This window comes from Rhizobium sp. C1 (assembly GCF_021026335.1).
Lineage (GTDB): Bacteria > Pseudomonadota > Alphaproteobacteria > Rhizobiales > Rhizobiaceae > Ensifer_A.
The window spans coordinates 230686-287356 of the sequence record NZ_JAJNCY010000003.1 but is presented as its reverse complement, the minus strand read 5'-3'; the positions used below and the strand labels follow the sequence as shown (position 1 = coordinate 287356).

The 56671-nt window shown below is 59.6% G+C and carries 57 protein-coding genes (2 of these 57 running past the window's edge); 36 read left to right on the top strand and 21 right to left on the bottom strand.

Annotated elements, in window-relative coordinates:
• From LQK83_RS09575 to LQK83_RS21750, 3 genes are all read left to right on the top strand, one after another.
• On the top strand, positions 1-434 hold the 3' portion of the coding sequence (locus tag LQK83_RS09575; RefSeq protein ID WP_330166275.1) for a LysR family transcriptional regulator. The gene continues 508 nt to the left of window position 1, outside the view; only the last 434 of its 942 coding nucleotides appear in the window; its start codon lies off the left edge, out of view; it ends in the stop codon at positions 432-434.
• Between the two features lie 183 nt (positions 435-617).
• The gene (locus LQK83_RS09570) at positions 618-857 is read left to right on the top strand and encodes a hypothetical protein (protein WP_230837173.1); all 240 of its coding nucleotides are present in this window, start codon (positions 618-620) and stop codon (positions 855-857) included.
• 193 nt (positions 858-1050) lie between these two features.
• Positions 1051-2235 carry a GGDEF domain-containing protein gene (locus LQK83_RS21750; RefSeq protein ID WP_230837172.1) on the top strand — a complete coding sequence of 395 codons (1185 nt, stop codon included), beginning with the start codon at positions 1051-1053 and terminating at the stop codon, positions 2233-2235.
• A gap of 19 nt (positions 2236-2254) precedes the next feature.
• Here the strand turns inward: LQK83_RS21750 and LQK83_RS09560 are convergent, their stop codons facing one another.
• Together LQK83_RS09560 and LQK83_RS09555 are read right to left on the bottom strand one after the other, a co-directional pair.
• On the bottom strand, positions 2255-3421 hold the full coding sequence (locus LQK83_RS09560; RefSeq protein WP_230837171.1) for a CaiB/BaiF CoA transferase family protein: 1167 nt from the start codon (positions 3419-3421) through the stop codon (positions 2255-2257).
• Positions 3421-4602 (bottom strand): acyl-CoA dehydrogenase, encoded by a 1182-nt coding sequence (locus LQK83_RS09555; protein ID WP_269065421.1) that lies wholly within the window; start codon positions 4600-4602, stop codon positions 3421-3423. The genes LQK83_RS09560 and LQK83_RS09555 overlap by 1 nt, the downstream gene beginning before the upstream one ends.
• 99 nt (positions 4603-4701) lie before the next feature.
• On the opposite strand from LQK83_RS09555, the gene LQK83_RS09550 reads away from it, so the two are divergent.
• Both LQK83_RS09550 and LQK83_RS09545 read left to right on the top strand, forming a co-directional pair.
• Positions 4702-5607: a LysR family transcriptional regulator gene (locus LQK83_RS09550; RefSeq protein ID WP_230837170.1), complete on the top strand. Its 906-nt coding sequence runs from the start codon at positions 4702-4704 to the stop codon at positions 5605-5607.
• 166 nt (positions 5608-5773) lie between these two features.
• The gene (locus tag LQK83_RS09545) at positions 5774-6340 is read left to right on the top strand and encodes an outer membrane protein (RefSeq protein ID WP_230837169.1); all 567 of its coding nucleotides are present in this window, start codon (positions 5774-5776) and stop codon (positions 6338-6340) included.
• A 33-nt stretch (positions 6341-6373) separates the two neighbouring features.
• Here the strand turns inward: LQK83_RS09545 and LQK83_RS09540 are convergent, their stop codons facing one another.
• Complete coding sequence (locus LQK83_RS09540; protein WP_230837168.1) at positions 6374-7156, bottom strand: SDR family oxidoreductase; 783 nt, start codon at positions 7154-7156, stop codon at positions 6374-6376.
• Between the two features lie 223 nt (positions 7157-7379).
• Here LQK83_RS09540 and LQK83_RS09535 point away from each other — a divergent pair, with 223 nt between their 5' ends.
• The 3 genes from LQK83_RS09535 (at position 7380) to LQK83_RS09525 (ending at position 10061) form a co-directional block, all read left to right on the top strand.
• Entirely contained in the window at positions 7380-8297 is a 918-nt protein-coding gene (locus tag LQK83_RS09535; protein WP_230837167.1) for a sugar kinase, read from the top strand.
• A 62-nt stretch (positions 8298-8359) separates the two neighbouring features.
• Entirely contained in the window at positions 8360-8758 is a 399-nt protein-coding gene (locus LQK83_RS09530; protein WP_230837166.1) for a (R)-mandelonitrile lyase, read from the top strand.
• Between the two features lie 115 nt (positions 8759-8873).
• Positions 8874-10061, top strand: a complete 1188-nt coding sequence (locus LQK83_RS09525) for an AGE family epimerase/isomerase (protein ID WP_230837165.1) — start codon at positions 8874-8876, stop codon at positions 10059-10061.
• Between the two features lie 9 nt (positions 10062-10070).
• On the opposite strand, the gene LQK83_RS09520 is transcribed toward LQK83_RS09525, so the two are convergent.
• Both LQK83_RS09520 and LQK83_RS09515 read right to left on the bottom strand, forming a co-directional pair.
• The gene (locus LQK83_RS09520) at positions 10071-10862 is read right to left on the bottom strand and encodes an SDR family NAD(P)-dependent oxidoreductase (RefSeq protein ID WP_230837164.1); all 792 of its coding nucleotides are present in this window, start codon (positions 10860-10862) and stop codon (positions 10071-10073) included.
• Between the two features lie 2 nt (positions 10863-10864).
• Complete coding sequence (locus LQK83_RS09515; RefSeq protein WP_230837163.1) at positions 10865-11929, bottom strand: phosphotransferase family protein; 1065 nt, start codon at positions 11927-11929, stop codon at positions 10865-10867.
• 153 nt (positions 11930-12082) lie between these two features.
• On the opposite strand from LQK83_RS09515, the gene LQK83_RS09510 reads away from it, so the two are divergent.
• From LQK83_RS09510 to LQK83_RS09485, 6 genes are all read left to right on the top strand, one after another.
• Positions 12083-13351: an acyl-CoA dehydrogenase family protein gene (locus LQK83_RS09510; RefSeq protein WP_230837162.1), complete on the top strand. Its 1269-nt coding sequence runs from the start codon at positions 12083-12085 to the stop codon at positions 13349-13351.
• Positions 13351-14319, top strand: coding sequence for an NADPH:quinone oxidoreductase family protein (locus tag LQK83_RS09505; protein WP_230837161.1), 969 nt, complete (start codon positions 13351-13353; stop codon positions 14317-14319). The genes LQK83_RS09510 and LQK83_RS09505 overlap by 1 nt, the downstream gene beginning before the upstream one ends.
• Positions 14320-14429: 110 nt before the next feature.
• Positions 14430-15224, top strand: coding sequence for a 3'(2'),5'-bisphosphate nucleotidase CysQ (cysQ, locus tag LQK83_RS09500; RefSeq protein WP_230837160.1), 795 nt, complete (start codon positions 14430-14432; stop codon positions 15222-15224).
• A 53-nt stretch (positions 15225-15277) separates the two neighbouring features.
• Positions 15278-16390 (top strand): RHE_PE00001 family protein, encoded by a 1113-nt coding sequence (locus LQK83_RS09495; protein ID WP_230837159.1) that lies wholly within the window; start codon positions 15278-15280, stop codon positions 16388-16390.
• A gap of 171 nt (positions 16391-16561) precedes the next feature.
• Positions 16562-17500, top strand: a complete 939-nt coding sequence (locus LQK83_RS09490) for an endonuclease/exonuclease/phosphatase family protein (protein WP_230837158.1) — start codon at positions 16562-16564, stop codon at positions 17498-17500.
• A gap of 53 nt (positions 17501-17553) precedes the next feature.
• Complete coding sequence (locus LQK83_RS09485) at positions 17554-18330, top strand: metallophosphoesterase family protein (RefSeq protein ID WP_230837157.1); 777 nt, start codon at positions 17554-17556, stop codon at positions 18328-18330.
• 91 nt (positions 18331-18421) lie between these two features.
• Here LQK83_RS09485 and LQK83_RS09480 read toward each other — a convergent pair whose 3' ends face one another.
• Positions 18422-19048, bottom strand: coding sequence for a transglutaminase-like cysteine peptidase (locus LQK83_RS09480; protein WP_230837156.1), 627 nt, complete (start codon positions 19046-19048; stop codon positions 18422-18424).
• 336 nt (positions 19049-19384) lie between these two features.
• On the opposite strand from LQK83_RS09480, the gene LQK83_RS09475 reads away from it, so the two are divergent.
• Complete coding sequence (locus LQK83_RS09475; protein ID WP_230837155.1) at positions 19385-19645, top strand: DUF1344 domain-containing protein; 261 nt, start codon at positions 19385-19387, stop codon at positions 19643-19645.
• 64 nt (positions 19646-19709) lie between these two features.
• Here the strand turns inward: LQK83_RS09475 and LQK83_RS09470 are convergent, their stop codons facing one another.
• A complete protein-coding gene (locus LQK83_RS09470) occupies positions 19710-21278 on the bottom strand; it encodes an O-antigen ligase family protein (RefSeq protein ID WP_230837154.1) in 1569 nt (522 codons plus the stop codon).
• A 347-nt stretch (positions 21279-21625) separates the two neighbouring features.
• Between LQK83_RS09470 and LQK83_RS09465 the strand changes: the two genes are divergently transcribed.
• The 6 genes from LQK83_RS09465 (at position 21626) to LQK83_RS09440 (ending at position 29939) form a co-directional block, all read left to right on the top strand.
• Positions 21626-22783, top strand: coding sequence for a polysaccharide biosynthesis/export family protein (locus LQK83_RS09465; protein ID WP_230837153.1), 1158 nt, complete (start codon positions 21626-21628; stop codon positions 22781-22783).
• Between the two features lie 81 nt (positions 22784-22864).
• Positions 22865-23617, top strand: a complete 753-nt coding sequence (locus LQK83_RS09460) for a hypothetical protein (RefSeq protein ID WP_230837152.1) — start codon at positions 22865-22867, stop codon at positions 23615-23617.
• 74 nt (positions 23618-23691) lie between these two features.
• A complete protein-coding gene (locus LQK83_RS09455; protein ID WP_442966728.1) occupies positions 23692-25974 on the top strand; it encodes a polysaccharide biosynthesis tyrosine autokinase in 2283 nt (760 codons plus the stop codon).
• Positions 25975-26033: 59 nt separating this feature from the next.
• Positions 26034-26573 carry a hypothetical protein gene (locus LQK83_RS09450; protein ID WP_230837150.1) on the top strand — a complete coding sequence of 180 codons (540 nt, stop codon included), beginning with the start codon at positions 26034-26036 and terminating at the stop codon, positions 26571-26573.
• A 360-nt stretch (positions 26574-26933) separates the two neighbouring features.
• Positions 26934-28550, top strand: a complete 1617-nt coding sequence (locus tag LQK83_RS09445; RefSeq protein ID WP_230837149.1) for a right-handed parallel beta-helix repeat-containing protein — start codon at positions 26934-26936, stop codon at positions 28548-28550.
• A gap of 111 nt (positions 28551-28661) precedes the next feature.
• A complete protein-coding gene (locus LQK83_RS09440) occupies positions 28662-29939 on the top strand; it encodes a hypothetical protein (protein ID WP_230837148.1) in 1278 nt (425 codons plus the stop codon).
• A 103-nt stretch (positions 29940-30042) separates the two neighbouring features.
• Here the strand turns inward: LQK83_RS09440 and LQK83_RS09435 are convergent, their stop codons facing one another.
• From LQK83_RS09435 to LQK83_RS09390, 10 genes are all read right to left on the bottom strand, one after another.
• Positions 30043-30459, bottom strand: coding sequence for a putative colanic acid biosynthesis acetyltransferase (locus tag LQK83_RS09435; RefSeq protein ID WP_330166274.1), 417 nt, complete (start codon positions 30457-30459; stop codon positions 30043-30045).
• A gap of 143 nt (positions 30460-30602) precedes the next feature.
• Complete coding sequence (locus LQK83_RS09430; RefSeq protein WP_230837146.1) at positions 30603-31763, bottom strand: glycosyltransferase; 1161 nt, start codon at positions 31761-31763, stop codon at positions 30603-30605.
• Positions 31760-32875 (bottom strand): glycosyltransferase, encoded by a 1116-nt coding sequence (locus LQK83_RS09425; protein WP_230837145.1) that lies wholly within the window; start codon positions 32873-32875, stop codon positions 31760-31762. The genes LQK83_RS09430 and LQK83_RS09425 overlap by 4 nt, the downstream gene beginning before the upstream one ends.
• Positions 32829-34157, bottom strand: coding sequence for a hypothetical protein (locus LQK83_RS09420; protein ID WP_230837144.1), 1329 nt, complete (start codon positions 34155-34157; stop codon positions 32829-32831). The genes LQK83_RS09425 and LQK83_RS09420 overlap by 47 nt, the downstream gene beginning before the upstream one ends.
• The gene (locus LQK83_RS09415) at positions 34154-35245 is read right to left on the bottom strand and encodes a glycosyltransferase family 4 protein (protein WP_230837318.1); all 1092 of its coding nucleotides are present in this window, start codon (positions 35243-35245) and stop codon (positions 34154-34156) included. The genes LQK83_RS09420 and LQK83_RS09415 overlap by 4 nt, the downstream gene beginning before the upstream one ends.
• 10 nt (positions 35246-35255) lie before the next feature.
• The gene (locus LQK83_RS09410) at positions 35256-36557 is read right to left on the bottom strand and encodes an oligosaccharide flippase family protein (protein WP_230837143.1); all 1302 of its coding nucleotides are present in this window, start codon (positions 36555-36557) and stop codon (positions 35256-35258) included.
• Positions 36554-37561, bottom strand: coding sequence for a hypothetical protein (locus LQK83_RS09405; protein ID WP_230837142.1), 1008 nt, complete (start codon positions 37559-37561; stop codon positions 36554-36556). The genes LQK83_RS09410 and LQK83_RS09405 overlap by 4 nt, the downstream gene beginning before the upstream one ends.
• A gap of 219 nt (positions 37562-37780) precedes the next feature.
• Positions 37781-38770 carry an NAD-dependent epimerase/dehydratase family protein gene (locus LQK83_RS09400; protein ID WP_230837141.1) on the bottom strand — a complete coding sequence of 330 codons (990 nt, stop codon included), beginning with the start codon at positions 38768-38770 and terminating at the stop codon, positions 37781-37783.
• 24 nt (positions 38771-38794) lie between these two features.
• The gene (locus tag LQK83_RS09395) at positions 38795-40030 is read right to left on the bottom strand and encodes a glycosyltransferase family 4 protein (RefSeq protein WP_269065418.1); all 1236 of its coding nucleotides are present in this window, start codon (positions 40028-40030) and stop codon (positions 38795-38797) included.
• A gap of 387 nt (positions 40031-40417) precedes the next feature.
• Positions 40418-40969, bottom strand: coding sequence for a transglutaminase-like cysteine peptidase (locus LQK83_RS09390; RefSeq protein WP_230837139.1), 552 nt, complete (start codon positions 40967-40969; stop codon positions 40418-40420).
• Positions 40970-41366: 397 nt separating this feature from the next.
• Here LQK83_RS09390 and LQK83_RS09385 point away from each other — a divergent pair, with 397 nt between their 5' ends.
• Positions 41367-42209, top strand: coding sequence for a DUF6030 family protein (locus LQK83_RS09385; protein ID WP_230837138.1), 843 nt, complete (start codon positions 41367-41369; stop codon positions 42207-42209).
• Here the strand turns inward: LQK83_RS09385 and LQK83_RS09380 are convergent.
• Entirely contained in the window at positions 42197-42772 is a 576-nt protein-coding gene (locus LQK83_RS09380; protein ID WP_230837137.1) for a hypothetical protein, read from the bottom strand. The genes LQK83_RS09385 and LQK83_RS09380 overlap by 13 nt on opposite strands.
• Positions 42765-43931, bottom strand: a complete 1167-nt coding sequence (locus tag LQK83_RS09375) for a nucleotide sugar dehydrogenase (RefSeq protein WP_230837136.1) — start codon at positions 43929-43931, stop codon at positions 42765-42767. Before LQK83_RS09375 ends, LQK83_RS09380 begins: the two co-directional genes overlap by 8 nt.
• Positions 43932-44350: 419 nt before the next feature.
• Between LQK83_RS09375 and LQK83_RS09370 the strand changes: the two genes are divergently transcribed.
• Positions 44351-44512 carry a hypothetical protein gene (locus LQK83_RS09370; RefSeq protein WP_230837135.1) on the top strand — a complete coding sequence of 54 codons (162 nt, stop codon included), beginning with the start codon at positions 44351-44353 and terminating at the stop codon, positions 44510-44512.
• 59 nt (positions 44513-44571) lie between these two features.
• On the opposite strand, the gene LQK83_RS09365 is transcribed toward LQK83_RS09370, so the two are convergent.
• Together LQK83_RS09365 and phnF are read right to left on the bottom strand one after the other, a co-directional pair.
• Entirely contained in the window at positions 44572-45204 is a 633-nt protein-coding gene (locus LQK83_RS09365) for a nucleoside/nucleotide kinase family protein (RefSeq protein ID WP_230837134.1), read from the bottom strand.
• 139 nt (positions 45205-45343) lie between these two features.
• The gene (gene phnF / locus LQK83_RS09360) at positions 45344-46099 is read right to left on the bottom strand and encodes a phosphonate metabolism transcriptional regulator PhnF (protein WP_230837133.1); all 756 of its coding nucleotides are present in this window, start codon (positions 46097-46099) and stop codon (positions 45344-45346) included.
• Positions 46100-46184: 85 nt separating this feature from the next.
• Here phnF and phnG point away from each other — a divergent pair, with 85 nt between their 5' ends.
• The 13 genes from phnG to LQK83_RS09295 form a co-directional block, all read left to right on the top strand.
• Complete coding sequence (gene phnG, locus LQK83_RS09355) at positions 46185-46667, top strand: phosphonate C-P lyase system protein PhnG (RefSeq protein WP_230837132.1); 483 nt, start codon at positions 46185-46187, stop codon at positions 46665-46667.
• Complete coding sequence (gene phnH / locus LQK83_RS09350) at positions 46667-47275, top strand: phosphonate C-P lyase system protein PhnH (protein WP_230837131.1); 609 nt, start codon at positions 46667-46669, stop codon at positions 47273-47275. Before phnG ends, phnH begins: the two co-directional genes overlap by 1 nt.
• Position 47276: 1 nt before the next feature.
• Positions 47277-48383 (top strand): carbon-phosphorus lyase complex subunit PhnI, encoded by a 1107-nt coding sequence (locus LQK83_RS09345; protein ID WP_230837130.1) that lies wholly within the window; start codon positions 47277-47279, stop codon positions 48381-48383.
• Positions 48380-49273 (top strand): alpha-D-ribose 1-methylphosphonate 5-phosphate C-P-lyase PhnJ, encoded by an 894-nt coding sequence (locus tag LQK83_RS09340; protein ID WP_230837129.1) that lies wholly within the window; start codon positions 48380-48382, stop codon positions 49271-49273. Before LQK83_RS09345 ends, LQK83_RS09340 begins: the two co-directional genes overlap by 4 nt.
• On the top strand, positions 49270-50046 hold the full coding sequence (gene phnK, locus LQK83_RS09335; RefSeq protein WP_230837128.1) for a phosphonate C-P lyase system protein PhnK: 777 nt from the start codon (positions 49270-49272) through the stop codon (positions 50044-50046). The genes LQK83_RS09340 and phnK overlap by 4 nt, the downstream gene beginning before the upstream one ends.
• Positions 50047-50063: 17 nt before the next feature.
• Complete coding sequence (gene phnL, locus LQK83_RS09330) at positions 50064-50768, top strand: phosphonate C-P lyase system protein PhnL (RefSeq protein WP_230837127.1); 705 nt, start codon at positions 50064-50066, stop codon at positions 50766-50768.
• A 3-nt stretch (positions 50769-50771) separates the two neighbouring features.
• Complete coding sequence (locus LQK83_RS09325; protein WP_230837126.1) at positions 50772-51383, top strand: DapH/DapD/GlmU-related protein; 612 nt, start codon at positions 50772-50774, stop codon at positions 51381-51383.
• Positions 51384-51510: 127 nt separating this feature from the next.
• Complete coding sequence (gene phnC / locus LQK83_RS09320; RefSeq protein WP_230837125.1) at positions 51511-52338, top strand: phosphonate ABC transporter ATP-binding protein; 828 nt, start codon at positions 51511-51513, stop codon at positions 52336-52338.
• Between the two features lie 86 nt (positions 52339-52424).
• Positions 52425-53330 carry a phosphonate ABC transporter substrate-binding protein gene (gene phnD / locus LQK83_RS09315; RefSeq protein ID WP_230837124.1) on the top strand — a complete coding sequence of 302 codons (906 nt, stop codon included), beginning with the start codon at positions 52425-52427 and terminating at the stop codon, positions 53328-53330.
• Between the two features lie 97 nt (positions 53331-53427).
• Entirely contained in the window at positions 53428-54390 is a 963-nt protein-coding gene (gene phnE, locus LQK83_RS09310; RefSeq protein WP_230837123.1) for a phosphonate ABC transporter, permease protein PhnE, read from the top strand.
• Positions 54391-54402: 12 nt separating this feature from the next.
• Positions 54403-55740 carry a phosphonate ABC transporter, permease protein PhnE gene (phnE, locus tag LQK83_RS09305; protein ID WP_230837122.1) on the top strand — a complete coding sequence of 446 codons (1338 nt, stop codon included), beginning with the start codon at positions 54403-54405 and terminating at the stop codon, positions 55738-55740.
• Positions 55741-55864: 124 nt separating this feature from the next.
• Entirely contained in the window at positions 55865-56533 is a 669-nt protein-coding gene (locus LQK83_RS09300; protein WP_230837121.1) for a DUF1045 domain-containing protein, read from the top strand.
• A gap of 16 nt (positions 56534-56549) precedes the next feature.
• Positions 56550-56671: the start of an alpha-D-ribose 1-methylphosphonate 5-triphosphate diphosphatase gene (locus LQK83_RS09295; protein WP_230837120.1), read on the top strand. It continues 1018 nt past the right edge of the window; only the first 122 of its 1140 coding nucleotides appear in the window; it begins with the start codon at positions 56550-56552; its stop codon lies off the right edge, out of view.

Here is a 56671-nt window from a genome sequence, read left to right as displayed (position 1 = left end):
GCGTTGAAATCATTCGTTTTCTCGTCCGCGATGGCCATCCGCTGGCGACGCGCAAGAAGCTGCGGCTCGGTGATCTCTCCAATTTTGAATGGGTGATGCAGGCACCGCGGACGCCGCTTCGCCATGCGATCGAGGAAGCCTTTCTGAGCCAGGGTCTCCCCTCCCCGCAAGAGACGGTCAACACGACGTCGCTTCTCGTGATGATCTCCTATCTGACAAGTTCGGACGCCATTGCGCCAATCACTCAGGAAGTAGTGGAACTGCTCGGGCCGAAGGGCTTCGGCGGACGAATCGCTGCCCTTGACCTCGCCGATTCCGTCGTCGTCACGCCCTATCACCTCATCTCGCGCAAACACCAGATGATGAGTCCGCTGGCGACGCGGCTGCGCGAACTCGTGTTCGCCGGCCTTGCAAGCGGACGGCACCGGGAATAATCGACGCGACACAAGTCATAAGAATGTCGCGCCGCGTAACGACGCCCGCTTTGCGCATCTGCACGACAGGCCGCGCATTCATAAGCAAGGCCTTTGCAAAGACGGTTGCCAAAATACCTGCTTGCGAATAAGGTTAACATATTGTGAATAAAATGCATTGCAGTGGTGAACGGAGCGGGATTATTGGCATTCCAACCGGAAAGACCTGAGGGCGACCCGAAAGATGACAGCGTGGATGTCGCCATCAATGCGCGCCTGACGCGTCATTTGATGGGGCACGCAACCCGTGATGCGGAGACCGTACCCGCCGATAACACCCGCGAAACTTTCGGGGCTCGTCTGTTGACGATGAGCGGCATTGCTTTTCTCATGTCCATTCTGGGGATCTTCTATCTCGTGGATCGCCGCCAGCGCCTGCTGTAAGGGGCAGCCGCACCGCTCGCCCGCGAACGGTGGGCGTTGAAGGCTAGGCAGGAGATGTGGAGAAGTGCGTGGCCTCGAGCCGATATAGGCATACTCGCTAAAATCCCGCCCTGTCATGAAATCCTTTCGAAAGGCTTTTCATTTATAAGTAAATCAATATATAAAAGAACAAACACAGGCGAAGGCATATTTCGTGAGCGGAAACGACGACGCATATGAGTTGGATGTCAGAAGAGCACAACTCAAGAGTGCGTTCTCGAATCTCACCGTGACGCTGATGGCCAATTGCTTCATCGCGAGTTCTGCTGCTCTGCTGATTTACGATGAACGCGGCGGCACCATTATCTTCCTCTGGCTGGCCGCCATTATCTGCCTCAATCTCTTTCGGCTCGCATACGGGCTGAGAGCCGCAAGGCTGGAGGCCCCGCAGTCCGACCCTCGGGCCACGTTGCGGACACTGACCCTCCTGGCACTCCTGGCCGGTCTTTCATGGGCCCCGTTGCCGACATATTTCCTGGATTCGGTTCCAAGCCGCACGAGTGCTTATATTGTCTTCATCATGGCCGGGATCACCACGGGCGCGACCATCCAGAGCCTCGCCTACTGGCGAATATCGGTGGCATTCGCTACGCCGATCCTGATCGCCACGATCCTGCAGCTGATCCGTCAGGGCGACACGATCGATTATGTGATCGCATCCAACGTGCTGCTTCTCATGGGCATGCTGATCCGGATCGCCGTCATCAGCGAGCAGCAGTTTTACACCAACCACGCGACAAGGCTGCAGGCAACCGAACTCGCGTCATCGCTGCAGCAGGCCAATAGCGAAGTGCATACCGCAAACGAAACCCTCAGGCGGCTTGCGACGACAGATCCGTTGACGGGTCTTTCCAATCGATCCGTGTTCAACCAGACGCTGGCCGGGCTTGTTCATGGCGACGCGCCGGTTGCGCTGGCGCTTATCGATGTCGATCAATTCAAGTCCGTGAACGACAATCTGGGCCACGCCGCGGGCGATCAGATTCTCTGTTCGCTGGCGCTCTGCATGCTGGACCACGCCGGGCCTGGCGTGACTCCGACCCGGCTTGGGGGTGACGAGTTTGCCGCCATCGCCTCAGGAGAGGATTGCGCGTCGCAGCTCATGCAGTATGCCGAAGCGCTGCAACGCGAGATGAGTGTCATCGGGACACAGCAAAGCCAATCCGGCTTGAGTTCCGTGACCCTCTCGGTTGGGATTTGCACAGACGACGGCGCAGATCTTTCGGCATCGGAGCTTTTCTCCGAGGCGGACCGCGCGCTTTACGCAGCCAAGGCCGCCGGTCGAAACTGCATCAGAGCAATGACCGTCTCTCTGCGGGCGCTCCCCCAGACCGCCTGACGCTGGGTCTTCTCGCTCTTCAGGAGACCGTGCCTGTCGCTTTCACGGCAGCCCTCACTTGCGCGTCATGCTCGCCCCGCTTGGGCGCACGCCGCGATGTCTCCAGCGCCGCCTCCGAAAAGACCATGGGAGAACGAATCCCCGGGATGCCCTCAGGATCGATGCGCATGCCGCGATGCTGGAACTGCGGATCTGCAAAGACATCCGCCACCGTATTGATCGGGCCGGCCGGAACCGATCTTTCTTCGAGCAATGCCAGAAGTTGATCACGGGAGAAAGACAGGGTTTTCGCCTCGACCATACGGGTAACCTCCGCACGATTTTCCACTCGTGCCCGGTTCGTCGCATAGCGTTCGTCGCTCGCCACGCCTTCGAGGCCGAGAATGTCGCAAATAGCGGTAAACTGCCGGTCGTTGCCGCAGGCGATAATGACATGGCCATCGCTCACTGCGAACGTCTGGTAGGGCACGATATTCGGATGCGCGTTACCGAGCCGGCGCGGCGCGATGCCGGAGGCGAGGAAGTTCATGGCCTGGTTGGCCAGCACACCGCTCATCGTGTCGAAGAGCGCCATGTCGATATGCTGCCCCCTGCCGGTTGTCAGCCTTTGCGCCAACGCGGCCTGGATGGCAATCGTTCCGTAAAGGCCGGTGATGATGTCGGCGAGTGCAACACCGATCTTTTCCGGCGGGCCGTCCGGCTCGCCGGTCAGGTCCATGAACCCGCTCATGCCCTGGATCATGAAGTCATAGCCCGCGCGGGCCGCATACGGCCCGGTCTGGCCGAAGCCGGTTACGGAGCAATAGATGAGGCGCGGATTGAGCGCCTTGAGACTTTCATAGTCGAGCCCGAATTTCTTCAGACCGCCGACCTTGAAATTCTCGATGACGACATCGGCATCCTTGAGCAACGCGAGAACGAATTCGCGATCCTCCTGCTTGCCGAAATCGGCAATCACGGAACGCTTGCCGCGATTGCAGGCATGGAAATAGGCTGCCGATTTCTCACCATCGATCTCGATAAAGGGCGGGCCCCAGCCGCGCGTGTCGTCACCCTCGGGGCTTTCGACCTTGATGACATCGGCACCGAGATCGGCCAGCGTCTGGCCGATCCAGGGACCAGCCAGAATGCGCGCGAGCTCGATTACCTTGAGGCCGGCAAGCGGCGAGGACGGGGCCGTCTCCATCAGAAGAACGCCTGAACGCCGGTCTGCGCACGGCCGAGGATCAGCGCATGCACATCATGCGTCCCCTCGTAGGTGTTCACAGTCTCCAGGTTCTGCGCGTGACGCATGATGTGGTATTCGATCTGGATGCCGTTGCCGCCATGCATGTCGCGGGCCTGGCGGGCGATGTCCAGCGCCTTGCCGCAATTGTTGCGCTTGATGATGGAAATCATCTCCGGTGCGAACTTGTGCTCATCCATCAGACGGCCAACACGGAGCGACGCCTGAAGACCGAGCGCGATTTCCGTCTGCATATCGGCAAGTTTCTTCTGGAAAAGCTGCGTGCCGGCGAGCGGCTTGCCGAACTGGTGACGGTCAAGACCATATTGGCGGGCGCGGAACCAGCAGTCTTCGGCAGCGCCCATCGCGCCCCAGGAAATGCCGTAGCGGGCGCGATTGAGGCAGCCGAAGGGACCCTTCAGACCCGAGACATTAGGCAGCAGCGCATCTTCGCCGACTTCCACGCCATCGAGAACGATTTCGCCCGTGGTGGAAGCGCGTAACGACAGCTTGCCCTTGATGGCGGGGGCAGACAGGCCCTTCATGCCCTTCTCGAGGATGAAACCGCGGATCTGGCCATCATGGGCCTCCGATTTCGCCCAGACGACGAAGACATCGGCGAAAGGTGAATTCGAGATCCACATCTTCGCGCCCTTGAGGCGATAACCGCCGGTGATCTTCTCGGCGCGGGTCTTCATGCCCGCCGGATCGGAGCCGGCATCCGGCTCGGTCAGGCCAAAGCAGCCGATCAGTTCGCCCGAAACAAGACCGGGCAGATACTTGTCCTTCTGCTCTTCCGAGCCATAGGCATTGATCGGGTGAATCACCAGCGAGGACTGCACGCTCATCATGGAGCGATAACCGCTATCGATGCGCTCCACTTCGCGCGCGACAAGGCCGTAGGAGACGTAGTTGGCGTCCGCAGCACCATATTTTTCCGGCAGCGTCACACCGAGAAGACCGGCCTTGCCCATCAGCGGGAACAGCTCCGGAGCGGGCGTTTCATGCAGATAGGCCTCGTTGACGCGCGGCAGCAGCTCGGCCTCGGCAAAGGCGGCGGCGCTGTCGCGGATCATACGCTCTTCGTCCGAAAGCTGGTCGTCCAGAAGGAAGGGATCGTTCCAGGAAAAACTCGATGACATGATAAGGCAGCTCCTCGATTGTTGCGTCGAGTGTCGACGGTTTCCCCGACCTGCGCAAATCATATTTACTTTCCGCGCTTTGAGCTTTACTCAAAGCAGATGGAACCGACCCAACGCCGACTTCTCCCCTCGACTGCCGCCCTCTCCGCCTTCGACGCCGTTGCGCGTCTGGGCAGCATGAGCGCCGCCGCAGCGGCGCTGAACCTGACGCCGGGCGCCATCAGCCGCCATGTCGCGCTTCTCGAAGCGCAGCTGGGTGTCGCGCTGATCAATCGAACCAACCGGGGCGTCGAGCTGACGGACAAGGGCCGGCGCTATGCGGAGGGCGCCGACGTTCTGCTGAGAAACCTGCGGCTGCTCTCGCTGGAGGCGATGTCTGACAACGCCTCGGCCGGCTTCGGCCTTGCCATCCTGCCGACCTTCGGCACCCGCTGGCTCATGCCGCGCATGCCGTCTTTCCTCAAGCAGCATCCCGGCCTGACGGTCAATTTTGCAACGCGCATAGGACGGGTCAATTTCGAGCAGGAAGAATTGGATGCCGCCGTCCATGTCGGCAAGCCGGACTGGCCAGACAGCCACTTCCGCTTTCTCATGCGAGAATATGTGGTGCCGGTCTGCAGTCCGGCCTTCCTGAAAGAAAACCCGGTGAAGTCTCCTGAAGCGCTCGTCTCCATGCCGCTTCTCGAAATGGCGTCGCGGCCGGAAGCTTGGCAGCACTGGTTTTCGACGCTGGGGGTCAAGCGATCGCACCGCGAAGGCATGCGCTTCGAACAGTTCATGCATGTCTCGCAGGCCTGCATTGCCGGGCTCGGCGTGGCGTTGATGCCGCTTTTCCTGATTGAGGCGGAGCTGCAGGAGGGGGCACTGGTGAAGGTCATCGACCGCGCCATCGAAAGTCGCAGCAGCTACTATTTCGTCACCCCCGCAAACAGGCAGCCGCACCCCGCAGCCGCAAGGCTGTCGGATTGGCTGGCAGGAGAAATCGGGGCGGCGGGGCTTGCTTGATCTTCGGAGAACTGAGACACAGCCGAAGCTTCAGAGTGTGTGTTGACGGCAGCCTTTGCCTGTCACGAAAGACCTGCTTTACGTTCACTTATCCTAAAGGGAATAAGGCCATAGTTGTGCTTATCTGAAGCGCACTCAAGGCGACTGAATCATGCGAATCGTGGTTATGGCGGCAACGCTTTCGGCCGTCCCTTTTGCCGCCATAGCCGGAGACAATTTCTATGTCGGCGCGTTTGGCGGCTATGGTTCACTCCATGCAACAGCAACCGTTGGCGGGACAGCTGGCAGTACCGATATGAACGGCGGACGCATCGGCGGCTTCGCCGGTGCCGATTTTCTGATCGGTCAAGGCTGGCTTATCGGCCTCGAAGGCGACATCTCCTATGACCGGAACTCCCTGAGCGCGACGGCTGGCGGGTTTACCGGCAGCATCGGCACCGATTTCGGCGCCAGCGTTCGTGGAAAGGTCGGCTACGACCTTGGCCCCGCCAATCTGTTCCTTGCCGGCGGCTGGACCGGAACCAATCTGTTTGCCAAAGTCTCGGGCCTCGGCAGCGCCAATCAGTGGCTAAACGGCTACACCGTCGGCGCCGGCGTCGACTTCAAGATCACCGACTCCATTTTCGCCCGCGGAGAATATCGCTTCAACCAGTTTGAGACGCTCAGCGGCGGCGGCGCATCTGTCGGCTTCAACCAGCACGTGGTCAATGCTGGCCTTGGCGTCCGCTTCTAACGCCGCACTCGCGTGAAAGACTGCGACCGCCTCTCAACCGGAGGCGGTCATTCCGCCGTCGACGGCGAGCCACTGCCCCGTCACGTGCCCGGAGGCCTTGGAGCAGAACAACAACGCGGGCGCCTTCAGGTCTTCGGGGCCACCGAAGCGGCCATTCGGAACAGAGGGCAGTAGCGCCTCGCCCATCTGATCCATCAGACCCTTGGCCATCTTGGTCGGGAAGAAGCCCGGGCAAAGTGCATTGACCGTAATGCCGTGATGTCCCCATTCGACGGCCAGAGTCTTGGTGAAATTGATCACCGCGCCCTTCGACGTATTATAGGCGATCGTCTTCATGTTGAGGTCTGCGCGATTGCCGCCGAGACCTGCAACGGAGGCAATATTCAGAATGCGACCGTAGCCCGCCGGGATCATGGCAAGGCGGCCGATTTCACGGCTGAGCATGAAGATGGATGTGACATTCAGATTCATGACTTTGTGCCACGCCTCAAGAGGATAGTCCTCGACCGGCGCACCCCATGTCGCGCCCGCATTGTTGACAAGGATCTGCACACCCGTCCCGCTCGCATCGAGAACCTTGGCGGCGAAGTCCGGTATATCCTCGATCTTCGACATATCGCCGGCAATTCCGATTGCCTTGCCGCCACGCCCGGTAATATGGGCGACGGACTCGTCAAGCTCCGACTGCTTGCGCGCCGTCAGGATCACGCGTGCGCCGTGGTCGGACAGGACTTCGGCAATCTGCAGGCCGAGCCCGCGCGAGCCGCCGGTGATGAGGGCCGTCTGGCCCGACAAGTCAAACAGGGTCTTCGTCATTCTTTCTCTCCCGGCCGTATGGTTCCCCTTCGGCCTCACTTTTCATGCTGCAAAATCAGTTCAATGCTGAACAGACTTTATCAAGCGTCGGCAAAACTTCAACGGCTCAGCAAGACATTCATGAGGAAGAAACGCACAATTGAGGAAAGCGGATGTCCGCGATCCTTGCGCCCTTACCGGCCTTGTGCGAGACGACATTGAAGACGGCTGGAGGAGCGACAGGATGGACCGGAAGACATTTCTTTCCGTGGGCGAATGCATGATCGAGATGGCGGCGCTGGAGAATGGAGACTTCCGCCTCGGCTTTGCCGGAGATACGATGAATACCGCCTGGTATGTACGTGCATGCCTGCCGCAAGAGAGTTGGAATGTCGCCTACTTCACCCGGCTCGGCGAAGACCCTTACTCCGCCAAGATGCTGAATTTCTTCACTGAAAACGGCATCGACACCAGCCGCATCGGCCGCGATCCGACGCGGCGCCCGGGCCTCTACATGATCGAGATCACCGATGGAGAGCGTAGCTTCACCTATTGGCGCGACCAGTCGGCGGCCAAGACCCTGGCAGATGACAGGGTCTTTATGTCATCGGCCTTCGAGGCGGCCGATGTGATCTATTTTTCGGGCATCACCATGGCCATTCTGCCGGAGGCGGGACGGAGCACATTGCTCGAGGAACTGGCCGCGGCGCGGCGCGTCGGAAAGACGACGGTTTTCGATCCGAATTTGCGCCCGCGTCTCTGGTCATCGCCGGAAGTGATGCGCGCCACCACGATGCAGGCGGCCGGCGTGGCCGATATCGTCCTGCCGAGCTTTGATGACGAGGCGGCGCATTTCGGCGATGCGGATCTCGACGCCTGTGCCGACCGCTATCTGGCGGCCGGGGCAAAATCCGTGCTGGTCAAGAATGGCGGCGGACCGATGCTGTTTGCCGGAGCGGAAAGCCGCCATCGCATGGATGCGCTGGAACGGGTTAAGCCCGTGGATACCACAGGCGCGGGCGACAGTTTCAACGGCGGCTTTCTCTCGGCGCTAATGTCCGGAGCTCCTGCAGAGACAGCGATTGTCAAGGGACATGCGGTATCGCTTCAGGTCATCATGCATCGGGGCGCCCTCATGCCGATGGCGGATGTCAAGGCGTGAGCATGGTTGCGACGGCAGGCCGTTTAATGCGATAAGAGCGCCATATCTCAGGGAGACCGTTCATGAACATCAATCGCCTCGAAGAGCGACGCTCGAATGCCGGTCCGTCTGATTGGTTCACCGGCGACGTCCGGCTGGAGCCCTTGATCCAGACGCAGGCCCCGGCCCGCGTGGCTGCTGCATCCGTCACCTTTCAGCCCGGCGCGCGCACGGCCTGGCACACGCATCCGCTCGGTCAAACGCTGATCGTTACGGCCGGACGGGGCTTGGTTCAGCGCGAGGGCGGACCAGTGGAGCCTATCCGCGCCGGCGATGTCGTATGGTTCGAACCGGGCGAAAAACACTGGCACGGAGCAGCACCGGACTTCGCCATGACGCATATTGCCATTCAGGAAGCGCTTGACGGCAAGGCGGTCGACTGGCTGGAACATGTTTCAGATGCGGATTACGTGCCAGGCTGACATTCTCAGTTTCGAGCAGCCCTAACCCGGAAGAAGAGCAGCCGGCTTCGGGAACAGAGTTTTTCTTATTCAGTTATCCATCAGTGTTTACATCATGAGCTTTCAAGAAACCGGTATGTCGAACATAGAAACCATCAAAAGCCTCGAAGAGGCCGTTCAGAATTTGACCGAATGGCTGGAAGGCGCTGCCCTGCCGCTCTGGAGCACCGCAGGCGTCGAACAGACGACCGGCGGCTTTCACGAGCGGATCGCGCAAGATGGCCGTCCGATGGTGGAGGATAATCGTCGCGCTCGCGTCCAGCCGCGCCAGATTTACTGTTTCAGCGCCGCCCATCAACGCCGCGTCGAGGGCGATTGGGACACCCTTGTTAGAAACGGCCTGACCTATTTCGACAAGACCTTCCGCAAGCATGACGGCCTGTATGGCGCAGTTGCGAGCCCGCAAGGTATGCTGATCGACCCCTCCTTTGATCTCTACAATCAGGCCTTCGCTCTCTTCGCCCTTTCGCAGGTGGCCGCCGGCTTTCCCGACGCCACCATGCGCATGGAAGAACAGGCGACGGAACTGCTGAGGCTGCTGACCGCGCATCACAAGCACCCGATCGCTGGCTTTGAACATGCAGACCCGCCGAGCCTGCCGCTCTGCTCCAACCCGCATATGCATCTCTTCGAAGCGGCGCTTGCCTGGGAAGCGCTGGCGGAGCGCCCGCAGATCTGGGGGGCGCTCGCCGACGAGATCGCGCATCTCGCACTGCAGAAATTCATCGACCCGAAATCCGGCGGCTTGCGCGAGTTTTTCGATCACGACTGGGCGCCGCACCCCTCCGACCAGGGCCGGATCATGGAGCCCGGCCATCAGTTCGAATGGGCCTGGCTACTTGCCCGCTGGGGCACGTTGCGCGGCAACAAAGAAGCGCTCGCCAAAGCCGAACGGCTTTTCGATATCGGTCTTACCTACGGTATGTCCGAAGACGGCAAGGTCGCCATCATGAGCCTTTACGACGATTTTTCGGCTCATGATCCGATAGCCCGCCTGTGGCCGCAAACCGAGTGGCTGAAGGCCTCTACGAAGCTTGCCCTCGTTGGCAACCCCGATAAGCGCGAGCACTATCTTGCCTCTGCCATCAAGGCGACCGAAGCGTTTTCGCTGTTCCTGTCGACGCCGGTCAAAGGCCTCTGGTTCGACAAACGCCAGCCGGATGGCAGCCTCCTGAAGGAAGCCGCCCCGGCCAGCACCTTCTATCATATCCTCTGCGCCATCTATGAAGCGGCGGATAACCTGACAGCTGTCAGGACGCGTTGATAACACCTATCATGCGGCAGTCATGCCGCCGTCGACCTGGATTGTCTGCCCCGTATAGAAGGAATTGGCCGGCGAGGCCGCGAAAATCAGCGCCTCGACAACCTCCGCCACCTCCCCCAGCCGGCGCGCGGGAATCCCGCGCGTCAGGTGGGCTTCCGCCTCTTGGAGAGAGACCTGACCGCTCGCGACCTGCTCGTCAAGCATGCGCGTGACCATGGGTGTGCGGGCAAAGGACGGGCAAAGCGCGTTCACGCGGACGCCCCGGCGCACATATTCGAGTGCGGCGGATTTCGTCAGCCCGACAACGCCATGCTTGGCGGCCGCATAGACGCTGGCGGTCGGCGCACCGGCTACGCCCGCCACGGATGCAACATTGACGATGGCGGACATACGCCCACGCTCGCGATATTGCTTCTCCATGACCGGAAGCTGGTGCTTCATGGCGTAGAAGACGCCAAGGAGATCAATATCGATAACGCGGCGTGCCACCTCGCTGTCGATCTGCGGCAGCTTGGCCAGAGGATGCGCGATCCCCGCATTGTTCACTGCCACATCGAGCGAACCGAAACTATCAAAGGCGAGCTGCACCAGATCCTGCGAAAGACTCTCATCGGCTACGGAACCCGCCAGCGTCACCACCCGTCCGGCGTCGAACCGGCTGGCGACCCGGTCGACCGACTCTTCCGTGAGATCGGAGAGAACCAGATTGGCACCCTCGCGATAAAAGCGCTCCGCCGCGGCCTCACCGAAGCCACCGGTCGCACCCGTCAGGACAACCGTCAGTCCTTCAAACAGCCCCATCGTCATTCTCCCTTGTTCACGAGATCGCGCGCCATGCGCGCCACAAGCGGCACTGCGGCGGCCAGCTGCCGTGCCTTTTCCGGGTTGGAGGCGTTGCCATCCAGCGCCCGCTTCAAGACGCCCTGAATGATCGCGCCGATCCGGAAGAACGAAAACGCCAGCGCAAAGATCCAGTTTTGCGGCGTGTCGATCCCGCGCCGCTCGCAATATGCGCGCACATAATCGGCCTCCAGCGGCAAGCCGAGCGCTTCACGGTCAAGCCCGCCCAGACCACGGAAGCTACCCTCGTTGGGCAGACGCCACTGCATGCATTGATAGGAAAGATCGGCAAGCGGATGGCCGAGGGTGGAAAGCTCCCAGTCAAGGAGGGCGAGAACCTCTGCGCCATCATGTGAGAAGATCATGTTGTCGATCCGGTAGTCGCCGTGAACGAGCGCCACCTGCCCGTCGTCGCCGGCATCGTGCTTTTCCAGCCAGTCGATCAGCCAGTCCATGTCTTCAAGCTTTTCGGTCTCGCTGGCGCGATATTGCTTGGCCCAGCGGGCGATCTGACGCTCGAAATAGCTGCCGGGTTTGCCGAAATCCGAAAGTCCCGCCGCGTTGACGTCGATGCTGTGAAGCGCAGCAAGCACCCGGTTCATCGAATCATAAATAGCACGACGGCCTTCCCCGCTCTCGCCCGGCAGGGCCGGGTCCCAAAGAATGCGTCCGTCGACATGGCTCATCACGTAGAACATCCGCCCGATGCTTGATTGTTCCAGCGAGAGATAGAGCCCTTCCGGCACAGGCACGGCGCTGCCATGCAGCGCCTTCAAAACACGGAATTCGCGATCGACCTGATGGGCGGAGGCCAGCAGATGGCCGGGCGGCTTGGCGCGCAGCACGTAGCGCCGGCCTTCCGCCGTCAGGAGATAGGTCGGGTTTGATTGTCCATCGGAGAACTTCGTCGCCGATTGCAGCGCCCCAAAGCCTTTGATGGCGTCTGCGAGCTCCCGTCCGAGCGCTCCAAGGTCGAGCGTTGCCGGGTCAGAGGTTCCGGTATTCGGCTCCCGATGCTGTTCAGTCATGCGCATTCCTCCCTTGTGAAATATCATTGCAACATTCGCGGGCGATTGACAACATACTCGGTAGTATGTTCACTTGCATCAACGTCACTATCAGGATTTTTCGTCCGACGGAGGCGGAGCTGAAGGCTCCGGTCGGGCGTCACGGAGGAAATCATGTCCGATATCGTCGCAGGCGCAGACACCATGCCGCTGGGCATGACGGAACGTCTCAAGCCCATCCATCGCGCAGTGCGCGACATGATCCGCAACGAGATCATGCCGCTCGATGAGGACTATCTCGCCGAGGTCGGCAAGGCGGAAGGCGGCGATCGCTTCGCCTACACGGCGCGGCAGACAGAAATCCTGGAGAGCCTGAAGAAAAAAGCGAAGGAACGCGGCCTGTGGAATTTCTGGCTGACCAATTCGAAGAACGGCTACGGCCTGAACACGGTTGAATATGCCTATCTGGCCGAGGAAATGGGCAAATCCTTCCTCGCGGCGGAAGTCTTCAACTGCTCGGCGCCTGACACCGGCAATATGGAAGTTCTGGAACGCTACGGCGCGCCCGAGCACAAGGAAAAGTGGCTGAAGCCGCTGCTCAACGGCGACATCCGCTCCGCCTTCCTGATGACGGAGCCCGACGTTGCCTCCTCCGACGCGACCAACATCGCCATGCGCTGCGAGCGGGATGGCGATCATTATGTCTTGAATGGCGAGAAGTGGTGGTCGTCGGGTGCGGGCGACCCGCGCTGCCAGATCTATATCGTGATGGTGCACACGCCGAGCGCGGAGCGGCGCAAGCACGAACAGCATTCGATGATCCTCGTTCCTGCCGACACACCCGGCATAACCAAGCTGCGGGCGATGGAAGTTTTCGGCGATGACGACGCGCCGCACGGCCACATGCATCTGAAGCTCGAGAATGTCCGCGTTCCGGCCTCTAACCTGCTGCTCAGCGAAGGCAAAGGCTTCGAGATCGCACAAGGGCGACTCGGCGGCGGGCGCATCCACCACACGATGCGCGCCATCGGACATGCCGAAATGGCACTGGAGCGGCTGTGCCAGCGCGCCCTGCGCCGCGAGGCCTTCGGCAAGAAGCTGGCGGAACTCGGCGCAAACTTCGACATCATCGCGGAAGCACGCATCGAGATCGAGATGACCCGCCTGCTCTGCCTCAAGGCAGCGTGGATGATCGATCGCGGCAATCCAAAGGAAGCCGCCGTCTGGATCAGCCAGATCAAGGTCGCAGCACCCCGCATGGCGCTGAAGATCATTGATGAAGCCATGCAGATGCACGGTGGCATGGGGATCAGTCAGGACACACCGCTCGCCCGCTCGTGGACCAATGTCCGCACGCTGCGCTTCGCCGACGGCCCGGATGCCGTCCACCGCCGTCAGATCGCCCGTGAAGAACTGAAACGCTACACGCAGGAGAAAGTCTGATGAAGGCGATCCTCTGCTCGGCCTACGGCCCGATTGACGGCCTGACCTTTTCAGATCTGCCGGAGCCGGAAGCTTCGGGTTCCAGGGTGGTGATCAAGGCCAGGGCGATTGGGGTGAACTATCCCGATGGCCTGCTGGTTCAGGGTCTCTATCAGGCCAAACCTGAGCTTCCCTTCATTCCGGGTATGGAAATGGCGGGCATCGTCGAAAGCGTCGGACCCGACGTGAAGCATCTGAAGCCCGGCATGCGCGTGGTCGCGACGGCCGGCACCGGCGCCTTCGCGCAAAAAGGCGTCTTTGCCGAGGCGCAATGTATCCCTCTGCCCGACCAGATCAGCGACGAGGATGCCTGTGCGCTCATGTGCGGTTTCGGCACTTCGCATCATGCGCTCAAGCAGCGCGGACATCTGAAGCCGGGTGAAACGCTGGTCGTGGCCGGTGCGGCCGGGGCGACGGGGCTGGCCGCCGTCGAGATCGGCAAGGCCATGGGCGCCACGGTGATTGCCATCGCCTCGACGGACGAGAAGCGCGAAGCTGCCCGTCAGGCAGGCGCCGATCATGTCATCGGCTATGACAATCTGAAGGAAACGCTGCGGGAACTGGCCGGCAGACAAGGCGTCGACGTGGTCTTCGATCCCGTCGGCGGCGATACATTCGACACGCTGGTGCGCACGATGGGCCGCAACGGCCGCTATCTGGTGGTCGGGTTTGCCGCGGGCCGCATTCCGCAACTCCCCGTGAATCTGGCGCTGGTAAAGGAGTTTTCCCTTATCGGTGTCTTCTGGGGAGCGTTCACGCAGCATGAGCCGGCCATCTACGCGGAGAACGTGCGCGAGCTCTTCGGCTGGTATCTCGATGGCAAGGTCAAGCCGCTGATCGGCGCCCGCTATCCGCTGTCCGATGCGCCGAAAGTGTTGACCCGGTTGATGGAACGCGGCGTTTCAGGCAAAATAGTGCTCGAACCCTGATGCTTCGCTTCGGCGAAGTGGTGAACCCTGGGGGACGGCGGCTTGCGGCGAAAGTCCGCTGATCATATATGCTGAAGCGTCGGCAACGCCTTGCCGACGCGAGAAAAAAGATGACCATCAAAGACCCCATGCTCGAGATTTTCACGGCTGCCGCCATCGAGGCAGGCGCTGTGATCATGACCGTGTTTCGCGCTGGCCCCGAAGTCCGCATGAAATGCGACCAGTCTCCCGTCACCATTGCCGACGAGAAGGCGGAAGCCATCATCGCCGGCATCCTGACGAGAGCCTATCCGGACATTCCGCTGGTGGCGGAAGAGGCCTGCGCGGCGGGCCACATGCCCGCCACCGCCTCCGGTCGCTTCTTCCTCGTCGACCCTCTCGACGGAACCAAGGAATTTATCAACAAGAGTGAGGACTTCACGGTCAATATTGCATTGATCGTTGAAGGACGCCCGGTGGCCGGTGTGGTCTATGCCCCGGCCAAGGGCGTACTCTATCGCGGCGATGCGGCGGGCGCTGAAAAACTGATCATCGGTGAAGGCGGCAGGCTCGTCTCGCGTCATTCGATCGGCGTACGCGCCTGTCCTGAGAAGCTGGTCGCAGTTGCCAGCCGTTCACACAACAGCCCGGAAACACTCGCCTTCCTCGAAAAGGAAGGCGTAGAGGATTACCGCTCCGTTGGCTCGTCGCTGAAATTCTGTCTGATCGCCGAAGGCGCAGCGGACGTCTATCCGCGCTTCGGCCGGACCATGGAATGGGACACGGCCGCCGGCGACGCGGTGGTGCGTGCTGCGGGCGGCTCGACGGTCGACCCGAATGGCCATCCGCTCGCTTACGGCAAGCGCAACCAGACCCATGACAGCGACTTTGCCAATGCCGATTTCATTTGCTGGGGACGCCGCTGATCCCACGGTGCGGGCAATAGGCAGCTGGCTGTAAATCGCCTACGCTGGCTTACATGTCCTATGATCTGAAGCGAATCGATCTTTCGGCACTTTTCGCCCCCGTTTGCCGCGCAGCGGAAGCCTTGGCGCGGCTCGATGAATGTGTCGCGCGCTCCTCCATTCGCGAGGGTTTTCTCGAGCGTCAGGATTTCGCCGATGCCATTGCCTCCATGTGGGTGGATGGCGAGCTGGTGCATGTCGAGGATCTGGTTCTGCACGATGCGCGCCGCGACGCGCGCACACCGACGCACGAACTGACCATCGCGCATTCGGTTCTGCGCAGCCGCCGCCAGATCGGGAGCCATCCGGCGGAATGGGCGCTAAGCCCATCGGGCCTTGCCCGTCTGCGCGGGGACGCGCGTGAGACGGAAATAGCCTCGGCAGCCAGGCCCGCCTCCCCCATGCCGGCTCAAGTCGAACCCGAGGATGAAGACGCGCTTTCGGCTGAAACCGCGGTTGAATTTGCAGAAATCGACGCGCTTCTGAGCCGCAGCAATGCGTTGATCCAAGACACGCTGAACAATCGTCCGGTCACGAAGCCTGCGACAGACCGAGACCCGCTGATCTACGACGCCGATTGGGACGAGGACGCGCGGCTGGAGGAATGGTTTCAGGTGGTGAAATCCGCCCATGAACTGCCACCCATTCTGAAGGCCGCAATTGCGCTCGATTCCTGGAACCAGCTGCAGGTGCTTCAACACAGGGCTGAACTCGGCCGGCAATTGATCGCCGCGCTTATGCGGCAGGACGGGATCGCAAGGGCACATCTGCCGCCACTGAATGTCGGCTTGAAGGCCATCAAGATTGAACGCCGGCGATCGCCGAGCCGCATGACGCGATTGCTGGCCATTCTGGAAAGCTTTGAGGAAACCGCCGCGACCGGGCTCAAGGAGCATGACCGGCTGCTGGCGGCCCGCGCCCAGCTTGAACGCCGCACCGCCAACCGTCGCGGCCATTCGCGCCTGCCGCAGCTGGTCGATCTGGTGATCGCCCGGCCCGTGGTTTCGGCGAGCCTGATCGCGCAGGAACTCGACATCACGCCACAGGGGGCACTTGTTCTCACCAAGGAGCTGAACCTGCGCGAAATGACCGGGCGGGGACGCTACCGCGCCTGGGGCGTGCTCTGAGACAGCAGGAGCGCTGCGGCAAGCGGCCGTGAGACACGGCGTTGGGGGGCGCTTGATCCGGTCATCTCAATTGGCCGCGCGCGGCGAAATCCGACCAAATTTAATTTTGACACCCAAGGAAACCGACGTATTGCGGTGCTACAAAAACCGAAATGTTCAACGGGAGCCCGGATGATCGGTCAAATGCGCAAGTTCTGCCTGTATGCGGGCCCTGCACTCGCGCTCGGCCTCCTGCTTCTGGCACGCCGGTATCAGCTCGAGCTGGGCCATATCCTCGCGATGGCCTATCTGTTCTGGGACTATTTTCTCGTCGCACTTATCGTCTTTCTGCTGGGAACGTCTCTTGTCAGCCGCCGCCTGCGCGTGGCCGCGACACTTGCGGCCGTCGTTGTTCTTGGCGATTTCGTGTCGCCCACGCTTGTCGACTGGCAGCAAAACTCCGAACCCGCGAGAGGACCGAAGCTCAAAGTCATCTCGTTCAACTGGCTAGCGGATGAGCGCGATAGAAGTGACATCTACACCTGGCTGAAGCAGGAAGATCCCGACGTCATCAGCATTCAGGAGATGGGCGAACATCAGAACGGCGTCACAACCACGCTCTACAGCCTGTTCCCCTACCACACACAGGCGGCCTCCGACGTCATGATCCTGTCGAAATATCCGATCCTGAAGCAGGCGAGCCGGATGATCGACGCGAATTCCATGCTGCGCGCCGAACTGAACGTACAGAATCGGCGGCTTGTCGTGTGGGCCATTCACCCCGCAACGCTGAAGGAACTGGCCGAGATGAAGGCGAGAGACCATTATCTCTCCGATGTCGTGCGCTATGTCGAGCTGGAAACGGAACCGGTTCTCATGATGGGCGACTTCAACGCCACCCGATGGGATCCCGCATTTCGCGCGATCGTCGCGGCCGGCGAATTGCACGAGCAGCCGTTTTTGCTGGCCCTGCCGACCCGGATGGCGGTGCGCAAAGGCCTCCCATTCTTCGGCTCGCCGATCGACCACATTCTGACCAGCCGCGGCAATGTGCTCTCCGACTGCCAGACCGGCCCCAATCTCGGCTCCGATCACAAGCCGCTCATTTGCAATCTCCAAATGAGCAATTAGATTCAGCTGAAGTAGCCTTGCGAGATAAAAGGCCGCTGGAACCGGGATTTGCCATGCTGCGCTGGATGAAGAAAACCCTGACCAGAACGCCACAGCCGAAAACGGCAGCGGGCGCGACGGGTGTCGATATCCCGTTCGACAGGTTCCAGAAGATTTATGCCATCGGCGACATACACGGCCGCCTCGACCTGCTGATGGAGGCGGACCGGAAGATTGAAGCCGATGTCGGCGATCACGAGACCGCACTGGCCGTCTATCTCGGCGATTACATCGATCGTGGTCCCGATTCCCGCGGCGTGGTGGAACACCTTCGCAGCAACCGAAATCCGCGTTTTCTCAGGCTCTGCCTGCGCGGCAATCACGACGACGTCTTCCTTAACTTTCTTGAAAATCCGCTAGAAGAATGGGGCTGGCTTGATCTCGGCGGCAAGGAGACGCTCCGCTCCTACGGACTGAATATCGACCCCTATGGCGACCGGGCCCTGGGGCAAGACGTTCTGGTCGCAGCCTTGCGCTCACATGTCCCCGCCCAGCATCGCGAATTCCTTTCGACAACACGGCTATGGGCGCGCGGCGGCGATTTTCTCTTCGTCCATGCCGGCATTCAGCCGGGCGTCGCCATCGAACGTCAGGAGCCACTCGATTTCATGTGGATCCGGGAACCTTTCCTCTCGGAGGGCCCGGGCCTTCCTCTGACGGTCGTTCATGGTCACACGCCCGCAGCGACAGTTTCATACGGCCCCAACCGGATCGGGATAGACACGGGCGCCTATGCCACCGGCCGGCTTACCGTGCTGAAAATTGCCGAAGGTCTCGTGTCGGAACTTTAGTGGCCTGCCCGTTCGAAGCGAACCGAAACGAAAAGACGGGCCGCCTGAGGGCCCGCCAGGATCATCCTCGCCATCGAAAATCGCCCGATCCTCACACATTGCTGCCGGCGACCGTCATCCATTTCTTCGGGTTGGACGAGGATTGGATCATCACCCATTTCAAACCCGTCTTGTCCCACCGGCGGATCGCCTGGACCCGGTTGTCGAGAACCAGATCGCCCGAGTTCGTCTTGACAACCAACACCATGTGGCCCTCGCCGAAGGCCGTGTAAACCACCGCCATGCGCAGCGTATTCGCGGGCCATCCACGCGCGATCAGTTCATGGCGCTTGGTGATGGCATAATCTTCGCAGTCGCCGGCGACAGGCGAAAGCGACCAGACGTCCCCACCAGCCTCAGCGCTGTCGTTTTCGGGACGGATGGCTCCGTTGACGGACTGATTGACGGCCTCGAGCATCGCAAAGCGGCGCTCATTCAGGCTGATCTCAATATGGGAACGGCGTGTGCGCTTCGTGGCGCATTCCTGCGGATTTTGCATGCAGAACACGACACCCGCATAGGGACCGACCGTGCGACTCTCCACCGAGATGAACTGGCGATTGACCTCACCACCCAGATTTCTGGTCATGGAGCCGAGAGTAAAGGCCGAGGCCGGCACCGGGCTGACAACCGCCGAGGCCATGACAAAGCCGATCAAGACATTCAGGAGCTTACGCATTACACAACCCTGTCTCTACCTTGTGCGCTTTAGCGCTTCTTCTATTCAGGAGCCTTGTGGTGCCCTGTTATTGGCGGTTGTACAGGAAAGGTATTGGGGGCCGTTTAAGCGAAAATCTAAAATTTTAAGCAACCGGTGTTTTCTGTGCCGATTTGAAGCGCAGCTCGCTTCGGGCCGGGTTCCGAAGTCGGTCTACCCCGGTGTCATCACCTCCGGCGGCGCGTTGCGCAGGCAAAAGCTTACAACCTGCTCCATGGAAAGAACACGATCACCCCTTACGCTCGGTTGCGTGGCGTATTACATCTTTGGCAAGACGACGAAGACGGAGGAATGACCATGTCGAACTATACCGGCCTTGGCGGAGCATTCATTCTTGCGACGGCCTTGGGCCTTCAGGCAGGCCTCGCCCAGGCGGAGGATGCGCATGGCAATGTGCGCTATGTTGGCGACGGCACCGTTATTCTCGGCGACGGCACCCGCTACAAGCTCCCCGAAGACGGCAACACGCCGCAACTGAAGGAGGGGCAGCACGTTACCATCGAGTTCAAGAAGGGCCATAACCGGAATGAAGTCACACGCATGCGTGTCGACGACTGAACCGCCCCGTAGTCATTCTTCTTCGGCGACATCTGGCGCGGGGACGGCTTCGGCGCGCTTATGCTCACATTCTCGATGTTGCGGAAGTAAGCCGCGTGGGCGTTACTGCCGGAGCCTGCTTTGCTCTGTCCCCTCCGGCGCCAGAGGGCCTGCTCCGGTTGAGCGAAATGATCGATGCAGCAGCCATGATCGCCGCAAAGAAGACAGCGACGCCGGGGATCTGGATGGAAAAATCCACGGTGCTGTGAAGCATGAACAACATGAGTACCGCCCACCCCGTCGCCGACGCCCAGCGCATGGACTTGCGTTTCCTCAAGCCCGTCAGGAATGCGAGGGAAAGGCCAAGAACCACGACAAGCAGCAGCAACACGAAGATTACGCCAAGATCGATCCACCCTTCCAGATAAAGGGAATGCGCGCGGTCCCACAAGGCGTCGCCGCAGGCGGGGTTCTGATAGCGCGGGAAGACCTCGCGGAAACTGCCCAAACCTGTGCCCAGCAGCCAGTTGTCCTGCAGCAGCCTGATGATTGTCGGATAGGCGCAGAAGCGGCCGTCTTCCAGGCCCTGAGCATCGGCGCGCAGCAGGACGCGCCCCCCGAGAAAGACAAAAACGAAAGCAAGTGAAACGCTTGCCGCAAGAGCAGTCCCCAAGACAGCCATTTTCGGCCCACGCGGACCGAGACGTCGCGAACGCTGCTCGATACGCGCATAACCATCAAAGACAAAGAAGACGACGAGACCGAGAAGCGCCAGAAAGGTGGAGGCCGTGCCCGCCCGCGACTTCGTCAGGAGGAGCGCAACCAGCACGATGACGAAAAGAGCGCCATGTAGAAGCGAATAACCAGTGACCCGGAAATGCCGCCGGGCATAGACCGCGGCTCCGCCCCAGCCGTTTCTCGGCGCGAGAGGCAATAAAGAGTCATAGAGCAGCCCCGCATTCAGCAACAGCGTGCCCCCCAGATAGGTGGCGATCGAGTTGCGATTGACGAGAACGGCAGTCAGGTCCTGAAGGTAATACTCCTTCTTGCGGAACATCAGGTATTGCGGAAACAGCTCCAGCTGCACGATCCCGTAAATCGCCACAAGGCCGCCGGACACGGCCAGAAACCGCAAAAGCATCGTCGCGGTCCTGTCCGATGAAAACAGAAGGACGGCAGTCAGAAAAATCGCGAAGGGAAGCAATACCGGAACGATCGCCGCGATCGTGTCGGCCGGGACGACGGAGATGGAGCCGGGACCCAGACCTAAAACCTCGGCTGTCGCGCGCCAGACCGGATTTGCAAGCACATTCCCCTGAAAGCCGAAGGACTGAAACAGCGACCAGAATGCGATCAGCGAAGCCGCCCCGGCCCCGACCCGGAAAACCCAGCCATGTCGGTCAGCAGGCGCGACCACAAGCGCAACCAGAGCGGCAAGCGTAAAGATCGGAATAGCGATCAGATAGAGCGGCAGAGCCCTGACCGAACCCTCAGGCAGAAGAATAAATACAGTCGCGCAACAGAACAACAATCGCAGCATGTTCGCAATCGCCGGGTGGCGCTCCAGAAACGATAAAGGAGCATCTGCTTTCATGGTGAAAAAGCCATTTCGTAAAACTGGTGCCATAACAGCAAATAGGTCAGGCCGGCGCAACAGCGAGCATCATTCCGGCCTGCCCGAAAGGGCGAACGCGGCACCTTACGATGCCCGACAAGTTCAGGGCGCTTCGTCTGGCGGACGATGCGGGGGCCCTCCCCGCTTAATATTTCATCAAATTGTTCCCGGATGCCCGATTGCTAGTCACAAAATTTTCACAACCGTTGCAAAAAAACAACACTAAAACTGTCTTGACGCGTTTTTCATGGTTAACGATCTATCTAACGTTGCGCCGCGGCAGGAACTCTATTACCGATTCCTGCTAATATATTTCATATAGTTTATTTTTTGAGGCGCGAATGTTTTACGGTAAAGGGACAAGGGGCGTCCTGGCAATCGGTTTCATGTTGACAACAGCTGGCTGCACAGCTCTGCCGAGTTCGGGCCCATCGCGACAGGATGTCGCCTCCAACGCAACTGTGAAGAACAATCTGGATGAGAAAAAGTCTCGCTTCCAGTATGCTCTTCTGGACGTGAACAGCAGCGTCCTGCCATACTTCGATTATTCCGTGTACGACTCTCTCTTCAAGGGTTTCGGCATGGGCAATTCAAAGCCTTCCACCGATCTCGGTGCCGGCGACGTGATCCAGATTACCATTTTCGAGGCACAGGCCGGCGGTCTGTTCATCCCTGCTGGCGCAACGACGACGCAGGGTAATTTCGTTACACTGCCTAAACAGACGATCGACGGCAAAGGCGAGGTCATCGTGCCGTATGCCGGCCCGGTCAAGGTGACCGGCCGTTCGGTGGCCGCGGTTCAGGCTGAAATTGCAAAGAAGCTTTCCAACCGGGCTATCGAGCCGCAGGTGGTGATCACGACTGTTTCAAGCGCTTCGCAGAATCTCTCGATTCTGGGCGACGTGAATCAGCCCGCTCAGATGGCCGTGTCAACCGGCGACCGCGTGCTCGACATCATATCGAAGGCAGGCGGGCTTTCGGCACCAAGCATCGAATCCTACGTGACGCTGGAACGCAATGGCAAGAAGGCCACGGCGCTGTTCAAATCGGTAGTTTCGAGCCCCAGGGAAAACATTTTTGTTCATCCGAACGACACGATCTATGTCGAGCGCGAACGGCGGACCTACCTGGCTTTCGGCGCGACGGGAGCAAGCGGTCAGTACAACTTCGAAGAAGCAAACCTGACCCTTGGCCAGGCCCTTGCGAAGGCAGGCGGACTGCTCGATGGTCGCGCGGATCCTTCACAGGTCCTTCTGTATCGCGAAGTGCCCCGAAAGACACTTGTCGAGCTTGGGCTGGACGTCTCGCGTTTCAGCGGCGACATGATCCAGACGGTCTTCAAGGCCAACCTGCGTGATCCCTCGATGCTGTTTGCGGTTCAGAAATTCAAGATGCGCGACCGCGACATCATCTACGTGACCAACTCGGACTCCGTCGAGATCACGAAATTTATGAACCTCGTAAACGGCGTGTCCGATACGCATTCCAACGTCGTGGGCGATCTGGTAACGACAAAGAATGCGGCGAAGGCGCTCGGGCAGTAATTTAAGGCGGGCGCCCGAATGCTTGCGGGAGCCTGCCTCTTAAGATAAAATTAAACAAGCTTTAGAAAAGGGTTTGTTAAGATGTATTTCAAAACTCGTAATAAGCTTGCCGCAACGCTGATATGCGGCATCGTTATTTCCTCTGCTACAACTTTTGCATCGGCGCAGCAGGCGACCGGAACCACCGGCACACAGCAGCCAGCCGGTACGACCACGCAGCCGAGCCAGCCGGCTCAGCTGACAAAAGAACAATTGGCTCAATACACCGACAACCCGGCCAAGCTGCTGACCGATTTCAGCAGCAACCCGGAGGCGCTGGCAAGCGCCATCACCCAGTTGGCGACATCCGGCACAGCCGGTGCGAATGCTGCGACCGCAGCCCTCCAGCTCGCAGCATCGTCGGGCAACAAGGACGTCGCGCAGGCGGTTTCCAAGGGTCTGGGTGTGGCCGTCAGCCAGCTCTCGCAGACGGGCAATGTCGCCCTTGCAAACTCGATCCAGAGTTCGGTGGCTGCTATTTCCTCGACGACGAGCAACAAGGAAGTGGCCAACGCCCTGAACTCCTCTTTTTCTTCGGGCCAGGGTGGTGTGGCAACTGCCGCCGTGGGCGCGGGTGGAGCGGCCGATACCGGGACAGCAGCGACGGGCTCGGCAGGCACGGGAACCGGAGCGGGCGCCGGCGGAAGCGGCGGAACGGGGGTCACCGGGGCCTCAAACGGCTTCAGCACGAATAGTGCCGCTAACGGAAATGCTGCAGCCTCTTCGAGCAATGCCGGAAGCGGAACGTCCTTCGGCGGAACCGGCTCTGCATCGGTGTCGGCCAGCCCGTCCTGATTTTTGATTGGAGCGAGGCGGTCTCCTGCCTTTTCCATGCGTTTTTCTTCAATTTCTGAGCGCCAAGGAACAGCGTGTTGAATTCCTTGAATATTCACCCTCAGTTGAAGGGGGATGACGCTTTATTTCATGACGAAGCGGTGATTGACTTCGACCGTCTTCTCGCCATAGCCCGGCGCCAGTGGCGAATTGTGGTTTTCGCTGTGGTCGGCGCCCTGGCTCTGGGCGTGGCCTATATTTTTTCGGCGGTCCCCCAGTACACGTCTTCGATCGAACTGTTGATCGACGCGAATAACAAGAAGATTGTGGATCAGCTTTCGCTTGTATCGGGCGTAGCGGACGATGAGGCATCGATCCTCAGCCAGGTGGAACTGCTGAAATCCGATCGCATCGCGCAGGCCGTCGTCGACAAACTCAATCTGGCGGACAACAAAACCTTCATAAACGGACGTGCAAGCGGCCTGGGGCTGGTTTTAGGCGCCATTCGCAATGTGGTTGATTTCCGAAGCTGGTTCGCATCGGGACACGATGCGGACGACAAGACAAGGCTCACCCGCCAGGCGGTGGTCAAGCTTGTCGATAATGTGGAAGTCTCGCGCGTCGGTCGCACCTATGTCCTAAGCATTTCCTACACCTCCCCGGACCCCAATCTGGCGGCCACGATCGCCAGGCAATACGGGGAGGCTTATCTGGATGATCAACTGAACTCGAAATACGAGGCAACACGGCGCGCCGGCGACTGGCTTCAGCAACGCATCGCAGAACTCAAGCAAAAATCGCTGGATACCGACCTTGCAGTCCAGAAATTCAAGCAGGACAAGCAGCTGATTTCGACGGAAGGGTCGCTGCTGAGTGATCAGCAGCTGTCGCAGCTCAATGCCCAGCTCATCATCGCTCAATCCAATCTGGCAACGGCTGATGCGAAATATTCGAGCATCAAGTCGATCATCGATTCCGGCGATATCAATTCCGCCGTCACCGACTCGCTCGCCAACCAGGTGATCAATTCGCTTCGGGGCAAGTTTGTGGAGGCGTCGAAGCTGGAGTCCGACATTTCCAGGCGACTTGGCCCTGACCATATCCGCGCCCAGCAATTGCGCGCCGACATGAAGGAATATCAGAATCTGATCTTTTCCGAGCTTGGCCGGATTGCCCAGAGCTATCAGGTAGAGGCCCAGGTTGCACAGGATCGCGTGACGGCGCTGAATCAACAGGTGACGGCCGCCACTCATGTTTCGATCGCGGCCAATGATGCCCAGGTGCAACTGCGCGAGCTGGAACGCGAATCCGAAACCTACAAGAACCTCTATCAGAACTTCCTGCAGAAATACCAGGAGTCTGTGCAGCAACAGTCGTTTCCGGTTACCGAGGCGCGCGTGATCAGCCCCGCCGTGGTCGCGAACGCGCCCTCCAAGCCGCGCAAGCAACTCGTTCTCTTCGCCAGCGCGTTTCTGGGTCTTCTGCTTGGTGCCGGTTTCGGCGCCTTCAGGGAATATCGCGATCGCTTCTTCCGTATCCCCGAACAGGTTCGTGAGGAACTCGACCTTGAGCCGCTCGGCATGGTGCCGAAAGTGGCCTCGGTCGCAATCGAGGCGGCAAACGAGGCTGATGAGAGCCGTCATCCGCGGGCAATCGTTAAATCCACGTCCGTAGCCAACTATGTCGTCGCCAATCCCCTGTCGTCCTTCGCCGAGACGCTCCGAAGCGCCAAGATTGCAATAGACCTGCAAACCTCCGGCAAGAAGACCAAGATCATCGGCATCGTTTCGATCCTGCCCGGAGAGGGGAAATCGACGCTATCGGTCAACTTTGCAGAGCTTCTTGCCAGCCAGGGCGCCAAGACCCTGCTCATCGATGGCGACCTTCGCAACCCTGGTGCAACGAAGCAGCTCGGACGCAACGCCACCGAGGGCATTCTGGAAGTGGTGCGCGGAGGCGCATCTCTGCCGGGCGCGCTTCTCTTCAACCGTGAGACCAAGCTCGCCTTTCTGCCGGCCGTTGTGAAGCACCGTGTTCCCTACTCTTCCGAAATCCTCGGATCTTCAGGCATGGACGATCTGCTGAGGCAAGCGTCCGACAATTTCGACTATATCATCGTTGACCTGCCGCCGCTTGGCCCTGTGGTGGACGCCAAGGCCATATCGCAGAAGGTTGATTGTTTCCTGCTGGTGATCGAATGGGGAATGACGTCCCGCAAGGCCGTCCGCACCGAACTTTCCAAGAATGGCGCCATCGCCGCCAAGTGCGCCGGAGCGCTTCTGAACAAGGTCGATTCCGCGAAGTCGAAGCTTTATGAAACCTACGGATCCTCGGAATACTATTCCTACCGCTACAAGTCTTATTATCACGAAAGCTGACGGTTCGACAAAGGGGGCTGTGCGAGATGACGACGCGGCTTTTCTCCGCAGTGCTCTGGATGGCCGCAGCCTCGATTTCGCTGTTCATCACGCTCGGAAATGTGGCCCTTGTCAAATTCTCGCAAGAAGCGGAACAGTCGCTCGCTGAGGCCGATTTGCAGCGGGACATCTTCGCCTCGGATTCATTTGCCTCCGGCCCGACACGCTGGCACTCCCATTGCCTGAGCGAGGGACTTCGATCTCAGAAGGACCTGCGCCTCAGACAGCTTGATCTGCTCTATGGACATGAGAGCCTGCAGCAGACACAGCGGCGGCTTCAGGAGGATCATGATTTCCTGTTGAATTACCTGCGTTGCAACCCGAGCGACGCAAACGCATGGCTCGGCGCGGCGATGATCATGAAAACAATGAACAACGACGCCGATGTCACCATGAAATATCTGACATTTTCAAAATTCTACGCGCCGGGAGATGCTTCAATCGCACGAACCAGGCTGGAAATCCTGAAAACTGTCTCGCCGCGTCTGAAAGCTGAATATCAAGATCTCTTCCTGGAAAATCCGGCTTCCGATACGCAGTCAGCGCAGCCCGGGGGTTGAGCACATCCAGCGAAAGTCGCGGGCAGCAACGCCCGCGTCATTCCGTTGACAACCGCTCGACCAATCGGCGTCACATGCTCCGGCAAACGTTCACTTTGCAAAGAGGTGCCTGACATGATGTTCATATCCCCTCCTCCCGCATCTGCTGATCGGCGGCCGCAAGAGAAGACGCGGCGCAGGATAAAAGCCGCCGGTGCATGGATGGTCCTCGCGCTCTGCCTGAGCGCCGGGTCAAGCCCCGCAGCGGATGGCGAGACGGAACCGGCGCCGAATTCCCAGCCGAGACTTTCCTGCCGTTTCTCCGGAGAACCCATAAACCTCGCCTGTCTTCATCGAAACGGGGCGGTACCGGTCAAAGGCGTGCGCGTTCTTTCCGCCAAGGGCGTCGAATTTCCCGCCAACCTGCAGGTTTTTGAACTGGATCTGGCAAAGGTGCCGGGCTCCCGCGGGTTCGCCATCACCCGCCGCGGCGGCTATGTCGAAAATGAAGGTTCAACCTTCGAACTGTTTCAGGGCGACACACGCTTTCAGCCTGCCCGGTGGCCTTCAGAAGGTTTTTCGCATGACATAAGGCCGGGCCCCGACAAAAACAGCGTCGTTCTTCCGCAAGCCGTTTTTGAACGCTTCGCCCATGAGCCAGACCTCTGGCTGGGCGCATATTGGGGGGCGGATTGGGCCTTTGAAGCCTCGCGAGTGACCGCAGCGACGCCAGATCAACAGAAGCTCACATTCGAGCCGTTGAAGCAGCCTCTTGAATTGCGCCCAAGCTTTCCCTTTTTTGTCTTCAATGCGCTCACGGCAATCGCCAGACCGGGCGACTACGTGTTCGACGAGACGTCGCGAAAGGTTTACGCGGCGGCGATCAACGGTGCTGATACGTTCGAGATCGCGACCGAAAAGACGCTCCTCGAGATCAACGGCGCGCATGATCTGAAGTTGAGCGGGCTGAAGCTCCAAAAGGCCCTCAGCACCGCGCTGATCATACGGAATAGCGAAAACGTCACTATTGATGGCTGCGACATTCGCCATATGGGCGGCCGCGCCATTGTCGTAGACGGCGGCAGGAATGTCGTCATAACCCATTGCAACATTACCGACATTGCGGAAACGGCGGTGGAGATGAGGGGCGGCGACAGAACTACGCTGACGCCGGCGGGACATGCGCTTCGCGACAGCCAGATCAGCGGCTTTGGCCTGGACGCCAGGGTCTACCGGCCGGCGGTCAAGATATCCGGCGTGGGCCTGACCATCGAAAACAATCTCCTGAAGGACAGCCCTCACTCCGCCATCATCGTTCAGGGCAACAACCACCTGATTTCGGGAAACGAGATCAGGAATGTCGTGACCGAAGCGGACGACGCCGGCGCCATCTATATGGGCCGCGACTGGACCGAACGGGGCACCATCATCCGGGACAACTGGTTCCATGACATCGGCATGGCAGACGCGCCGGATGCAGATCTTTCGCTCGGCAGAAAGCTGGTATCCGGCATCTATCTAGACGATCAGGAAAGCGGTTTCATCATCGAAAACAACGTTTTCGACAAAGTCAGCAGGCCGGTTTTCATCCATGGAGGCCGGGACAACAAGATCAACGACAATGTCTTCATGCGGTGCGTCGAGAGCGCGATCTTCGTGGTTCGCCGCGGCGAAGGGATGACCGGCGGAACGTTGCAGCAGCGACTGGAAGCGATGCCCTACGACAAGGGCGTGTGGGCAACCCAATATCCCGAACTCCAGAAGCTCGCAAACGACCATCCGGAAGAGCCGCTGCACAATTCCGAGGCCCGCAACCTCACGATCGGGTGCCCGCTCCTGAATCGCGCGGCCCTGGCGATACCGGATCTCTGGCCCGACATCGGCAAGACAAGCCGTGTGATCGACGCATTTCCGCCCGCAGGGCAGACCACCGAAGACGTCCTGAAAACCTATGGGCTGGGATGCCATCAGTTTCCGGCGCTCTGTCGCTGGAAGTAGCAAGATCAAGCCTGCCTTCAGGTCGGGAAACTTTTTCGACCAACATGGTCCACACGGAGCAGCCCAATGATAGGATATAATTCCTATTTTCTTACCAGAAGGATGCTCCTGATGTATGGCTTCAGTCTCGGCGTTTCTGCTGTGCGCGCCGCTGCTATCAAAAATACCATGTCGCCTCCGGTCGTTGCCTGGGGCGACAGCCTGACGGCGGGAGGCTATCCGGCCATTGCCGGGGGGCTTTTTTCGCCGCAACGTTCGATCGTCAACCGCGGCCTGGGTGGACAGGGTTCCTTTTCCATCGCCGCGCGTCAAGGCGGGCGTCCGCTTCTGGTCACCGTGAGCGGCAATATCATCCCTTCGCGGGCGGATACCGTCTGGTCCTGGAATTTCGACGGCTCGCTCCAGGGCTGGGGCGGGCAAGCCTCACTCGGCAACGGCAAGCTCGTCGTCAGTCCCAACAGTGCTCCCAACGGTGCCAACGTGGCGCTTGGTCAGACCGTCCCGAATGGCCGGCAGTTCACCGTGGAATTTGACATCGAGATTCCTGCAGGCCTTCAGGTGCAGGTCGGAGGTTTGAGTGACGGTTACTGGGCCTCGAACAACGGTGCCGGCGTCAACGGTTTCAAGATGAATGCGTCCGGCCACTACAAGACTACGCTTTATGTGGGCAGTTCAGGCGGCAGCCCTTCGACCATGAACGCGCTCGCCTTCCTGATGGTTGGGGGAACGGCGGCTCCCTTCACGGTAGACAACATCGTGATGAAGCTTGCCCCGGCGACCGCCGATTTCACCGTAGCGGTGACCTCGAAGAACAACAATATCCTGACGTCAGGCGGCTCTTTCACCGGGAATGCCACCGGCACGCTCGCGGGCGTCCATGGAAATCTCACGACAGATTCAAACGGCAACTGGACCTTCATCCGCGACAGCGAGGGGCCGGCGGTTTCCTGCCCGGAGAACTCGCTTTTCACGCTGGATGAGCCGGCCTTTTTCAGGAACCATACGGCCTGGATCTGGGCGGGTAATAACGGGGTCTCTACAGCCTCGGACGCCGCGGCCACGAAGGCGGATATCGCCGCGATGATCGATTTCATGGGGCATAAGCGATTTCTTGTTCTCAGCGTCCTGGCTAGCACCGATGCCAATGCCGCCCGCGTTGCGGTGCTGCAACAAATGAACCGCGATCTGGCGGACATCTACGGCCACCGCTTCGTCGATGTCTACAGCGCCCTTCTCTCGGCAGGAAACGGCTCGGCAGAAGACAATGCGGACATTGCGGCAGGCTACACGCCGCGCTCGCTGCGAACGGACACGATCCATCTCACGACAGCGGGGAGCACGGTCGTTGCGCGCAAGGTCTTCGAGCAAATGATGCGTGAAGGCTGGTAAGCGGCATGCAGGTCTGAAGGAAAGCCGCCGGCACAGGGTTCCAGCGCGAGCCGGGAAGGCCGGAAACAGCAACGCTGGCGCTGCGGAGCTGGTCAGATCGGGATCATTCGTAGCGCTGGCGGTCGCGGATCTTGCGGGCCGGATTACCGGCCCATATTTCCCAGTCAGGAATGGTCTTCACCGCAACACCCCGCGCGCCGACAATAGCCCCCTCTCCCACATGCACCCCCGGACCGACAAATGCTTCCGCAGCAATCCAGGCATGCGCGCCGATCGTGATCGGCTTCGGCTGAAGCTGGAAATGCCTGTCATCGGGATCATGCGTGCCTCCGCATAGATGTGTGCGTTGCGAGACGATGGCGTAATCCCCGATCACGACGCGGTCCATGCAGTAGCAGATCACCCCCGGCCCCATGACCGCATGCGCGCCCATGGCCAGATTGGGCGGATACCAGACAATGGTCGTGGGATAGACCCGCGCGGTCTTGCTGATCTGTGCGCCGAAAGTGCGCAGCAGCATCCGCCTCCAGCCATGAAAAGGGATGGGTGACCATCGGCCCAAAACGCCCCAGACAATCCCCCAGGCCAGACGCAACAGCCTGTGGTCGAGCGAAAAGCTCGGCCCCCCTTCCCGCGGATTCGATTGTTTGGCGTCAAGAAGGGTCATGGCGATACACTCGCATTGTCATACATCCGCAGCAGAGCGTCACGGACGCTTTCCTCCGAATATTTTTCTTGCAGCAACAGAAGCCCGTTGCGCTGGAGCGTTGTGCGCCTTTCGCCTGACAGGCCAGCCGCCTGAAGAAGCGAGGCCGCAATCGCCACTCGATCCGGTCCGGTCCTGATCGCCGCATCTCTCGTGAAGCCTTCCGGCAGATTGCATTCGTCGGTCATCAGCACTGGCACCAGAGCCGACCACGCCTCCAGAACGGACATCGGCAGGCCTTCGCTTTTCGAAGGCAAAATGAAGAAGGACGCGCATGAGAGACTGCGCTGCTTGCCGGCGCCATATTGCGGGCCAGCAAAAACAGCATTGCCGAAACGCGCATTCAATGCCTTTACCTGATCTTCGAAACCCGGAAGACCGTCGATCCAGCCGCAAAAAACAAGTAGCGACCGATCCCGGAAATCCGGGTTTGAGGCACAGACATCCTCCCATGCGCGACACAATTCGAGACAGCCCTTCTTCTCGTGGATCCGCCCAAGGAACAGAAAGACGTCCCTTCCCTCGTCCTCGTCCCGCCACCAGGACGGCCGATGATCGTCGCGAGAAAACACCGCCACATAGTTCGGGACGACATCCACCGACTGTCCTGTTCGCCGGAAGTCCTTCACGTCTTCGATTTCACGCATGGTCAGAACCTGGAAGGCCGACGCGCGCCGGAGAAACCGGTTCTGGTAAAGGTTGGAGACCAACCACTTGAGCCTTGGTGAGCGCGCCCTGATCCACTTTTCCAGCATGCCATGCGGCGTGACGACATAACGCCCGCCGGTCACCAGCGACCAGAGATAGACGGCCAGACATTGAAATTGCCATACCCCATGAACATGAACGAGAACGGGGCGTTCGCGCAGCAACGCCAGCAGCATGCCGGGAGCAAAGGAAAAGCTTCGCGGCCCAAAGGTCCGGAACGCCCGCACCGGAATGCCACGCCATGCGGCAAGATCACGGTCGAAATGCTCGTCATGAAAGGTCAAGACAGACACGACCGCTTCCGGCCGGGCGGCAAGAGCAAGCGCCTGAAGCCGCGCAGCCTCCGAAACACCACCGCCGACGCGCGAAATGGAGGGCAGACAAAAGAGGATTGTCCGCGGCATGGTCATTCGGCAGGCACCAGCGTCCGAACCGCTTCTGCAAAGCGCGCGACATCGCCGTTTTCAGCATGGGCCAAGGCAGAGACACACATGCGGTGCCAGAGCGTCTCGTCTCGATCGATCAAACCCATGAAAAAGGCGAGCCCTTGCGGATTGTCGGGCTCGAAGACGAAACCGTTGACGCCGCTTCTGACATGCCGATCCCGCGCGCCGCAATTTTCGGAGAGAAGCACGGGAAGACCGAGTGCCTGCGCCTCGATGACCACATTACCGAACTGCTCCTCGATGCTGGGAAGAATCAGGGCAATCGATGTCCCGAGCGTCCGGGCAATCCCGTCGCGCTGCAGAAAACCATGGAACACGACCTTGTCGGAAATGCCGAGTTCCTGCGCCTTCCGGCGCAGCGGGGGCTCCAGCTCACCCGAACCACAAAGATGAAGCCGGCGCGGCTGCAGTGCGTCGCGGCAATAGATGGCATAGGCATCAAGCGCCATCGCGAGGTTCTTCTTCGGCACGAAGCGAGCCACGATCGTGAAATGCCGCTCTGCAAAAGCCGCACCGTCGGGCGCAGGCACCGTGCCGGAAAGGCTCCGCATCCGCTCCAGCGAAAGCGTGTTGTACGGCGCCGCGATCCTGCGCGGATTTACCCCGAGAAAGCGCATATAATCGGAAGATCGCGCCTCATTCGACAAGCCCCCCACGTAAGGAATGCAAAACAGGCTCTTGCCGACTTCGCGCCAGAGAAAGCGGGCATAGTCATCATACTTGGAGTCCGCCATCGTATAGACCTGCTTGCCCATAAGCCGCAGGACGATAGCCGCAAGAAGAATGTATTTCTCATTGTAATTGCACAGAAAAATGTCTTTCGCCTTCAGGGCGAGGCAGCACCTGACGATCGCCGCAGCCACCTTCAAAGGCGAATGCCGAACCTCATAACCCTGAAACAGCGTAATCTTTTCGAATTCGGTGTTATGGTCGTTGTCCCAGGCATAGGTATCGCTCTTGCCGAAAAGCTCGACGCCGATAATCCGGACCTTTCCAACATAGATTTTCTCGACCGCGCGGATGCGATCATCATGCATGGGACCGTAATTGTCCCAGATGAAGGCGATGGCGTTCATTATTCCTGATCATCCCCAAGTTGCCGAAATGAGCCAGCGGGCGCACTGACGTGACTGCCGCAAGCGCAAAACCAAAGTAAAAAGCCATGTCAATAACTGTAAACATCGCTCCCGACGTAAAATAATAACCGGTCAGAACTGCAGAAATTAATATTCTGACGACAGAATCCCTAATTCCGTTTTTGATACAGACAACCAGAATCTTGAAATACATGAAGAGCATCAAAGGCGCGGACAGGAGCAACCCAAACGACATGGACATAAAGAGAAACCCGCCGTCTCGTGTTGGGGAACTCGCATCAAATGAGATTCTTTCCGTTCCCCATACGGAATGGATCGAATAGTCTGATCGATTGTAAAATCCGTTCGGCAGGATGAAGTCCAGAAATCTGGAAAATATGAAATTGTTCATGTCGATTCTCGGATCAAGTTTTCCATCCACGTTGCCGTCTTTATACTCTCCATACTGTTCTTCAAACTTATAGATTAGCTGATGATATCGGCTTTCGTCTTGCATGATCCACTGATAGGCTCCGGCTACAAAAACCGGAGTTCCAAAAATGAAGACAACAGAAACGGTGGCGACCTGAGCAAGACGTGAAACTGAGAACACCAGTCTACCAGATTTTATGCGGATCACATCCAAGGCGGTAGAGAACACCATCATAAGCGCTAAGACTGCCGAGTAACCTATATAGGCGCGAAAACCGCTATGGACGGAAATTATAAACATAAAGACCATCCAGATTAATTTCTGAAATACAGAACCGCGAAACGTCAGGAACACTGAGATGACAACGATTGCAAATAGAGAATAGGGCCGCTTCGGTTCCGCACTCAAAAAAGCGACATTATATAAAAACGAGAAAATTATAGTGAATGTAGCTAAAGCGAATATTACAGATAGTGTTTTTTTTCCACCCGATCTCGAGTACACGCGAAAGACCGAAAAGCCGATGCAGCACGCCATGAAACTACGCGAAATCCCGTAGGCTTCGGCAGGACTTACATCATTATTCACGAAGCCCAGAAATGCAGCGATGAAAACGAAACCGAAACCGAGCAAAACGTAGGGTGTACGGACGACGGCGAGAACCTTTTTGCCGAGCCCTGGGTAGATTGCTGTCGAAACGAGGTAAATGAAAATAACGCCAAGCTCTGGATAGTAGTTGCCACCGAAGACAAGAATAAGATTCGATCCGGCCGGGCTCAGAAGCAGAAGCGAAGCCAACATACATAGGGCGATTTCGTTCCACTTGAGTTCCGGGGCCAGGTTCCTCATGCATGAACCGCCTTGGAAGACAGGTTGAGGTAGCAGCCAGCGGTTTCGGCCAGCTCATACCGGGCCAAGGGCCTGAGATATCTGGCGACGGGAAACTGTTCCGCAATTTCCCGAAGAGAGACTTCACTCCTCCCATCGACCTGATAAACCCCCTCCATACTCTTGAAATCAGCAAAGGCCGGTATGTCCGACAAGACGACCGGAATGCCGCTTGCGAGAGCTTCTATCACGGCAATGCTATGCGCCTCAGCCAGAGAAGGCATGAGATAGAGATCAGCGGCGGCGAGCAGTTCGGGCACGTCGGCTCGACTGCCCAGAAACTTCACCTTTGTCGAAAGTCCATTTTCGGCGACCATCTGGCGAAGTTTTGTCTCGTATTGCGGCTCCTCCGTCAGCCCGGCGAGCCACAGTTCGGCGTTATTCATCTTCAGATAGTCAGCAAGGGCCCGAATGGAGAGGTCCTGCTGCTTGACGACAGACAGGCGTCCGACCTGCAGAATGATACGCGTTTCTGGAGCAATGCCGAACGCAGCGCGGGCTGCCATCCGGTCCACGGCCCGGAACCGCACCACATCAATGCCATTCGGCACGATCTCGACGGGAACGCTGTCCCCGAAGCGGCGCCGGTAATTCTGCGCCCCGAGTTTGGAGACTGCGACGACCTGATCCGAACGCCAGCGCAACGCGAACTCAAGAGAGGTCATGTATGCACCTTCAAAGTCGTCATTGCTCGCCGAATGCAGAACCGTGACGAATTTGGGCTTCCGACCGGCAAGCGGAAGCGCCAACCGTCCGTAAATCGATGGCAAGACAGAATGCCCGAAAACGGCATCAGGTTGAAAGTCCTCAAAAACCTTCCGGAAGTGATTGATCCGCTTTATCTTTTTCAACAGCACGTTTGGAAAATACTGTTTCGTGCCGGTTTCCTGGAGGCGCTGACTGTCCGCGCCAAACTCCTGCGCCATGGGTCCGAAGGACGCAACCGCGCATTCAATACCTTGCCTCGAATGGATGAGACAAAGATCCCGGACCAGGATCTCTGCCCCGGAATGCCGGGGCGTGTGGATGAGATGAAGGATTTTCGTCATGATCAAGCCCTCATCCCGCCTGCGCATTTGGATGAAGCAGGAGCTTCTCATTGAGAAGCTTGATAAGCCAACCGCAGATGGCGAGGGTGGCACTTGCGATCAACACGACCCCGCTGCCATCGAACAGCAATCCCGCAGGTGCCCCCAGGATGGCGAGGATCAGAATCCCGAGCCCGGCCGTAACCATGTTGTTTTTCATCTTGCCGGACGCCATGCCCAGCTGATAGGCGGGCGCGCCGTAGGCGTTGACAAGAAATCCGAGGCAAAGGAGCAGCGCGTAAACAACATACGCCGCTTCGAAATGACCGATCCAGAGGATCGATATCAGCGGCGACGCGGTCAGCACGGCGACGAAAAGCAGGGCGGTCAGTCGAATGTTCCGTCTCGACAACGTCTCGTACAGGATATTGGCCTCCCGAAGGTCTCGCGACATCAGCGTCGTAAGTGCCGGCAGTGTTGCACCGAGAGCGGAAGCGACCAGGTTTCTGGTCAGGGCAATGGTCTTGAATGCCAGCTCATAAAGGCCGAGAACATGCAACCCGCCGAAGTGCCCGACCATGATTTTGGACAAGGGCTCGAAGAGCCCGTTGGCCACATTCGCCACCTGCGCCTTCACACTGAAGCCCAGCATTTCGACAAAAGCGGCTTTCGAAAAATCGAGGGGAATGATGCTCGCCAAGGCCAGCTTGCGGCGAACGATCAGCCACGCCACCACCGTGCTCAACCCGTATTGAAGCACCTGAGCCCAAGCCAGCCCGCTCAACCCGATTTTCGGAACGAGCAGAGCGACCAGAACAATCTGAACCAGATTGCCAGCCACGGACAGCTGCGAATTGAGATAGCCGAGATGCAAGCCCTGCAGCGAGCCGAGCAGGATTCCGCTGATATTCATGAGCACGAAGCCGGCCATCATGACAGGAAGCACCAGCGATGCTTCCGCGAGAAAACGCGGCTCCACCAGATCGACAAGCTTGAAGTTCAAAAGGGCATATCCGGCGACACCCAGCACAATATAAAAGGCCGTATTGGAGATAAGTCCGGTCTCCAGATAGGCGCGTAACCGCCGCTGGTCCTGATCGTGATCGCACAAGGCGATGAAGCGAAGAGACGCATTGGCCATGCCGACATCGCCCAAGCGGATCATGTTGGTCCAGGCATAAAGCGTCGACCAGAGGCCAAGCATTTCCAGCCCGCTTTGCTTGATCACCAGCCGGTAACTGAGGAAGACGAGGCCGATATTGATGCCGAAAGCGGCGACCGCAAAGACCACATTTTTCCGAACATTCAGGCTGGCAATATCCAAAGCGCTCATGCCTGCAACTCCGCCCCCAGGGCCGCCGCGAGCTTCTGCGCGCTCACGGCCCTGAAATGTTTGGCAAGGGCCGCTCCCCGTGTTGCGTCACGCTCAGGAAGCCCCTCCGCCAGCTTTGCCTCGACAGTTTCCGCGGTGGCTGCGATATGCGGCGCTCCAGTCTCGACGCAAAGCCGGTGCGAAAGCGATCCTTCCCGAACGATAGCCGGAAGCCCGAATTGTATCGCCCGCCCCAGAATGCCGGAGGCCTGATCGTAGGCCTTGTCATAAAGGCACCAGGCAGCGCTGCTGACGGAATAAATCTGAAAGAGTTCGGCATCGCTGATCTGCCTGTTCAGGCCCATGCAGCCTTTGGCGGCGAGCGCATCGGCCAGGTCCCGCAGCACGGGCGTCACCGTGCCCCCATATGCAAAGAAATAACGATCCCGCAGCTCCGCACTCTGGCTCCATGTCCGCGCAAAGACATCGAACCCCTTGTTCTGGTCCTGTATTCCCAGGGCGCAGATCACCGGCCTGCCCTTTGCCAAGGCCACGATCTCGGATGCGACCGCGCCTTCGGGCTGCGGCAGAAGATCTGTCTTTCCGGCTTCGCTCAGATCCCACAATTGCAGGTCATAGATCCAGTCGTCCGCAATCGTTGCGAACTCTGCCGCAATGGAGAAAGGCACGATCGTCAGGACCTTGATCGAACCGATATGCTTCATCAGCTTCAGCACCGTCCGCTTGATCCTGTGCCGCATGCCGGCACCGTGAACCGCCGGGCCCGGCCGGAACAGCAGGCCCACGGTTCGCCTGCCCAGAAGCGCGCGCCAGAAGCCAAGCAGTACGAAGAAGCCGAAAGACTCTTCAATCATGAGGAAAAACACGGGTTCTCGCGACCACAGAAGCCGTTTCGCGCCGACCCGTCTTGCCTGAAACAGAGTGCCCACGAAGTCGATATAGGATCGCCGATGGCCACCCTCGCTGCGACTGAACGTCAGAATTGTGTTCTTTCCGTCGGACACGATCATCCTCGAGGGCAAATGGACACGCATAACGTTTGGAGACGACGGGTTCGTTCGCCCTCCCGCAGAAGACCCATCCGGCTGTTTCTCCGGATGGGTAGAGGCTTGAAGGCGCAGGACAGAGCGCCTTCAGATGCCTGGATCAGTTCGGGACTGGCCCCAACCGGTCGTATTGGCCGCCCCGGACCCTGTCCGGTTGCGGCCTTGTTCAAGCTGCCTTCAGGAGGCCAGAGCTCCGCTATTGGACCGGCACTGGCGCTCGATCCACTCGTAGGTCTGCTCAAGACCGATGCGCAGCGATTGCGACGGCTTCCAGCCCAGCTTTTCCTCGATAAGGCGATTGTCGGAATTTCGGCCGCGTACACCCGTCGGACCCGGGATGTGCTTCTTTACGATCTTCTTGCCGGCAATTTCGGCGACGATTTCGACGAGCTGATTGATCGTCACCATCTCCTCGGAGCCGATGTTCACCGGGCCCTCGAATCCGGAGCGCGTCAGGCGCAACACGCCTTCCACGCATTCATCGACAAAGAGGAACGAACGCGTCTGCAGCCCGTCGCCCCAGATCTCGATCTCGGAACCGGAGCTGGCCATCGCCACCTTGCGGCAAATGGCAGCTGGAGCCTTTTCCTTGCCGCCCTGCCAGGTCCCTTCGGGGCCGAAAATATTGTGGAAGCGCGCAACCCGGTTCTGCATGCCGTAATTGCGGTTATAGGCCAGGAACAGTCTCTCAGAGAACAGCTTTTCCCAGCCATATTCGCTGTCCGGCGCAGCCGGATAGGCAGAAGCCTCGGAGCAGATCGGATTGTCCGGGTCTTCCTGGTTATAGGCCGGATACATGCAGGCCGACGAGGAGTAGAACACCTTCTTGATGTTTCTCTTGTGGGCCGCTTCCGCAACGTTCAGGTTGATCGTCGCCGAATTGTGCATGATGTCGGCGTCATGTTCGCCGGTAAAGATATAGCCGGCCCCGCCCATGTCGGCCGCCAGCTGATAGACCTCGTCGAACCGGCGATCGATGATGCCGCGAACCGTCGACTGGTCGCGAAGATCGCCGATGACAAAGTCGTCGGCAGCAGTTTCGGAGAATTCATTGAATTTGAGGTCGACGCCCCGCACCCAATAACCTTCCCTCTTCAGCCTTTTCACTAAATGGCCACCGATAAAGCCGCCGGCTCCAAGTACCAGAGCCGTCTTTTCCTGTGTCATCCTATTACTCCTATCAATTGAAAGTCACACTGCAGCGGAGACGGTGTCTGCCGGTATTCCGACCCGTCCCCGCTTGGCCATCGCCCTGATCGATATGCCCTCGAAACGGTCACCGAGACCCCTGATGTCAAACTTGTTCTCGGCATAGCTTCGCGCATTGGCGCCAAGTTGCTCACGCAGCGCTGAATCTGCCAGCAATTTCTTTGCATAGTCCACGAAAACTTCCGCGTCAGCCGGCGGCGCGACAAGTCCCGCGGTTTCGCGAGCCAGAATCCGCGCGGCAAGGTTTTCCGGCGGGATCGACGCCAGTATAGCGCGCCCCACCGACATATAGGTGAGCACCTTCGACGGAACCGAGTAGATGCCCGCATCAGGCTCGATGATCGCAACCGCAATGTCGGCGCTGGCGAGCATTGCCGGCAGGTCCTCGAACGATACCCAGGGATGGACCTTCAGGTTCGAAAGACCTCTTTTCCCCGCCTCCAGCCTCAACCAATCGGCAGCAGCTCCCTCGGAAAACACGTTGACTTCACCATCTGTTTCAAGCGCCAGCCGAAGAAGCAGGTCCGGGTTATGTTTGTATCCCAAGGTCCCCGAGTAGACGATGTTTCCGGTTTTGGAAAGCCCGACTTTCCGCGACCAGGCATTGTCTTTCGGCAAAAGAGGCATGTCTTCAAGCGGTGCCCAGTTCTCGATCACGGTCACCGCGCCCGCATCGACGCCGTAGCCCCTTAGAAGCGTCTCGAAGTCGCTTGAAATGCAGATCACATGCGCGCTGCGGCTGAGAAGCGTCCGCTCAAGACGAAGATAATAAGCCGCAACCAAGGCACCCACGAAATGCAGCTTGCGGGTCAATATCTTTCTGATCGCCTCTCCGTAAAGATCCTGAACCCAGAAGACGAAGGCCGCATCCTTGGCCGCTCTCGCAGCTTTCTGTATGAGGCGCTGCGCATCAAGCGGCGAATTCGAAGAAAAGACGACATCGGGCTGGAAGGCCGAGATGATATCGGCAACCCGCTTCCCGTAGCGGATTTCCTGGGATCGTCGTTGAACGAAGGTGTTTTTCCGAAACGGCTCGCCAAGCGACACACCGGTAATCGTTAATGTAGAGGGGTCGTCCGCGCGAAGTGACAATGCGCCTTTCGGGGTCTGGAAATCAGCGAAATAGACATGCTGCACAACATGTCCGCGTCGCGCCAGCTCGCGGCTCAACTGTATCTGAAACGGATGTCCGGAATAATCATGAACAACTATTCGCATCTACAAATCTTACTAAGGAAAGCAATCGAAAACGGAATTTAAAACCAACGAGACGCCACGATAAAACCGAAGCGTATTTCAAGAGGACTACTAGACCAAATCCGTGACAAGAAAAAACCTCACACGGAGCCATATCGAGCGGGACGAAATGAGAATGTCCCGAATGCATATTTCAATCGTAAGGGTCTGATCGCCTTAGAAGCGTTGTGCAACCTATGTCCCAATAAGACAACTCTTACAATATAAAATGATGCAATGCAACATTTCAGGAAATTTTAATAAGTCAAAAACTTTAGAACGAAATTTGCAAGCCGCGCGACCGGAGGGAACAACACTCAGACGCGAGACTGCTTCACAAGATGGCATGAGCCTGTCTGGACTGTCAGGCTATTGGATCGCATACCACACGCGTGGCTTGTCCGAAGCCTCCACCGAGACGAAGCGCAGACCCGACTTGTTCCAGGCGACGATCCGGTCGGTCAGATTATCCAGCACCAGATCGCCTTCGGTCGTTCGAACGATGACGACGAGGTGGCCGATGCCCGAGCGCGTATAGGCGACGGCGAGGCGGAGGCTTGCGGACGGCCAGCCGGCGCGGACGAGTTCATGCCGCTTCGTGACCGCGTAATCATGACAATTGCCGCGTTCCGGATTGATCACCCAGGTCTCCGGGCCATCGGGCATTTCCGGCTCGATGGCCGCATTCACCCGCCGGTTCACGCTCTTGAGCAGATTGAGCTTGGCCGCGCTCAGTTCCACTGTGGATTCACCGGAGCCATCCCGGCATTCCGCAGGCGAGGCAAGGCAGAAGCGGACATGCGCGAAGGGCGCAACTGTCTCGCGTCCCTGCTGGAGAAATGCAGCATTGGCCGCATTCTTGAGCGGGCGCACGAGCCCGGCCGGGCCGGCAGCGGCTTGGCTGCCGAGGGCTGCCATCATCAAAACAAGGCCGGCAAATTTTATTTTTCTTGTAATCCCGAACATCTCGATTGAATCCCGTTGGAAACAAGCGGAAGATAGCGCGGGTGAGTTGCATTCAACTTTTGAAATCCGGTTGCATTTTAACGAACGTGCTTTTTTGAGACACTCCTCGCTGCAAAAACCCTATCAGGACGGCAGGAATTGCTTTCGGTGGATAATGGCTGCAAAGTCCAGGGACGCATCGCAAGGTTGAATTTGCCCTTGAAATCGCCCATTGCAGATCTAGACTGCACTGAGATCGCGAACCGGCTTTTCGTCGGCGGACTGGACGCTCGGTCGCTGAACCGCCGGATGTTGGTACAGTTCCACTTGCCTTCTCTTGAAGACTGGCGATTGCGAGACGTGAGCAAGCGGCATGCGCCCGGACGAAAAACGCCATGATGACAACCGGCAATCTGCAACAACCGGCGTGGCCATCTTCGCCGTCATCATCGTGTTCCTGTTCTGCGCCATCGGAAGCGCCCTTTTCTCGGCCTATCACAGAGATACAATCGACGCCGCGCTGACATTCTGGAATTCGCTCCATCCGGTAGAACCGCCGAAGCCGCAGCCGCAGCCGTTGCGGCGAACGCAGAGGCTGCCCCCTGGAAAGAGACCGCTGGTGCTGACCGCTGCGCTTGCGAATCCCAAGGTGACATTTGTCGAGGCAAACTTCAGCCGCGCCGAGAACTTTGCAACCACCGACTTCTGCGCGCTGTTGCAAAAGCCCCTGCCGGAGCTGTCGCTGAAATGGGATGTCAATCCGCTTTTTCCCGACACAAGCAACTGCGCCGGCAATCTTCAGACCGCAGCCGGCGGCGATGACGCAGAGCACAATTCCTTCTTCGTCCAGACGACACGCAACGCGCTGTCGGCATCGACCATGGTCCGGCTCAAGCTTGTCTATCTGCCGGAAAGCACGGAGGCGTCCTATAGACGGGACTTCGAACGGGCGGCAAAAGTCCTCTTCGATTATCTTTTACCCGACAGGGCCGGCGCCCTGTCCGCCGATGTCGAAAAGCTTCGCCCCTTCGATGTCCGGCTTCGCGACATCCAGATCAAGCTGTTTGAGGAAAAGCTCATGCCGGGCGCGTTCAATCTGACGATCGAGCCCATCTGCGGCAAGGACCGCTGCCCCACGACACGCGCTTCCTACAAGCTCAATCAGCCTGCCGCCACAGCCTCCGGAGCAGCGCCCGCACCATCTCAGCAGGAGTGAGCAGCACCTGCGCAGACGGCATCCTTCCACACACCGGCGCGCTGCGCCTTCGCACGCGACACGGCTGCCTCTAGATCGCCGTCACCACCTGCGGGGAAGGCAAAGCCCTGCGCCACGATTTCAAAGGGAATACGCATCTGCGTTGTGCGACAACCGGAAAGCATGACGAGGGTCACGCTGCGTTCCACCTTGCAGACCAGTGTTCGCCCCCTGAAAAGATTGCTTACGAAGACGGAAGCCTGAGTGCCGCAGGGCCAGCGCGCACCCGTTTCAGACGTGCAAAGTCTGCCGGGAGCAATCCCCTTCAGCCCTGCCAGCGCATATTCCACCCCTGCAGCAGCAAACCGGGCGCTGTCGCGCATGTCGATGCGCGTGGGAAAGCTGATGCTTTCCCCTCCCTCGAGACCGAGAACCAGATTCGGCAGACGCTGGAAATCCTGCTGTGAAGGATCCACGCGCACCGGCTTGTTGGTCCAGATCGTGTCCTGAGCGAAGGCCGGGCAGCAGAAGGTGAAGGTTACGGCAAGAAAGACGAGGGCTCGAAAAACGGCCCTCTCAGTCACTGCCGAAAATATCGCGCGTATAGACCTTGTCGGCCACATCGGAAAGTTCCTTCGCCATGCGGTTCGAAAGGATCACATCGCACTTCGCCTTGAAGACCTCGAGATCCTTGTAGACCTTGAAGTCAGCAAAGCTTTCCTCGGAAATGGTCGGCTCATAGACAATAACGGGGACGCCTTTCGCCTTGATGCGCCACATGATGCCCTGAATGCTCGACGAACGGAAATTGTCCGATCCGGCCTTCATGATGAGGCGATAGACACCGACGACGGAAGGCTTTCTGCGCAGGATCTCCTCGGCGACGAAATCCTTCCGTGTCAGATTGGAGGTCACGATGGCGTTGATCAGGTTCTGCGGCACATCCTGGTAATTGGCGAGCAATTGGCGCGTGTCCTTGGGCAGGCAATAGCCGCCATAGCCGAAGGACGGGTTATTGTAATGCGATCCGATACGGGGATCGAGCCCGACACCCTCGATAATCTGGCGCGTATTGAGACCGTGTGTCGCGGCGAATGTGTCGAGTTCGTTAAAATAGGCAACGCGCATGGCAAGGTATGTGTTGGCGAAGAGCTTGATGGCCTCCGCCTCCGTCGAGTCGGTCAGCAACACGGCGACGTCCTGCTTGTGGGCACACATCCGCAATGTCTCGGCGAAGGCACGGGCGCGCTCGGAACGCTCCCCCACCACGATGCGCGACGGGTGCAGGTTATCGTGAAGCGCCCTGCCCTCGCGCAGAAACTCGGGCGAAAAGATCAGCTTGTCGCATGAAAACTCGCTCCGGATCCGCGCCGTATAGCCGACAGGAACCGTCGACTTGATCACCATGACCGCGTCCGGATTGACGGCCGTGACATCGCGGATGACACTTTCGATCGACGCCGTATTGAAATGGTTGGTGACAGGATCATAATCCGTCGGCGTCGCGATGATCACGAAACTTGCGCCTTCATAGGCTTCCTGCTTCGAAAGCGTCGCCTTCAGCTGTAACGGTTTGCTTGAAAGAAAACTTTCAAGCTCCGCGTCCGAAAACGGGCTCTTGCGGCTGTTGATGAGGTCGACACGCTCAGGAACGATATCGAGAGCCACAACATCGTGGCGCTGCGCCAGAAGTACGGCATTGGAAAGCCCGACATACCCTGTACCGACAACCGCAATCTTCATCAAACATCCGTTTCTGAGACCTGGCACCGCCGGGCCATCGTTCATCAAACAGCAGGACGTATATCCAGGTTGAAAATCGGACAGAAAATCATACCCTTCCGATCCATTGCCCGCACCGCGGCCCTGGCATTACGTCCCTAGAGGCGAAGGCGAACGTCTGATGATCGGGCGCATGGTCCGGGTACGGCTCAGCCCCGTTCACCTGTCCGCAGCCCAATTCACTATGACCTGATCAACAACGCCGTATGTCACTCAAAGACGGCAGGAGGCATTTCGGCGGTCATCAACAGAAAATAATTCAAGGCAGCCGAAGCGCGCCTTGCCGCAACCTCTCCGGAAACTTAAAATAACATTAGCAGTGCCCAATGTTGCATCGCGGCAAAACAAAGGCAACACTTTCTTCTCGATGGATCAGGGACGTGAGAGTTCAGATTTTCTTGATTGTTCTGCTCATCAGCCTGATCTGCTGGGGTGGTTTCCTCTGGGCTGCGCGGGGCGGCTATAGAACCGCGCAGAATGCCGGCGTCGTTCCCAATCTGCATATCAAGCAGCATCTTGGCATTGAAGACCGTGAGCTTTGACGCCGGGAACGCCGGCGCTCGCGCGTCCGCGTCGGACATAGTTTCCGGTTGAAAACTCCTCAGGCGCTGATCACGAAATCCGGCGTGATGCTTCCTTCTTTCACCCGGCGGCCATTGGGCAGGTCGTTTCCGTCGAGCTTCCAGGCACGGTCTTCGGAGGAGAGGTCCTTCCAGCGCTCCTCCAGCCGCGCGCGCAAGACGTCTTCCGACTCTTCGATCATGACAGTGAGATCGTAAAGTGGATGCAATTCGCGCCAGCGTCCCTCGTCGAGCAGAAGATAATTGCCTTCGGCGATGATATAGCGAACGCTCTGCGGGATCATCCGGGCGCCTGCGCGCGCGATCTCGATAGAACGATCAAAGACCGGAACCGCGATCTCCGGCTCCGCATTCTGTCTCAGCCGCATCAACATATGGGCAAAGCCCGCCGTGTCGAAGGTTTCCGGCGCGCCCTTGCGCGGTCTGAGGCCTCGCGGAACCAGAAGCATGTCGTCGTAATGATAGCCATCCATGGGCAGAACGGCCGCAGAGCCGGGTTGCGCCTTGTTCAGCGCTTCGACGACCTTCTCCGCCAGGGTTGACTTTCCAGCGCCGGGCGGGCCGGCAATGGCAGCGATCACCCTGTTACCGACCTCGCCCCTTGTGACGATGGCGTCGATGAGCGTTTCGGTCGTGGCGACGATGCGTGTCATGATGATCCTGCCGAATTGATAAGGAGCGCAAGTTCCTTCATCTGAAGCCGTCACGCAAGAACGACTGCCGGCAAGCAACAGCTTTCCAACATGCCCAAACTCCGGAAGACGCGCCCGCCCCCTTCAACCGTCCGAGTGTTCAAAGCTCCATGTCGGTGCCGACATGCAAGCTGACGCGGCCCGCGGAAAACAGGGTACGGGAATACTGAACCGGCGCGCCGTCGAGATCGGCATTGATCGCCAGGGCTTCCAGCACAATACCGCCCGGCGTCAAACGCAGCCACTCGCGCTCGCGTTCATCGGCATGCCGGGCCGAGATGTCGGTTGAAACGCGCACATAATCGGCCAGCCCCATCGCGGCAAAGGCGCGGGTGACGGACCGCTCCCGCCGGAAATGCTCGTCGATCCCAGCAAAGCGGACGGTCGGAAAATGGTGAAATGCAAGCGACACGGGGATGCCATCGGCCAGTCCCAGTGATTCCAATGTCACGCAGGGGGCGCCGGGCGCGATGCGCAGCGCAGCTGCAACCTCCTCTGATGCGGAAGCCTCACCGGAAGCTATATAGACCGATTCCGGCCGCCGCGCCTGGCCACCAAGGCCCGATGAGAAACGTGTGCGTCTCGAGATCGGCATCTTCAGCCGGATGTCGTCGAGAATCTCGGTCCCCCTGCCCGGCCGGGCCTTCACGATGCCCTCATTCTGAAGCGCGGCGATGGCGGCGCGCACGGTGTGCCGATTGACGCCAAAGCGTTCCGCCAGCGCGATTTCGCCCGGCAGTTTCCCCGCTTCGCGAAATTCGCCCGCGCCGATGGCGATGCGGATATCGTCCGCAATCTGCCGCCACAGCGCCACACCACTCGTGCGGTCTACGCCCGCCTGCTTTGTTCTGGTCATGAAGATGTCACCCAAATGTCACTCGACAATGCTACTAACATGACTTAGGTTTAATTGTCTAGATAAATAGACATTTGAGGTTCAAATGCAAACCGCAGCGAAGACAGAACCGGCAAGGCCGCTGAGCGCCTCCGACGTGGCGCGAAAGCACCGCATCGAGCACCTTGGAAGGGCGACAGTCGAAGAGATGAGCCGGGCGCTGGACACAATGGGCGGCGCGCCTGAAGCCGTGAACCTGCGTGGCCCGGAAACGGGCCTCGTTATGATCCGGGGCCGCATGGGCGGCACGGGATCGCTGTTCAATCTGGGCGAGGCGACCGTCACCCGCGCCACGATCCGTCTGGCCAACGGCGCCGTCGGCCACGGCCAGCGGCTTGGCGGCGACAAGGCGGCGGCACGCCTCGCCGCCATCCTTGATGCGATGGGAGAAACGTCCGCGCATCGCAAGGCGGTCGAAACCTTCTGCAGCGAGGTCGCGACGCGGCTGGAAGCAGAAGACGCCAAGCTTGCCGCCGAGACGGCTGCCACGCGGGTCGATTTCTTTACCATGGTCCGGGGAGACGATTGATGCTCTTGCACACCGAAGCTCTTGAAGGCGGTTTCGCCAGTCCCGTTCTCGGCGCGCAGGCGACCTTCCGCGCCCTGCTGGACGCCATGGCCCGTCCCGGCACGATCCGCACAGCAGGCGGCGATGCCGCCCCGCCGCACCCGCTGAGCATTGCACAAGGGGCCGTCGCCCTCACGCTCACAGACCATGACACACCGGTCTGGCTCTCGCCCGCGCTTGCCCATGAAACAGTCAAGGGTTGGGTTGGCTTCCACACCGGCGCGGAAATCGTCGCATCATCCGCCCATGCGCGTTTTGTTTTTCTCGCCGCTGGCGAGGCGATCCCGGATTTACATGGCTTCGCTCCGGGTAGCCAGGACTATCCCGACCGCTCCGCCACGCTCGTTATCGAGTTGCCCGCCTTAAGCGGTGGCCCGGAATTTGTCGCACGAGGTCCCGGTATCAAGGACAGCACGAAGATCGCGCTGCAAGGCCTGCCTGCAGACTTCCTGCGCCGCTGGGCCGCCAACCGCGCCTTCTTCCCGCTGGGCCTCGACATCGTCTTCACAGCCGGCTCCGACCTTATGGCGCTGCCGCGTTCCACCGACCTTCAAGCCTTGGGAGGCTGACATGTATGTAGCCGTGAAGGGCGGCGAAGCCGCTATTTCCAATGCGCATCGGCTCTTGGCCGATCGCCGCCGGGGCGACCGGTCGCTGCCCGCGCTGTCCATCGACCAGATCGTCGCGCAACTCGCGCTCGGCGTTGACCGCATCATGGCCGAAGCCTCGCTCTATGACCGCACGCTCGCAGCGCTCGCCATGCGGCAGGCCCGCGGCGACATGATCGAGGCAATCTTCATCCTGCGCGCCTATCGCACCACGCTGCCGCGTTTCGGCTATTCCCGCGCCGTCGATACCGGCGCCATGCTGGTCGAGCGACGCATTTCGGCGACCTACAAGGACCTGCCGGGCGGCCAGCTGCTCGGCCCCACCTTTGACTACACCCACCGCCTGCTCGACCCGTCGCTTTTGGGCGATCACGAGGTCGCAGAAGGCATCCAGCGCGAGCCGGACACGGAACCGGTTATGCGCGTCTCCGACATTCTCGCCGGCGAGAGTCTGATAGAGATGGAGGAGCCCGACGAGACGGATACGGTTCCCGGCGATATCACCCGCGAGCCGCTGGAATTCCCGCTCGGTCGAGACGAGCGTCTTCAGGCGCTGGCGCGCGGTGACGAGGGTTTCCTTCTCGCACTCGCCTATTCGACCCAGCGCGGCTATGCCCGCACCCACCCCTTTGCCGGCGAAATCCGCATCGGTCAGGTCGAGGTCGAAATCGACATTCCGGAACTGGGCTTTGCCGTCTCCCTCGGCCGCGTGCAGGTGACCGAATGCCAGATGGTCAACCAGTTCAAGGGCTCGGCCAAGCAGCCGCCGCAATTCACCCGCGGCTATGGCCTCGTCTTCGGCCAGTCGGAGCGCAAGGCCATGGCCATGTCGCTGGTCGACCGGGCGCTGCGCGCGTCCGAATTCGGTGAGGATATCATTGCGCCCGCACAGGACGAGGAATTCGTCATTTCCCATTCCGACAATGTGCAGGCAACCGGTTTCGTAGAGCACCTGAAACTGCCGCATTACGTCGACTTCCAGGCTGAACTCGACCTCGTCCGCCGCATGCGCCGCGAATATGATGCGGCTCAGGAGATCGTTGAAGAGATGAAGGAGGCTGCGGAATGAACACGCACGAAACCGAACTCGCAACCTACAATTTCGCCTATCTGGACGAGCAGACCAAGCGGATGATCCGCCGGGCGATCCTCAAGGCGATTGCCATTCCCGGCTATCAGGTTCCCTTCGCCTCGCGCGAAATGCCCATGCCCTACGGCTGGGGCACGGGCGGCGTGCAGGTGACGGCCGCCGTTATCGGGCCGGAGGATACGCTGAAGGTCATCGACCAGGGCGCGGACGACACGACGAATGCGGTTTCCATCCGCGCCTTCTTCCAGAAGGTCGCCAATGTCGCCGTCACCACGAAAACCCGCGAGGCGACCGTCATCCAGACCCGCCACCGCATCCCGGAAGAGCAACTGACCGAGGGCCAGGTGCTCGTCTATCAGGTACCGATCCCGGAACCCTTGCGCTTCCTAGAGCCGCGCGAGACGGAGACGCGCAAGATGCATGCGCTGGAAGAATACGGCCTTATGCATGTGAAGCTCTACGAGGATATCGCCCGCAACGGTCATATCGCCACGACCTATGCCTATCCGGTCAAGGTCGAGGGCCGCTATGTCATGGATCCCTCGCCGATCCCTAAATTCGACAACCCGAAAATGCACATGTCGGAGGCGCTCCAGCTCTTCGGTGCCGGCCGCGAGAAGCGCATCTACGCGATCCCGCCGCACACCAAGGTCGTCAGCCTCGACTTCGAGGATCATCCCTTCGAAGTGCAGAAATTCGCCAAGCCCTGTGCGCTCTGCGGCGCGCATGGCGTCTATCTCGATGAGGTCATCCTCGATGACAAGGGCGGCCGCATGTTCGTCTGCTCCGACACCGATTTCTGCGAGGAACGCCGCGAGGCCGGCCATGTCGGCGAACTGGGCGTCGCCAACAAGGAGGCTGCGGAATGAACGATCAACCGCTTCTGAAAGTTCACGAACTCTCGAAATTCTACGGCGCCCGCATCGGCTGCCGCGATGTCTCGTTCGATCTCTGGCCGGGTGAAGTCCTAGCCATCGTCGGCGAGTCCGGCTCTGGCAAGACGACGCTGCTCAACTGCCTCTCGACGCGGCTCACCGCCGATGTCGGCTGCGTCGAATATCTGATGCGCGACGGGCAGTATCGCAATCTGGCGACCATGCCGGAGGCCGAACGCCGCTTCCTGATGCGAACGGACTGGGGTTTCGTCCATCAGAACCCGGCCGATGGGTTACGCATGACGGTATCGGCCGGCGCCAATGTCGGAGAGCGGCTGATGGCAGTCGGCGAGCGGCATTATGGCCGCATCCGCGAGACTGCCGGCGATTGGCTGGGCCGCGTCGAAATCGGCCTCGACCGCATGGACGACCAGCCACGCGCTTTCTCCGGCGGCATGCGCCAGCGCCTGCAGATCGCCCGCAATCTCGTGACCTCCCCGCGCCTCGTCTTCATGGACGAGCCGACCGGCGGTCTCGATGTATCTGTGCAGGCCCGCCTGCTCGATCTCATTCGCGGGCTTGTTCAGGACCTTGGCCTCGCGGTCATCGTCGTGACGCATGACCTCGCGGTCGCCCGGCTCCTGTCGCATCGCATGATGGTGATGAAGGACGGCCACGTCATCGAGCATGGGCTCACCGATCGCGTCCTCGACGACCCGCGCGAGCCCTACACCCAGCTTCTCGTCTCCTCGATCCTGCAAGTTTGAGGAAGAAAGGTTTTCCCATGGCAACGCCACTTGTCGTTTCCGAAGTCGCGAAATCCTTCACCATGCATTTGCGTGGCGGAACGCTGCTTCCCATCATCCAGGACGTCAATTTCTCGGTAAAAGCCGGCGAATGCGCCGTGCTCGGCGGACCTTCGGGCGCGGGCAAAAGCTCAATCCTGAAGATGCTGTTCGGCAATTATTCGGTCGATAACGGCCAGATTCTCGTCAACCACGAAGGCCGCATCATCGATCTCGCCATTGCCGATCCGCGCACCGTCATTCAGGTCCGCCGCAACACGATCGGCTATGTCAGCCAGTTCCTGCGCGTTGTCCCGCGCGTTTCGGCGCTCGATATCGTCGCCGAGCCGCTGACCGCCCGCGGCGCAACCCTTGAGGCTGCCCGCGCGCGTGCTGAGGAACTGCTCTCCGCGCTGAACCTGCCCCGCGAACTCTGGTCGCTGCCACCCGCCACCTTCTCCGGTGGCGAACAGCAGCGCGTCAATATCGCCCGCGGCTTCATCACCGATCACCCGATCCTGCTTCTCGACGAACCGACGGCCTCGCTCGATGCGAAGAACCGCGAGGTCGTGATTGCGATGATTGAGGAAAAGAAGAAGGCGGGCGTCGCTCTTCTCGGCATCTTCCATGACGAGGATGTGCGCGAGCGCGTCGCCGACCGCATTATCGACGTGTCCGGCTTTTCCGCACGAAAGGCGGCATAAGAGATGACCAAGCTTTCCGTCGCTCCCTTGATCGATCCGACCGCCAAGGTGAAGGACTGCACGCTCGGCCGATATACCGAGATTGCCGAACTCTGCCGCGTCAGTGAAACAGAGCTGGGCGATTACTCCTATATCGAGCGCGGCAGCATGGTCTGGTGCGCGACGATCGGCAAATTCGCCAATATCGCCGCCGATGTCCGCATCAATGCCACCAAGCATCCGATGTGGCGGGCAACACTTCACCACTTCACCTATCGCGCCGGCGATTACTGGCCGGATGCCGAGGACGAGAAGGACTTCTTCTCCTGGCGGCGTGAAAACCGTGTCACAATCGGCCATGATACCTGGATCGGCCATGGTGCGATCCTTCTTCCCGGTGTCACAATCGGCAATGGCGCTGTCATTGGCGCGGGCGCGGTGGTTTCCAAGGATGTCGCCCCTTACACTATCGTCGGCGGCGTACCCGCGGCACCGATCCGCGAACGCTTTCCAAAGGAAATTGTCGAGCGTTTCGAAGCCCTTGCCTGGTGGGACTGGGAGCATGACGCGCTGCGCGGCGCGCTTGAAGATTTCCGCGCGCTGGACGCCGAAGCCTTCCTCGCCAAATACGAATAACGGCGTCACATATTCCGTCACAAAACTGCAAAATCAAATTCAGAAAAATGCAACAAAACTGACATCGCGGCTTCAAGCTCGGGCAGTAGCGTTTCTCTTAATAAAAAATGAAACAGGGACTTGGTTCATGTTTGAGCTCAAGCAAGTGAGCCGTGTGTTCGGCCGCAAGACGGCTGTCGACAGCGTCAGCTTTGCGATTCCGTCGGGCCAGATGGTTGGCGTGATCGGCCGTTCCGGCGCCGGCAAGTCGACGCTGATGCGCATGCTCAATCGCCTGACGGATCCGACCTCCGGCGCGATTGTCTTCGACGGCTTGGAAGTCTCGGCGCTCAAGGGCAGCGCTCTGCGCGCCTGGCATCGCGACTGCGCCATGATCTTCCAGCAGTTCAATCTGGTTCCCCGTCTTGATGTTCTGACGAATGTGATGCTCGGCCGCCTCAACCACCGCTCAACCCTCATGAGCGTCCTTGGCTTGTTCAGCCGCGAAGAGCGCATCATGGCGATTGCAGCGCTCGAACGCCTCGGCATCGAGCAGACCGCTCTTCAGCCGGCCGGCACGCTCTCGGGCGGCCAGCAGCAGCGCGTCGCGATCGCCCGCGCGCTCATGCAGCAGCCGAAGGTTCTGCTCGCCGACGAGCCGATTGCCTCGCTCGACCCGATGAATGCGAAGATCGTCATGGATGCGCTGCGCGACATCAATGAGCGCGAGGGCATCACGGTCATCACCAACCTGCACACGCTCGATACCGCGCGCGCCTATTGCCAGCGCATCATCGGCATGGCAGGCGGCCGCGTCGTTTTCGACGGCACGCCTGCGGACCTGACGACAGAAGCGGTCAACCGCATCTATGGCGCGGACGGCGCCATCGACGAGACGATGACGTCCACGTCCATCAACCCGATCCCGGTCATGAAGCCCGCCGTGGCCGGTGCGCTCATGCCTGCCGTCAACTGACGGCGACAGTTCGCCCGCCAGCGTCAAAGGCAATCGTTGCAGCTTGAAGACTTTCCGGCAGATCGCCGGTTTTACTGGAGAAAACCATGTTCAAGAAAGCCCTGCTCGCCGCTTCGGCGGTTCTCGCGCTCGCCGTCAATGCGGGTGCAGCCGATCTCAAGGAATTTCGCGTCGGCATCCTCGGCGGCGAAAACCAGACGGACCGTCTGCGCAACTACGCCTGCCTTCAGGACCACCTTAAGAAGGAATTCGGCTTCGAGAAAGTCTCGCTCTTCCCGGCAGCTGACTATGACGGCGTGATCCAGGGCCTGCTCGGCGGTACGCTCGACTTCGCCGAACTCGGCGCTTCCGGCTTCGCAAACGTCTACCTGAAGAACCCGAAGGCCGTCACCCCGATCCTGACGACCCAGCAGAACGACGGCTCGACCGGCTACTACTCCATCGGTCTCGCGCTGAAGTCCTCGGGCATCAAGGACATCAAGGACGCCAAGGGCAAGAAGCTCGGCTACGCCGACCCGGACTCCACTTCGGGCTACCTCATCCCGCTCACCCAGATCCCGAAGGACACCGGCGCCCCGAACGACAAGTTCTTCTCGGCCACGCAGTTCAACGGCGGCCACGAGAACAACCTGCTCGCCGTCTATGACGGCAAGGTCGACGTCGCTGTCGACGACTCGTCGGGCATCGGCGATTTCGCTGACGGCTACACCTCCGGCACGTTCCACAAGCTTGTTGCCAAGGGCAAGGTCGATCCGTCCAAGCTGGTCGAAGTCTGGCGTTCGCCGCTCATCCCGAATGGCCCGCTCGTCGTCCGCAACGAACTCGGCCAGGAATGGCAGGCGAAGCTCGCCAAGTTCTTCACCGAGCTGCCGGCCAAGGACGCCAAGTGCTTCAGCGCCATCGAAGGCGGCGACTTCAAGGGCTACGTTCCGGTGACGGCCGACAACTACAAGGCCATCATTGACGTTCGCAAGCAGGCCATCGGCGGCTGATCCTCCGACATTCTGACGATGGGCGGCTCATCCGGGCCGCCCATTCTCTTGTTTATGCCAACCTCCCGACTATCCCGGAACACCCGACGGAGCCACGATGAGCGTTGCCCAAACCGAACCGGTCCTGAAAGAAACCACGCGCGACATCGTCGCAGCCTGGGACCGGACGACATCGAGCCGCAGGCTCTACACGGTCATCGGCCTCATCCTGATCGCCATCGGCTTTGTCGGCTCGGTTCAGTACGCCGATGAAGCCAATGCCGGCCACTTCTTCGAGCGCCTGCCGCATCTCTTCGACTTCCTGCAATGGCTGATCCCCAATGACTGGAACGATGTCTGGCGCGCGCTGTTCGGCCGCCCAAGCCCGCTCGCCAATGGCAGTGAGGCCTATGATTTCGCCTCCGGCCGTGTCTATATCTGGGGCGATTTCTATATCCCCGAATATTTCGAACTGATGATCACGACGCTGAATATCGCGATCTTCTCGACCATTTTCGGCTTTCTCATCGCCGTGCCGCTGGCCTTCATGTCCGCGCGCAACATCACGCCCTCGCCGGCCATCCGGTTCGGTGCGCGGCGGATCTGCGAATTCCTGCGCGCCTTTCCAGAACTCGTCTTTGCCGGCCTTTTCGCCGCGGTCCTCTCTGCCGGCCCGGTTCCGGCCATCGCCGCGATCCTGCTGCACACGATCGGCGCGCTCGGCAAGCTGTTTTACGAGATCATCGAAAACATCGACATGAAGCCGGACGAAGGCGTCCGCTCGGTCGGCGGCACGCGACTGGAGCGAATCCGCTTTGCCGCCCTTCCGCAGGTTCTGCCCAATCTGATCTCCTATGGCCTGCTGCGCCTGGAGATCAACGTGCGCGCATCGACCATCATCGGCGCCGTCGGTGGCGGCGGTATCGGCGAAGAGCTGCGTCTGGCGATTGCCCGCGGCTTCGGCGCCAAGACGCTGGCGCTGCTTCTGCTGCTCTTCCTGACGATCATTGCGGTCGATCAGCTTTCGGCCTGGCTGCGCAAGAAGCTCGTCGGCGAACATCAATTCCTGCTGGCGCATTGAGGGAGCCCGACCATGACGATGATCAACACCTTCGATCGCCGCGATATCGAGGCACGCTTCCCCGAGCTTCTGCACCGCACCCGCTGGCAGCGCTTCGGCGCGCCGCTTGTGATCATCGGGACGCTACTCTACGTTCTCTATGCCGTCTGGTTCTTCAACCTGCCGAAGATGGTGCATGAGGCCCATTGGGAGCGCTTCAGCATCTATCTGCTGCAATGGGTGAGCTACGACGTGCAGCCACAGTTCCGCGTCAAGGATAATGGCACGATCGATATCCGCTATCCGCGTTTTTCGGTTCTGGGCGACGATCCCAAGCAGCCGGCCTGGATCAAGACCGAGGCCGATGGTTCCTATAGCGTCGACATGGCCGGCGGGGTTCATATCGGTCGAACCGAGACCGTGGTGAACGCGCATGGCACCAGCCTCACGATCAGGACGTCCGGCACGACCCCCGTCGTGGTCGGCGCCGCACCTGCCTGGGTGAGCGCGTCCGCCGACAATGTCCAGGTCGATCTCGGCCTTTCCGGCTGGCTCAGCATCGACGCCAACCGCGTGAAGGTCGTCAAGCGCTTCTTCGGCTGGCCGAATTTCATATTCGACCCCACCTCGCCTTTCTTCGGCAAATCGACGAGCGAAGTCGTGTCTCTTCTGACCTCCGGCGAGCGCATCGATCCGAGCCAGTCTAACCTCTCGCTCGCCTTCGACAATTTCTGGAACAACATGACCTGGCAGCATGGCGACGTCTGGACGAAACTCTTCCAGACCATCGTGATGGCCTTCCTCGGCACGCTGCTCGGCGCAGTCGTCGGCTTCCCGCTCGCCTTCCTGGCGGCCCGCAACATCACGCCAAACCGGCTGCTCAATTCGGTTCTCAAGCGCTTCTTCGACTTCATGCGCTCCGTCGACATGCTCATCTGGGGCCTGTTCCTGACCCGCGCCTTCGGCCCCGGCCCCTTGTCCGGTAGCGGCGCCATCTTCCTCATGGAGGTCGGCTCGCTGGGCAAGCTCTATGCCGAAGCGCTGGAAAATATCGACAACAAGCCGCGCGAGGGCATCCGATCGGTCGGCGCCTCGCCGATCGCGATCCAGCGCTACGGCGTGCTGCCGCAGGTGATGCCCGTCTTTGCCGGCCAGACGCTCTATCAATGGGAATCCAACATCCGCGGCGCGACCATCATCGGCGCGATCGGCGCCGGCGGCATCGGCCTGAAGATCTGGGAAGCCATGCGCACCAACGACAATTGGCAGAACGTGGCCTACATGGTCGTTCTGCTGCTGATCGTGGTCTACGTCTTCGACATGATCTCCAACAAGCTCCGCAGCGCGATCGTCGGAGAAAAGATGATCTGACGATGCCGATTTCCGACCAAAGGACTGTCATAATCGGGGCCTATCTGCAAACCTCAAGTCTAGGCTACCCGATTCCCCGTTTGCCAGTCCTGACCTGTTCAGTTTGAAGCCAAGGAAGACCCCCTTGCGTTATGCAATCTATTTTTCAATGGAAGCCGACCATCCGCTGACCCGCGCTGCCGCATCATGGCTGGGTCGCGATGCCTTTGGTGAGGATGTTCCTGCCGCCACGGGTCGTGAGGAACTCGTCGCCGATCCGGCACGCTACGGCTTCCACGGTACGCTGAAGGCACCATTTCACCTGCGCGGCGGGATCGATCCGGCCAGCCTCTTCGACGCATTCGATGAGTTCTGCGCCGAAACACCGGCCTTCGAAATCCCGGAAGTCGTCATCGGCCAGCTCGGCCCCTTCTTCGCTCTCGTGCCGGGCATGGATTCCCATGCCGGCATCAACGCGCTGGCAGAGGCCTGTGTCCGCACCTTCGAACCCTTTCGCGCGCTCTTGAGCGAGGCGGACATTGCACGGCGCAAGCCGGATGCGCTTCCGGAGCGGCAGCGCCAATATCTCCTCGAATGGGGTTACCCCTACGTGTTCGAGGAATTCAGATTTCACATGACATTGACCGGGCCTGTCCCCGAGGCCGACCGGAGCGATGTCAGATCGAGACTTGAGATGCATTTCGGTCCTTTTGCCGGAAAGCCTCTAGCCACCTCGCATCTGGCCCTCTTCGTCGAGCCGGAACGCGGCGCGCCCTTCCATGTCGAACGGATCAAGCCGCTCAAGACGGCGTAAGGAAAGGCATGCACCCATGACTGCGGAATTTGTGATCAGAAACGCCCGGATCGTCCTGGAGGACGAGGTGCGGCATGGCTCGGTTCTCGTCCGCGACGGACTGATTGCCGACATTACGGCGAACTCCTCGGCACCCGG

Bases quoted from the DNA above. Each gene is read 5' to 3' on its own strand.
- LQK83_RS09490 (WP_230837158.1), top strand. From the start codon at position 16,562: ATGATCGGTCAAATGCGCAAGTTCTGCCTGTATGCGGGCCCTGCACTC.
- LQK83_RS09375 (WP_230837136.1), bottom strand. From the start codon at position 43,931: ATGAAGATTGCGGTTGTCGGTACAGGGTATGTCGGGCTTTCCAATGCC.
- LQK83_RS09535 (WP_230837167.1), top strand. From the start codon at position 7,380: ATGGACCGGAAGACATTTCTTTCCGTGGGCGAATGCATGATCGAGATG.
- LQK83_RS09550 (WP_230837170.1), top strand. From the start codon at position 4,702: ATGGAACCGACCCAACGCCGACTTCTCCCCTCGACTGCCGCCCTCTCC.
- LQK83_RS09545 (WP_230837169.1), top strand. From the start codon at position 5,774: ATGGCGGCAACGCTTTCGGCCGTCCCTTTTGCCGCCATAGCCGGAGAC.
- phnE (WP_230837123.1), top strand. From the start codon at position 53,428: ATGAGCGTTGCCCAAACCGAACCGGTCCTGAAAGAAACCACGCGCGAC.
- LQK83_RS09400 (WP_230837141.1), bottom strand. From the start codon at position 38,770: ATGACACAGGAAAAGACGGCTCTGGTACTTGGAGCCGGCGGCTTTATC.
- LQK83_RS09520 (WP_230837164.1), bottom strand. From the start codon at position 10,862: ATGGGGCTGTTTGAAGGACTGACGGTTGTCCTGACGGGTGCGACCGGT.
- LQK83_RS09340 (WP_230837129.1), top strand. From the start codon at position 48,380: ATGAACACGCACGAAACCGAACTCGCAACCTACAATTTCGCCTATCTG.
- LQK83_RS09410 (WP_230837143.1), bottom strand. From the start codon at position 36,557: ATGAGCGCTTTGGATATTGCCAGCCTGAATGTTCGGAAAAATGTGGTC.
- LQK83_RS09365 (WP_230837134.1), bottom strand. From the start codon at position 45,204: ATGACACGCATCGTCGCCACGACCGAAACGCTCATCGACGCCATCGTC.
- LQK83_RS09510 (WP_230837162.1), top strand. From the start codon at position 12,083: ATGTCCGATATCGTCGCAGGCGCAGACACCATGCCGCTGGGCATGACG.
- LQK83_RS09420 (WP_230837144.1), bottom strand. From the start codon at position 34,157: ATGAGGAACCTGGCCCCGGAACTCAAGTGGAACGAAATCGCCCTATGT.
- LQK83_RS09530 (WP_230837166.1), top strand. From the start codon at position 8,360: ATGAACATCAATCGCCTCGAAGAGCGACGCTCGAATGCCGGTCCGTCT.
- cysQ (WP_230837160.1), top strand. From the start codon at position 14,430: ATGACCATCAAAGACCCCATGCTCGAGATTTTCACGGCTGCCGCCATC.
- LQK83_RS09560 (WP_230837171.1), bottom strand. From the start codon at position 3,421: ATGGAGACGGCCCCGTCCTCGCCGCTTGCCGGCCTCAAGGTAATCGAG.
- phnD (WP_230837124.1), top strand. From the start codon at position 52,425: ATGTTCAAGAAAGCCCTGCTCGCCGCTTCGGCGGTTCTCGCGCTCGCC.
- LQK83_RS09390 (WP_230837139.1), bottom strand. From the start codon at position 40,969: ATGATGGCAGCCCTCGGCAGCCAAGCCGCTGCCGGCCCGGCCGGGCTC.
- LQK83_RS09480 (WP_230837156.1), bottom strand. From the start codon at position 19,048: ATGCGTAAGCTCCTGAATGTCTTGATCGGCTTTGTCATGGCCTCGGCG.
- LQK83_RS09460 (WP_230837152.1), top strand. From the start codon at position 22,865: ATGTATTTCAAAACTCGTAATAAGCTTGCCGCAACGCTGATATGCGGC.
- LQK83_RS09475 (WP_230837155.1), top strand. From the start codon at position 19,385: ATGTCGAACTATACCGGCCTTGGCGGAGCATTCATTCTTGCGACGGCC.
- phnG (WP_230837132.1), top strand. From the start codon at position 46,185: ATGCAAACCGCAGCGAAGACAGAACCGGCAAGGCCGCTGAGCGCCTCC.
- LQK83_RS09345 (WP_230837130.1), top strand. From the start codon at position 47,277: ATGTATGTAGCCGTGAAGGGCGGCGAAGCCGCTATTTCCAATGCGCAT.
- LQK83_RS09385 (WP_230837138.1), top strand. From the start codon at position 41,367: ATGCGCCCGGACGAAAAACGCCATGATGACAACCGGCAATCTGCAACA.
- phnH (WP_230837131.1), top strand. From the start codon at position 46,667: ATGCTCTTGCACACCGAAGCTCTTGAAGGCGGTTTCGCCAGTCCCGTT.
- LQK83_RS09515 (WP_230837163.1), bottom strand. From the start codon at position 11,929: ATGACTGAACAGCATCGGGAGCCGAATACCGGAACCTCTGACCCGGCA.
- LQK83_RS09325 (WP_230837126.1), top strand. From the start codon at position 50,772: ATGACCAAGCTTTCCGTCGCTCCCTTGATCGATCCGACCGCCAAGGTG.
- phnK (WP_230837128.1), top strand. From the start codon at position 49,270: ATGAACGATCAACCGCTTCTGAAAGTTCACGAACTCTCGAAATTCTAC.
- LQK83_RS09525 (WP_230837165.1), top strand. From the start codon at position 8,874: ATGTCGAACATAGAAACCATCAAAAGCCTCGAAGAGGCCGTTCAGAAT.
- phnF (WP_230837133.1), bottom strand. From the start codon at position 46,099: ATGACCAGAACAAAGCAGGCGGGCGTAGACCGCACGAGTGGTGTGGCG.
- LQK83_RS09485 (WP_230837157.1), top strand. From the start codon at position 17,554: ATGCTGCGCTGGATGAAGAAAACCCTGACCAGAACGCCACAGCCGAAA.
- LQK83_RS09505 (WP_230837161.1), top strand. From the start codon at position 13,351: ATGAAGGCGATCCTCTGCTCGGCCTACGGCCCGATTGACGGCCTGACC.
- LQK83_RS09465 (WP_230837153.1), top strand. From the start codon at position 21,626: ATGTTGACAACAGCTGGCTGCACAGCTCTGCCGAGTTCGGGCCCATCG.
- phnL (WP_230837127.1), top strand. From the start codon at position 50,064: ATGGCAACGCCACTTGTCGTTTCCGAAGTCGCGAAATCCTTCACCATG.
- LQK83_RS09435 (WP_330166274.1), bottom strand. From the start codon at position 30,459: ATGCTGCTGCGCACTTTCGGCGCACAGATCAGCAAGACCGCGCGGGTC.
- phnE (WP_230837122.1), top strand. From the start codon at position 54,403: ATGACGATGATCAACACCTTCGATCGCCGCGATATCGAGGCACGCTTC.
- LQK83_RS09415 (WP_230837318.1), bottom strand. From the start codon at position 35,245: ATGACGAAAATCCTTCATCTCATCCACACGCCCCGGCATTCCGGGGCA.
- phnC (WP_230837125.1), top strand. From the start codon at position 51,511: ATGTTTGAGCTCAAGCAAGTGAGCCGTGTGTTCGGCCGCAAGACGGCT.
- LQK83_RS09430 (WP_230837146.1), bottom strand. From the start codon at position 31,763: ATGACCATGCCGCGGACAATCCTCTTTTGTCTGCCCTCCATTTCGCGC.
- LQK83_RS09425 (WP_230837145.1), bottom strand. From the start codon at position 32,875: ATGAACGCCATCGCCTTCATCTGGGACAATTACGGTCCCATGCATGAT.
- LQK83_RS09395 (WP_269065418.1), bottom strand. From the start codon at position 40,030: ATGCGAATAGTTGTTCATGATTATTCCGGACATCCGTTTCAGATACAG.
- LQK83_RS09495 (WP_230837159.1), top strand. From the start codon at position 15,278: ATGTCCTATGATCTGAAGCGAATCGATCTTTCGGCACTTTTCGCCCCC.
- LQK83_RS09440 (WP_230837148.1), top strand. From the start codon at position 28,662: ATGTATGGCTTCAGTCTCGGCGTTTCTGCTGTGCGCGCCGCTGCTATC.
- LQK83_RS09540 (WP_230837168.1), bottom strand. From the start codon at position 7,156: ATGACGAAGACCCTGTTTGACTTGTCGGGCCAGACGGCCCTCATCACC.
- LQK83_RS09555 (WP_269065421.1), bottom strand. From the start codon at position 4,602: ATGTCATCGAGTTTTTCCTGGAACGATCCCTTCCTTCTGGACGACCAG.
- LQK83_RS09450 (WP_230837150.1), top strand. From the start codon at position 26,034: ATGGCCGCAGCCTCGATTTCGCTGTTCATCACGCTCGGAAATGTGGCC.